A 53,436-nucleotide genomic window follows, 5' to 3' on the forward strand; every position below is an offset into this window, starting at 1 on the left:
CGCCTTTTTGATATCACGTTCAGATGCGTCACGACTGACGCCTAATACTTCATAAAAATCACGTTTTGACATGCTATTGGTCACCAATTTAATGCTACAAGCGGCTCTACACCCCTTGCTGTTGTATCGATATAGCTAAAGGCTTTGATAAATACTGACCACTTAACCGGGTTAGCAAGACATTTAGCTATATAGATACTTCAGGACAAACATACGGGCGTATGAGTTGCCTCAAACGCCCGCATTGATATCTAGATGTGCCTTTATCTTAATAAAGACACATAAAATCAGGAAGTTAGATTAAAAGTAATCATCACTTCCTGAGAAGATAGAATTACTTCTTATCTTCTTTAACTTCTTCGAACTCAGCGTCTACAACGTCTTCGTCTTGAGCTTGCTGTTGGCCTGCTTCTTCGCCGCCTTGAGCTTGTTCAGCTTGAGCTTTCTGCTGAGCAATCTCCATTAGCTTTTGAGAAGCTTCCATTAGCGCTTGTACTTTCGCGTCGATAGCTTCTTTGTCGTCGCCTTTCTTCGCTGTTTCAAGTTCTGCAATTGCTGCTTCAATCTTCTCTTTATCTTCTGCAGGTAGAGCTTCACCAGCTTCTTCTACTTGCTTCTGAGTACCGTGAATCATTTGGTCAGCTTGGTTACGTGCAGTTGCTAGCTCTTCGAACTTTTTGTCCGCTTCTTTGTTCGCTTCTGCTTCTTGAACCATTTTCTCGATTTCGTCGTCGCTTAGGCCGCCTGAAGCTTGGATAGTGATCTTCTGCTCTTTACCTGTCTGCTTATCTTTAGCAGAAACGTGTAGGATACCATCCGCATCAAGGTCGAAAGTTACTTCGATTTGAGGCATGCCACGTGGTGCAGCTTGGATGCCTTCTAGGTTGAACTGACCAAGAGACTTGTTGTAAGTCGCTTGCTTACGCTCACCTTGAAGAACGTGGATAGTTACCGCGTTTTGGTTGTCTTCTGCAGTAGAGAACGTTTGGTTCGCTTTCGTTGGGATCGTCGTGTTCTTCTCAACTAGCTTAGTCATTACGCCACCCATCGTCTCGATACCAAGAGATAGAGGAGTTACATCTAGAAGAAGTACGTCTTTAACGTCACCAGCTAGAACACCACCTTGAACAGCAGCACCCATTGCAACCGCTTCATCAGCGTTTACATCTTTACGCGGCTCTTTGCCGAAGAAATCAGTAACTTTAGCTTGAACCATTGGCATACGAGTTTGACCACCAACTAGGATAACATCATCGATGTCACCAACAGATAGGTCAGCATCAGCTAGAGCAACTTTAAGTGGCTCAAGAGAACGTTGTACTAGGTCTTCAACTAGAGATTCTAGTTTCGCGCGAGTTACTTTAACGTTCATGTGCTTAGGACCAGTTGCATCAGCAGTAACGTAAGGTAGGTTTACGTCAGTTTGCTGTGCTGAAGAAAGTTCAATTTTCGCTTTCTCTGCTGCTTCTTTAACACGTTGCATTGCAAGAGGGTCGTTCTTAAGATCGATACCTTGCTCTTTGTTGAACTCGTCTACTAAGTAGTTGATTAGACGGTTATCAAAGTCTTCGCCACCTAGGTGAGTGTCACCGTTAGTCGCTAGTACTTCAAATGTCTTCTCGCCTTCAACTTCGTCAATCTCGATGATTGAGATATCGAATGTACCACCACCAAGGTCGTAAACAGCGATAGTGCGGTCGCCGCCTTTCTTATCAAGACCGTAAGCTAGTGCAGCCGCTGTTGGTTCGTTGATGATACGTTTAACTTCTAGACCTGCGATACGGCCAGCATCTTTTGTTGCTTGACGCTGAGCATCGTTAAAGTAAGCAGGTACAGTGATAACAGCGCCAGTTACTTCCTCACCTAGGAAGTCTTCAGCTGTTTTCTTCATTTTCTTTAGTACTTCTGCAGAAACTTGAGGAGCAGCCATTTGTTGGCCTTGCGCTTCAACCCAAGCATCACCGTTATCAGCTTTAACAATGTTAAATGGCATGATTTTGATGTCGCGTTGTACTTCTTCGTCTTCAAAACGACGACCAATAAGACGCTTAATAGCAAATAGCGTGTTAGTTGGGTTAGTTACCGCTTGACGTTTTGCAGGCTGACCTACTAGTGTTTCACCGTCGGTGTATGCGATAACTGAAGCAGTTGTACGCTCACCTTCTGCATTTTCAATTACGCGTGGCTTGTCACCGTCAAGAACAGCAACACAAGAGTTAGTAGTACCTAAGTCAATACCAATGATTTTACCCATCAGGCGATCTCCGAATTAATTCTATTTTGATTTTCTATATCCCCTATGTGGGGGATAGATACTGGGCTTTCAACCCTTACGAATAAACAAAAAATGAATCTTTGTTTTGTATGCACCATAGATAAGGGCGCTAAATCCCATTTCAAGGGTTGATACAAAAAAAGTTATTATATTTCTCGCATAAAAAAACAGAGCCAAACGGCTCTGCTTTTAGATTCAATCACTAAGCTTTCTTAAGCAGTGGCGCGTGAAGGCTCTGCAACAGCTTCATTTTCAGCAACCTCACCTTCTGATTGAGCAACAATCGTATTCACAGCCGTGTCACCAACAACGTTAGATGACGTACAGAACATGTCGTTGATACGGTCTACCGCAGCGATGATTGCAAGACCTTCAGGTGGTAAACCTAGTTGATGCAGTAGAACACCAACCATAACCACACCACCACCAGGAACACCGCCTGCACCAATTGACAGAAGCAAAATAGTGAAACCAAGCGTAAACAGGTCAGCGGTAACAATTGGCTGTCCAAACGCATTCGCCACAAAAATAGTCGCTAAAGCAATATAAACAGACACACCCGCCATGTTCATCGTTGCACCTAATGGAACACCAAAACCAGCAACCGATTTAGACACGCCTAACTTCTCAGTTAAAGTGCGCATTGTCACAGGGATCGTCGCGTTTGAACTTGCCGTTGAAAGTGAGAAAAGAATTTGCTCACGAACCGCGCGAAGGAATGTTTTCGACGAACACTTGGTAGTTAGTGCAACCACTGTTGGATAGAAGATAAAGATTTGGAACAGCAGCATCGCAATAACTAAAGCAACATAGCCCGCAACCGACATTAATGTGCTTGCTTCTAACGTTGCACCCAAATTAATCATAAGTGCAAATACACCGTAAGGCGCAAGACCCATCACAAGGCCAATTAGCTTCATCATTAGCTCGTTACCAAGCTTAAATGCGTTAGCGATCGGTGCGCCGCGTTCTTTCATCGCTTGAATGCCGATACCCACTAAAATCGCCATAAAGATGATTTGTAGCATGTCGCCACTTGCGAATGCAGCAGCAGGGTTACTTGGAACAATATTAACGATTAGGTTAAAAATATTCGGCGTATCCGTTGTTACAAACTCAGCAGCGCTTCCAGTCGAAGCCACTAAGTTCGCACCAGCACCCGGTTGGAAAATCATTCCTATGGTTAACGCTAAAACGATCGCAATGACAGTATTAAGAATGTAAAGAGAAAACGTTTTACTGCCTAAGCGACCAAAAGAGGTGAGATCTTTCAGATCGACGATTCCGCAAACAATTGAAAAGAAAACTAATGGAACAACCATCAATTTGATCATTTCAACGAACATGGTACCAACGCCGTCAGCGAGCCCTAACAGGTAGGTGTCCATAAAAGTGACGCCGCTAAATAGGTATTGAATTGCGGTACCGATCATAAGGCCAGCGAAAAGCCCTACGAATATTTTGCTTGAGAGCGACTTATCCATCATTCTACTCCAGTTGTTGTGTGTGCATTTATGTTAAAAATTAGTTATAAACTCGGTCTATCGCCGAGAAGGCAGTCATAATACACAGACAAAACATAAAGAAAAGAACCATCCACCTTGCAGGTAAATGTAATAAATAGATATTAATTTCAACATACTTTAGATTATCAGCACATGACACTGAAGAAAAACAAGAAAGGCAGTGGATAATATTTTGAGAAAAGAATGTTAAAATGTTTACATCTAGGCAAAAAAAAGAGGAGCTTCTGCTCCTCTTCATAAATAACAATAGGTAGTAGCTATTACTTAGACACCATTACCATTGCAGGGCGAATAACTCGACCGTTTAGCTCGTAACCTTTTTGCATAACGAACATGACGGAATTAGGTTCATGATCTGCACTCTCTTGAATAGACATCGCCTGGTGCATTTCAGGGTTAAATGCTTCACCTTCTGGGTTGATCTCTTTCAAACCAAATTTAGCAACAACATCAACAAATGACTTATGTGTCATTTCAACACCTTCAAGAACAGGTTTAACCGCTTCGTTCTCAGCATCAGCTGATTGAATGGCACGCTCAAGATTATCAATAACTGGTAGTAGCTCTTCAGCAAACTTATTCAATGCGTACTTACGTGCTTTATCGATTTCTTGCTCAGTACGACGACGCATGTTTTCTACTTCTGCTTTTGCACGCAATACAGAGTCTTGTTGCTCTTGAACTTTTGCTTCACTCGTTAATAAAGCCGCTTCAAGTTGAGCAATCTTACTTTCTTGTTCGTCTAGCTGTAACTCTTCATTCCATTCAATATCAGCATCGCTTCCAACAACATCAGCTTCTTGCTCTGTGTTTTCAGTGTTCTTTAGTTCTTCTTCTTTCATTTTGTTTTCTTCGTTGCTCATGATATCTCCAGAATTCAATCAAACGTGCGCCTATACTCTTTGTTACTCATTTAGGGGCACAAAAATTCGCATAAAGGGGTGACTTGCCATTATTATGGGGATGAAGATTCTTGATTCAAGTCTAAATAGCCTGGAAAACCTATGAAAAAATGCTTTGAAGTGATTGCCATCATCGGAAAACCGCGAGATCAGCAAGCAATACAAACACATAAAGAGCTCTACCTATGGCTAACAGCTGAAGGTTACCACGTTTTTATTGATGACCGTTTATCCGATATTCTTGATGATATTCCAAAAGAGAGTTTTTCCAGCCTGATTGAACTTGGTAAAAAAGCCGACTTAGCCATTGTTGTTGGCGGCGATGGTAACATGCTTGGCGCTGCGAGAGTGTTATCTCGCTTTGATATCAATGTTATTGGAGTGAACAGAGGTAATTTAGGCTTCTTAACAGATTTAGACCCTGACAACTTCCAGTCAGACTTACTCAGTGTATTAAACGGCGAATATAGAATTGAGAACCGCTTTTTGCTAGAAACCGAGATCCATCGACATGGTCAAGTAAAAAGCCATAACTCTGCACTTAACGAAGCCGTATTACACCCCGGCCAAGTGGCGCATATGATTGAGTTTGAAGTCTACATTGATGACACTTTTGCGTTTTCCCAGCGTTCTGATGGACTCATTGTTTCTACACCAACAGGCTCTACCGCTTACTCGTTATCAGGCGGGGGCCCTATTCTATCCCCAAGCATAAATGCCATTAGTTTAGTGCCAATGTTCCCACACACGCTATCTAGTCGACCATTGGTCGTGGATGGAAACAGCCGCATCAAGTTAATCGTCTCACCAGATAACAGAGGCACACAAGAAGTTAGCTGTGATGGGCAGATATCTCTCCCTGTCTCCCCTGGGGATGAAATACATATATTTCAAAGCCCTACAGCGTTAAAGCTGATACATCCAAAAGACTACAGCTACTATCACGTTCTTAGGAACAAGCTTGGATGGTCAAGCAAACTGTTTTAGATCTCGCATCTAGACCTCAGTTGACCTTGCTCACAAAGTAGTCACATCTTAAAAATAACTTACCTGTACAACTTTACTGTATAAAGAAACAGTATATACTGTTTTCTTATACAGTATTGTTCAATTGTACAGGTAAATAAGATGCTGGCTCATTTAAGTGTAAACAACTTCGCTATCGTTAAATCTTTGCAGCTCGAGCTTTCTAAAGGGATGACCAGTATTACTGGTGAAACCGGCGCGGGTAAATCAATCGCTATTGATGCTTTAGGGCTTTGTCTTGGTGGCCGTGCTGAAGCAGGAATGGTAAGACAAGGCGAAGAAAAAACTGAAGTGAGTGCCGCTTTCTCTCTTGAAAATAACCTACACGCCACACGCTGGTTGGAAGATAACGATCTTCTTGAAGGCAACGACTGCATACTTCGCCGCATTATTAGTAAAGAAGGCCGTTCAAGAGCTTTTATTAACGGCAGCCCTGTCCCGCTTTCTCAACTAAAGTCTCTTGGTCAATTGCTGATAAACATTCATGGTCAACACGCTCATCATCAGCTGATGAAAAGTGAATACCAAATGGCGATGCTTGATCAATACGCAGGCCATACAAACCTATTAAAAAGCACTCGAAATGCCTATCAAAATTGGCGTCAGGCTGATAACAATCTCAAGCAGTTAAAAGAAAACAGCGCCACTAACCAAGCCCAGAAACAGCTGCTTGAATATCAAATTAAAGAGCTTAACGAGCTCTCTCTTGGCGAGGAAGAGTATGAACAACTCGAACAAGAACACAAACGACTCTCCAATAGTGGCGAACTTGCCTCAACCTGTCAGCAAGCTATCGAGCTTATCTATGAGGGTGAAGAAGTTAATGCGCTTGGTATTCTGCAATCAGCCAATCAGTCCTTAATTCAATTAGCCGAGCTTGATGAAAAACTGACAGAGCTTCCAAATATGATCTCAGAAGCAATGATTCAGCTTGAAGAAGCAAACGCTGAGCTGCGAAATTACCTTGATTGTATTGACGTTAATCCGGCCCGAATGGCCTTTGTAGAACAACGTTTTTCAAAAGTCATGTCTATTACACGAAAGCATCACGTAATGCCTGACGAACTGTATCAGCATCATCAAGACTTACTCGCTCAAATTGAAGCATTGGACTGTTCTGATGAACGGCTTGGAGAGTTGGAACAAGAAGTAGAAAACAAATATCAGGCATTTATCTCTGCATCAGAAAAACTCCACAAATCTCGCTGCCGTTACGCAAAAGAGCTCAATAAACTGATTTCAGCGAGCATGCATGAATTAAGCATGGAAAAAGCCAAATTCTGTATAGATGTCGATAACAAAAATACACATCCATCACCACTTGGTATGGACTCCGTTTGCTTTTTGGTTTCAACAAACCCGGGCCAACCACTCCAGCCAATTGCAAAAGTCGCCTCTGGTGGTGAGCTGTCGCGTATCTCACTCGCGATTCAAGTTATTACCGCTCAAAAAATTGAAACACCAAGTTTAATCTTTGATGAAGTTGATGTCGGTATTAGTGGCCCTACCGCAGCCGTAGTTGGCAAGATGCTACGAACACTAGGCCAATCGACTCAAGTACTTTGTGTGACACACCTCCCCCAAGTCGCTGGTTGTGGCCATCAGCAGCTCTTCGTTGCCAAAGCGACCAAAGCAGGAAAAACAGAAACGAAAATGTACACACTGGGTACTGAAGAAAGAATATCCGAGCTTGCGCGCTTATTGGGCGGTAGTGAAATCACCCAATCGACACTGGCTAACGCCAAAGAGCTATTGATTGCAGCGTAATCAACGTAAAAGTCTCAGGGCCTTGCAATACGCTAGGCCCAATAAGTTCCACGATTCGTTTTATTTTAACTTTCTTTGCAACCTATCTCTAAATTCGCGGTCTGAAACAGTTCGAAGGTGAAGGAGTTTTTTACTTCTGCGCTTAGGTTGTTTATTATCACCGCAGTTTAGTGTTTACTTGTTAAGAAAGAAGATATGCAGTTGAAAAAATGGTTAGTCATCGCACCGCTAGCAATCACCATGCTAACGGGTTGTTCTGTGATAGAGAAAGTGGTTTATAGAATTGACATTAATCAGGGCAATTACGTAGAGCAAGAAGCTGTCGATCAACTTAAATTTGGCATGACAAAAGAGCAAGTACGCTACGTAATGGGTTCTCCGATGTTGATTGAGAATGGTTACCCAGACACTTGGTACTATATTTATCATCACACCGCTGGCCACGACGAGTCGATACAACAGAACCTAGTCGTAAACTTTGACCCTTCCGGAACATTGGTTGATATTGCAGGTGAGTTCCCTGCTAGCGATCAGTTTTTTGAGAGCATTAACTAAGTTAATCACTCACACTATCGAATACAAAAACGGCTCGTCATATGACGAGCCGTTTTTAATTCATTCTACTGTTCTTTTGCAGCTTTGGCTTGCTCAGCCCTTTTTCTTCGGATCTCTTTAGGATCAGCTAGAAGCGGGCGATAGATTTCAATGCGGTCTTTGTCATGTATCGTTGCGTCGAGTTTTACATTACGACTAAACACACCCACTTTATTCTTCTTGAGATCAATGTCAGGATAAAGCGCAAGCACGCCTGATTGAACAATGATCTCCTCCACCGTCATCGACTTGTTCACCACTAAAGTAAAGACACGTTGCTCATCAGGAAGCGCATAAACCACTTCAACGTGGATCATTTCCGACTCAATACTCATAACAGCTGTAAACCTCTTTTGCGCGCTTGGTAAATGAATTCACCATATTGCTCGTCAAGTCGTTGAATATTTTGCCAAATGCAAGCTCGACCATTTTGCTCGAAAACTCAAATTCTAACTTTAATTCAACCTTACAAGCACTCTCATCAAGAGGGGTAAAATACCATCCACCAGTCAGTGAGCTAAATGGCCCATCGACTAAGTTCATAATAATAGATTGACCATGAGTTAGCTGATTTGACGTTGTGAATGTCTTGCTAATACCCGCTTTAGAGACATCAACCGATGCCACCATTGCAGTCTCTGACGATTCCAACACCTTGGAGCCTGAGCAACCTGGTAGGAATTGCGGGTAATTCGATACATCATTCACTAAGGCGTACATCTGCTCTGCACTAAACGAGACTAATGCCGAACGACTCACTTGTTTCATCTTAACTCCGGTACTGCTTTACATAATCAATCATTACTGTAATTCTACGTTTATTCTCTCTTAGAGCAAATAAAGGATTTCCTAACCGAAATCCAAGCCGTATAATGCAGGCACTATGGCAAAGAAATCAAAGAATAAAGCGGGTAGCAATACCATCGCTCAAAACAAAAAAGCTCGCCACGAATATTTTATCGACGATGAAATTGAAGCTGGCTTGGAGCTACAAGGCTGGGAAGTAAAATCTCTGCGTGAAGGCAAAACCAACATTGCAGAAAGCTATGTTTACATTCGTGACGGCGAAGCATTTGTAAGTGGCATGACAATCACACCACTCACTCAAGCTTCTACCCACGTTGTTGCTAACCCAACGCGTATACGTAAGCTACTACTCTCTCGTAAAGAACTCGATAACCTTATTGGTCGTATTAACCGTGAAGGTATGACGCTTGTTGCAACGGCGCTTTATTGGTCTCGCTCTTGGGTGAAACTGAAGATTGGTGTCGCAAAAGGTAAAAAGCTACACGACAAACGTACAGATATGAAAGAAAAAGACTGGGCTCGCGATAAAGCACGGATTATGAAGAGTAATCTGCGTTAATTCTGAGCACTTAAACGCACAAGGCTAGACAGGCAAAGCTTTTCTGGTACTATGCAAATAACACTTGGGGCTGATTTAGGATTCGACAAGAATTTTGCAGTTTGAGGTGCATGCCGTGGGGCGGTTGGCCACGTAAAAAGCCGCAAAAAAATAGTCGCAAACGACGAAAACTACGCACTAGCAGCTTAATAACCTGCTGAGAGCCTCTTTGCCCTAGCTTCCGCTTGTAAGACGGGGAATTACAAAGAGTCAAACCCAAACTAGCTAGATCGGATTCTCCCGCCTGAGAGATGAAGTTCGAAATTTAATTCAGGATAGTCATTTACTAGCGTGTCGGTTCGCAGGTACTTGGTGAATTTAAAGATCGACTAAGCATGTAGTACCAATGATGAATGATTTTTGGACGCGGGTTCAACTCCCGCCAGCTCCACCAAACGTTTGGAACGGGACATCTCAGGATGTCCCGTTTTTATTTTTAAAGCCTTATATATCAACGCATTAGCCGTATCGTAGCATTTCATTACATATCAACACCTCTCATGCCTTTAGTATTCCAGTTAGTATTCCAAGTAAGAAATCGTATTTTTGGAATACTAAACAACGTATCTGAGGGGATAACATGGCTCGCAAGACTACTCGTTTAACAGATAAAGAACTTAAAGCAGCAAAACCAAAAGACAAAGACTATGTATTGTCTGATGGTGAAGGCTTGCAATTCCGAGTCAGAAAAAATGGGACGACTCAATGGAATCTCAATTACTACCACCCCATCACCAAGAAACGCATTAACCTTGGTTTAGGCACATACCCTAACCTTACCCTAGCCAACGCCCGAAAGTTGGCGCTACAGGCTAAGGAACAGCTTGCACTCGGCATCGACCCTAAAGAATCACGCGAGAAATCAAATAAAGAACAAGCAGCCATCATTGAGCACACACTTTTCAACGTAGCTTCGGAGTGGTTTGAAGTGAAGCGTAACGATGTTACTGAAAACTACGCTAAAGATATTTGGCGCTCTCTAGAGCTTTATGTATTTCCTGCCCTATCCAAGACTCCAATATCTAAAATCACCGCACCAATGGTTATTGAGCTCCTTCGGCCTGTAGAGGCTAAAGGTAGCCTAGAAACGGTTAAACGAGTGACTCAACGTCTAAATGAAATTATGGATCACTCGGTAAACTGCGGACTAGCACCAGCTAATCCTCTCTCGGGTATTAGAGCCGCTTTTAAGAAGCCAAAAAAAGAGAACATGAAAGCTTTAGCACCTGCCGAGCTACCTGAACTTATGGCTGCGATTGCTAACGCCAGCATTAAGCGCACTACTCGATCACTTATCGAATGGCAGTTACATACCATGACACGTCCAAATGAAGCTGCTGGCGCTAAGTGGAACGAAATTGACCTTGAAAACAACCAGTGGTTGATTCCTGCTGAACGAATGAAAAAGAGAAAAGAACACTCTATACCGCTGACACCGCAAATGATCGCTATCTTGGAATCAATGAAGCCAATAAGCGGACACCGTGAATTTGTATTCCCTGCTGATCGTGATCCTAAACAGCCAACTAACAGCCAAACAGCAAATGCAGCCTTAAAACGTATGGGATTTGCTGGGCGATTAGTAAGTCATGGTCTCCGTTCAATAGCTAGTACCACTCTCAATGAACAAGGTTTTGACTCTGATTTAATTGAAGCTGCGCTTGCTCACGTAGATAAAAATGAAGTAAGACGAGCATACAATCGTACAGACTACCTAGAACGTAGACGACCAATGATGAAGTGGTGGAGTAACCATATCGAACAAGCCTCACAAGGTTCGCTATCTGTAACAGGTTACAAATCTCTAAGGGTTGTTGGCGATGAGTAAACAAACATATATAGATATTAATCCTAGCAAAGTAACTGCATCGGAAGTTCACGATCAAAAAGATGGTGTTGCTAAAGAAACAAGCATAGAGATAACACAATTCGTAGAGGACGAAATTTTTCTTGAATATGAAGATGAACTGTTCGAGTTTTTAAAAAGCCCTCCAAGCTATCTAGCCCCCGAACATCGATTCTACATTCAAATGCTGAATAACTTGATAAAAAGAGCTCCAGATAAAAAAGCTAGATTAGGTCGCCCAGAAAAACTACTTTCTGATTCTACTTTCGTTTGGGCTATTTGCGTTTTGTTAGGTAGCAAAAAAAAAGCACAACAGGCTCTAGGCATTGATACTAAAGCAATTCGCGTGCATATAAAAAAGCTTGATGAGTTAGGAATCAGCCCTTTTCCTGATAGGGAGTTTTGCCACAATGATGCTATTGGTAAAGCATCAGTAACGATTGAGTTTCATGCAATTCGAGTAGCAAAAGCTTATGAGGAGGGTTTGCAAGCCTCGACAATAATTGATGGAAGTAGCACGCTAACAGAAATTAGAAACTACTACATGAATACAAAAGACCAAGAATACTTGGCGAAATACCAGACACTATACAAAGACCTTATTCGTAAACAATAGAATCAGTTATTCACTATAAGGGGGGAATTAATCTCCCTCCTTTTTTTCCGTCTTACCTCAATTCAAAGACCTTATTAATCTCCTATTAGAAGTTACAGCACATTAGGAGAACGCATGAATACCCAAGTCCCAATTTCAATTATTCGCTTACCTGAAGTCATTCACTTAACAGGTCTATCACGTCCAACTATCTACCGCCGTATAGCCGAAGGAAAGTTCCCAAATCGCGTTTTGTTGGGGGAACGAGCTATCGGGTTCAAACTGCATGAAGTCATTGCTTGGATTGAAAACCTTGAAGTAAAACAAAATGGGGGAGCTTGATATGACACCAGAACAGCAAACAGCTCAACACCAATACATTGCTTTAAAACAACGTAATCACAAGCATATACGAGCCATAGAGCATCTTACAGATCTAGGTATCTGTATCCATAAATCGACATACAGCAATGAGTGGAAACTGCTTCACCTGTTAGCAAAGTCATATGGACAATATGTTTTCGTTCGTAAGTACAAACTATCAATTAAATTAGGTGTTACTTGCGGTTATCTCACTCAAAAAGCACGAGCGATCTTGAAAGATTACTCTAAGGGTTACCCCTTAATTGTGCCTACAGAAATTAATATCACTTCAAAACGAATGCTGAGTAATAACAATACCTTTGAGTCAACTAGTAAAGGCTCGTTGAAAGTTCGAACACCAAGAACTAGTAGCATCAAAGGTAAGTATAAGTAAGCAACACCTTGCCCCGCTTAAAAGCGGGGTTATTACCACTGGTATTTGTAACTAATGCTAACTATTCAAGATCTATGCTTCACGCTACAAGTATCAGAAAGCTCTATTAAGAGAATGGTTAACGACAAAACTCTCCCGCCACCGACCAAAGGGAGAAAGAACAAAAACACTTGGTTACCTTTAAAGCTCAAGCAGCACTCCCCTATTCTGAGTGAACTATTTGCTCACTTGCCAAACAAGGGAGAAAATCAACGCAAGTATCAGAAGAATAAACCTCACCAAACCACACAGCCTACATTCAGAAGTCCATTATCGGGTAAGCACTTACCCATTCTCACAAGTGCCACAAACGGAAGCCCTAGAGCTTGTTTCAGCGCTGAACTGAAACGCTTAAGCCTAACCTTTGAACCATTATTTAATAGCTTTGAGTTACCCATAGGCGTAATGCTCGGAGTAGGTGCAAAAGTCGTTAAACAGCATCAAATAAAAACCATGAGCGATATCATTAAGCCGATTAATCAGCAGCTCAAGATACTAAAAATAGAACCTTGCATATGGCGAGGGTGTGAAGAAATAACCTCAAATGGTAAGCACTACCACATAACAATCATGTTTGATTCCTTTCCTATGGCGAGTAGAACAGATGCCGCAAGAAAAAGAAAAATAAGAACGATACTCAAGCAACTTCCTTTCAAGGCATGGTTTGGTGACAATGATAAAGATCGCTTTGAGCGTATTAGGTTAATAAAAAGTTGGAACGACTATGAACGCTTTTTTGAGCACACAAGCTATCAAGCCAAGGTTGCCACCAAACCAACACGAGATAAACAAAGCTCATTATCAAAGCGTAAAATCGCCTTTAGTGGAACTAGGCTAAAACGGGCTTTAGTAGAGATGAAATGATACCCATAGAGCTTGTATTATAAGCTACGGTCAATTTGAGCTGGTTGGTAGCGTAGTTGAGCGACATAAAATCCAGTATCGCCACACGACTCAAAGTTGACAGCAGTAGGTACACCAAGGGATAGCATACACCACGGCTACTCAAAAACTCGGTGGAATGGATGACGTTTCTATATCCCTCTTTTTTAGCTTAACTTCATGTTCACTGTAATGGATTGTAAAAATACCGCTTAACTGGAACTAGAAACGACATTTAGAACACAAGTTACATATTTATAACAAGCTCTATATTTTGACCCAAAGTATGTTCGGCATAGGTGGCACATGAGATTTCTATGTTGCTTTCCATAAAGCATCAAGTCAAAATTATGGTATATTTATAGTAATTTATTCCATGATTAGTCTTCTATGATCACTAGTATTCAATTAGAAAACTTTAAACTCTTCTCTGAAGAAACGTTCGAGTTTAACCCTGAGTTCAATCTTATTGCAGGTGTTAATGGTAGCGGTAAAAGCTCTCTTCTCAAGGCAATCGCTATATCATTAGCTGGTTGGGCGCATGCTTATATTAAAAGTGAACAGAATCTTCGACTAATCGAGGATAATGAAGTGCGAGAAATTGAGAGGGATGGACGCTTTGACCTAACTAAAAAGACATCAATTAGTGCGACTGGTGTTTTCCCAATTATTAGCCGACTTGGGCATTCAATTAACGGTAAAGTTAACTGGAAACGCTATAGGGAAGAAGGTTCTTCAAACACGTACTTAACTGGCGGCATTCGATATGAAAATCGCTACGATGGTTCATACTCCCCGACGGAATACAATCTAAACTTATCGACTCTAGGTAGTGATGTTTTAAGATACATAGAGAAAGATAAACACTTTGATTTGCCAGTAATTGCATTTTATGAGTGTGACAGGTTATGGATATCAAAAGGAAACATTGATGTTGAAAGTTCAGCTTCAAAGCAGTTTTCAAGGTTCGATCCTTATTTAGATTGTTTCCACACTGGTGCTGATGATAAAGCTATTGGTGAATGGTTACTAAAACTTGAATTAAGTGAACTACAAAAGAAAGTTCCCAGCCCAATGAAGTCAGCTATAGAGTTCGCAGCGAAAGCAGCTATGGAAAGTTGTGTTGGCTTTGGGTTTGATTTTGAAGAATCAAGGGTGATGGTTCGTTATGAAGATGGTAGCTCGACACCATTCGAGCATCTTAGTGATGGACAAAGAACTATATTAGGTTTGTTTTGTGATATAGCTAGAAGAGCAGCTATTCTTAACCCACATTTAAAAGAAAATATTTGCTCTGAAACTAAAGGGGTAATATTAATAGATGAACTTGATCTTCATTTACACCCTAAATGGCAACGAAGAGTAATTGAAGATCTAAGAAAAATCTTCCCGAAAATGCAGTTTATATGTACAACTCATTCTACTTTTTTAATTCAATCATTACGTAATAGTAGCGAACTAATTATGATGGATGGAGAACCCTTATTAGACTATAACAATAAGGGAATTGAAGAAATTGCTCGCAATATGGGGGTATCTAGCCCCGAAGTGTCTCAGCTATATGAAAAAATGAAAAATACTGCTCATGATTTTTTAGATACTCTTGACAATGAAGAGCTGTCTCCAGAAGAATTTCATGAACGTTTTAATGTTCAGTTAGCTAGTATTATTGCACCATATTCGAACAATCCTGCGTATCAAGCATTTCTCGAACGAAAGTATGCCCTTAAAACTGGGAAAGAGTTATGAGACCAGTGTCTAAAGGTAACGCTCCTGTAGGTGTTACCTTTACTAACTATCGGGAGTCTTTTGATTATCTATTAGATCGAATCGGAATTGGGGAATATAACAACATTAAGTTAGCTCAGTATTGTAGTTACTGTGAGAGAGTGATTCCTACTAATCTCGCTGTTGAGCACATAGAGCCAAAGAAAGGCCCGTATGCTCAACCGCACTTAGAAAACACGTGGACTAACTTTCTACTCGCATGTGTAAATTGTAATTCTAAGAAAGGCTCAAAAAGAGTTCAATTTAGTATGCTGTACCTTCCTGATCGAGACAATACTTTCCATGCTTTCGAGTACCGCCATAATGGTGAGGTCCACCCTAGCCCTGCATTAAACCGCGATCAAAAAGTTATCGCTCAAAATACAATTAATTTAGTTGGCTTAAATGAACCTATAGATACTGATGTAGATGGTGTAGCAAAAGATAGACGAACACAGCGCTTAAACGCGATTTCTCTAGCTTTAGATTCATTAGAAGACTTAAAAACAGACCCTCAAAATCAAACAATACAGAACCTTATAGTGAAAGGAATGTTAAGTAGTGGCTACTTTAGTATTTGGATGTCAGTTTTTGATGCTTACCCTATCATTAGACGTTTGTTTGTCGACTCAATTCGAGGCACTCAGCAAAGTGGATGCTTTGACGCTAATGGAAAAACCTTACACCCCCACCCAAACCCTGACAATCTGCAACTTGGTGGAAAAATATAATTATGATTAGCGTCATTGGTACTGATTTAATTTATACCCCATTATGAGCTAATCAACACACTTAGCATTCCAAATGGTATTCCAACAGAAATTAAGAAACAAAATAACCAATAAAAATCAATAATTTAAAACACAAATTCAACTTACGCCAGCGTTTGGAAAGGGCCAACTCGCAAGAGTTGGCCCTTTTTATTTATCTTGATTCAGAACGACCGCAACATTAAGTAACACCAGACTAATTACCCACTCAATCGTCACAATATTTCCCTGCCTTTCCGTACTTACTCATTACCTTTGATACCGTTGACACGTATTCACTGCGGAGTAGCTTATGGAAATCTTTCACCATGGAGGCAAAGACACCGTCACAGGTTCTTGCCATGAATTGAGAGCGAATAACCAAGCGATACTCATTGATTGTGGGATGTTTCAAGGGGCTGATACACGCCCTCTAGATATTGAGTTTTCAATCAACCATCTTGATGCACTGTTACTTACCCATTCCCATATTGATCATATCGGGCGCTTACCTTGGTTACTAACATCGGGTTTTAATCAGCCCATTTATTGTAGCGAAGCAACGGCTGAACTTGTTCCACTCATGTTAGAAGACAGCCTAAAACTTCAGTTAGGGTTAACAGGTAAAAAAGCAGAACAGTTTTTGAATCGTATACGTAGATTACTTCACCCTATCAACTACAACCAATGGCTTCCCGTGACTCAAGACCTAGAATCTGGGCTTTGGGCTCGCTTTCAACCAGCAGGGCATATTCTGGGTTCAGCTTATATTGAAGTTCGCTTGCCTAATCAAGAAGTGGTCGTCTTTTCTGGTGACTTAGGGCCAAGTAATACCCCCCTTCTGCCTGACCCAGTTCCTCCACAAAGAGCAGATCATCTAATCATAGAGACAACCTATAGTAATGCCATCCATGAGGACATCGCGACCCGCTCTAAACGTCTCCGTCAGATAATCGAACGATCTTTACTCAATGGTGGCGTTATACTAATTCCCGCATTCAGTGTGGGCCGAACTCAAGAGTTGTTATTTGATATTGAGCAACTGATCTTCTCAAAGAAAATTGAGGTGGACTTACCTATCATTCTCGACTCACCAATGGCGCAACGTGTTACCCAATCTTACCGCCGCTTCAAGCAATTATGGGGACAAGAGGCCAAAGAGAGATTGGGAATAAAACGTCACCCACTCGCCTTTGAGCAATGTATCATGGTTCAAGACTATCGAGCCCACCAGCGTTTAGTGAACCGACTAAAATCGACCGGAGAGCCCGCTATCGTCGTCGCTGCCTCTGGTATGTGCCAAGGTGGTCGAATAATGGATTATTTGAAAGCACTCCTTCCCGATAAGCGAACGGATATAATTTTTGCTGGCTATCAAGCCAAAGGAACTTTAGGTCACTCCCTTCAACAACAAGCATCTTCTGTCATTATTGATGATGAAAATATATGCGTTGAAGCTGAAATACACAGCATGTCAGGTTACTCTGCTCATGCTGACAAAGCAGACCTTATTAAGTTCATTAAAGGGATATCTCCCCCACCGAAAATTATCCATTTGGTACATGGTGAACCTAAAGCTAAACAACACTTTGCTAGCCAATTAGCAGCCCAAGGACTCAATGCTATTAAATGATTTAAAAACAAATACTTAACTACAATTAATTCAATGGACGCTAGGTAATCATTTGGTTTGGGTTACTATGATCCTTTCCCTTTTTTATCATTAAACCACCAGGTATATAAACGAAAAAAGCCTCAACAAATGTTGAAGCTTTTCATCAAACATAACCGGAAAAACAATAGAAATTCACACCGAATGAGATTAGCGAGCGCTGCTCTTTCTACTCTTCTAATGATCAGTTTTGCATTCGCTTTTTGAGTCTTGCTAAATCAATTGGGCTTGAACGTACAGAAAGTTTTATATGGTCGTACTCATACTCTTCTTTAGTGACACTCATGCTTGAGCGAATTTCACCAATAATGCCGTTTGCGGTATAAGGGACAATAATCTCATCTTCTACCATTTCGTTCTCAGCAGAACTAACAATGTATGCATGCAGTTTAGCGATATCGAGTGGGTTACGAGTTGAGGTCATCATGGCATCTGGAAACTCTTCCATCAATGCGCTCTGTTGCTCTTCACTCAATCGATCGGATTTATTCAGAACCAGAAGCTTCTTAATATCATCAACGCCAACCTCTTCCAACACCTCGTGTACAACATCTAGTTGGGTGCGAAATGTCTTATCTGATGCATCAACAACATACAATAACAACGATGCATCATGAGCTTCAGCCAGCGTTGAGTGGAATGAAGCAACGAGATCATGTGGCAATTTTTTAATAAAGCCAACGGTATCAGAAACCAATATACGTGGTTGTGTTTCCGGGTAAAGCGCACGTACGGTTGTATCAAGCGTAGCGAACAGTTTATCTTCCGATAATACGTCACTGCCTGTAATGGCTCTCATCATAGATGACTTGCCTGCATTGGTATAACCTACTAATGCAACACTGAATAACTCAGAACGCTGTTTACGGCGGCCTTTTTGCTCAGCCTGAACACTAACAAGCTCACGCTTCAACTCGGCGATTTGGTCGCGTACTTTACGGCGATCCAGCTCAAAGTTTGTTTCGCCTGAACCCGCACCCATTTGGCGCTCATTATCACCACGCATCGATTCTCTTAGTCGTGGTACCATATAATTAAGACGAGCAATTTCCACTTGTAAGCGAGCGGTTCGAGTTCGAGCGTGTCGGCTAAAGATTTCAATGATGATACCCGTACGATCATACACTTCTACGCCAAGTTGATTTTCAACATTACGCATTTGTGACGGCGTTAAATCGCAGTCAAACACCACAACGTCTGCACTTGAAAGCGGCAAGTTTTCAGAAGGGAGATCGTCAAAGTCCGTATCATCAAAAAGTTCTTCTAGCTCGTCTTCCTCTTCTTCAATAGAGCCTTGGTTACCTGTAAGGCGGGCAATTTCAGCCAACTTTCCTAGGCCCAGTACATTCAGTCCTTGAGTTGAGCTCTGTTTTTGCGACTGAGTTCCAACCACTTTAAACCCAAGGGTAGTCACCAAGCGAGCTAACTCTGCAAGTGATTCAGCCGCCTCATCACCTTTAAAATTCGGTGTACAGATGGAGATAAGTAATGCGTTATTCAGTGACGGTTTAGCGGTTAGTTTCATAATTTATGATGATAGAGCACTAAAGTGCAGGCCTAGTTTGGAGTCAAAAGTGGCCCGATCCTACGCTGTTATAGGCAAGCTTTATAGGTTAATGAGGCAGTTAAGTGTATTTATTATTTTAGTTATCGAAAAATCATACACTTAAAAGCGTCCATAATATCATCGCCATAGCGTTGGGATCATGGGTAACCTAAAGCTTTAAAAGGTACCTTTCGCTAAAATAAGACAAAGCCAATAAGTAGTTAAGCCAGATAAAAACAAAGACTTAATCACAATAAAACATTGAGTGGACATGGTAACGATCGGCAAGGCTTACTATGATACATTCCCTCTAGCGACTCATTTAGGTTAGTGTTTCTAGCTAGGATGAATACCCTTTTTCAGGTATCGTAGTTTCGCAACTTAGGAGGCTAATTAACCTTGGTGACTGTTGGCCTTGATAATTATTAGTCTTGATAATTAGTAACCTCGGTAGCAATTGTCCTTGCTAATTCCCTGTATAAATCACAATAATAATGTCGGTGTAATAACTATGGATAACTCTTCGATTGATTCCACCTCTTTTCACTCGGCTTCGCTCTATGACTTTTCCCGCTCGAGTCTTAACGCCATAATCTCTAAGCACCAAGTCGATGCTTCATTTAAGTTAAAGGAAAAGGTCGAGCTAATACAGTCGCAGTTAAATGAACTACTGCATCTGGCAGGCGATATTATTTTCGACTACCCCATCCCTCATAACGAGTCGAAATCGAACGTAATTTTCTTATATCGCGGCCTGGTCTTTGTCGTTATCTTTAAGTTCAACGAGAACGAGTATCACCAGAAAGACATCGACGTAACTCAGCAACTCGCGTTCGCTTTAAAAACACATCACTCACTTTGCCAAGATAGGTTTATCGTTCCGGTTTTAATCGCCACTGGTGCAGAGTCACAAGGGTGTGATATTCAGGTTAGTACGGAGCGAGTTATAAACACTATCGTTGACAATGGTCATAACCTCGCCGCTCTACTGGAGCACTTTTCTAACCAGTTTAAAGCCGACAAGATAGATGCTGATGCATGGATAAGCGAGAATAACTAACACACTAGCAGAGTCGACTTTGAAAGGTCTCGGCTTCTAGTGTGCCTACTTTACCTGTCTTTTGGGCGACATCGATTTTAGTGGCATTAACTTAATGGCATGGCTTTCAAAGATAAAGCAGACGGAAATCAATTCGTCTGCCATTGCATATTTCCGCTTTACCTTACCTTATCTGTATTGAAGTTCTAACTATTAGGCTAATACCTCCAAGAATTCACCCGCAACAATGGGGAACTTACCGAGTCATTTTTTTAACAAACACCACCACAAATAACGCCATGGTAAAGCTCCCTAAAAATGCCTCGAAAGCAGCTATAAACCTTGCAACGCCGTGAGGCGAGATGTCTCCATAGCCAAGCGTGGTAAAGGTCACAACGCTAAAATAGACCGCATTAAAAAACTCATACGCATAAAATCGCCAACCTTCTACATCGGCATAGATCGGGTTACTAGCCGTCGTATCCAGAACAAAATACGCCATCGCACAAGCAAAAATTAAAAACAATGAAAACGTCACGACCCTTATTGGTGACTCGCCATAACCACAAAACAGATCAACCGTTTTTGAAATAAATCGATTAAAACTAAAGAGTGGCATTTGATAGCGACGATACCTCATCTCTTTTTTAAAAAAGGTTCCTGCCGTCTCAAATAACCCCTCTTTCTCACATTGCTTACGGATATTTCGACAGACTTCTTCGGCCTCCTGACACAGAGACACGACTTTGTTTCTATCGCCTTGTTTTAATGCTTTTCTGGTATCAATCTCTTGTTTTAAAGAGTCCCCCCACTCTATATTTTCAAGCCTTGCCCTACTTAAGTCGGCCCCTAATAAGTTACAGTTATCTAGCTTTGCACAGTGTAAATTTGCTGAGCACAGCTTCGACTTCATTAATGAAGACCCTTGTAAATCTAAGCCAAAAAAGTGTGCATGCGATAAATCTGCACGGTAAAAATCGACATCTCGACATTTATAGCCTTCTTTGCATCCTCGGTTGACAAGATTAATGTCAACCAAGTCAGCTTTAGCCAACTGAAATCCATCTAAAGGCTTCCCTTCAGCGGCCCAGTTTTCAACCTGTTCACGTACGTTATCTTTGCTTTTATCGACGCTTGGATCATGCCAGTAACAGAGTCCTGACTCTCCACAAGGTTGGTCGCAATGCCAGTTATCGGGGCTTTGATAACGACATTGGTTCTCTTTTGCTTTCATAGGCATACCCCTCAGTACTTAAGTGTAGGAGGTCGCTATTAAGTTGCCATTGAATTTTTGTTATGGCGATGAACAACATTCATGAAATGAAATTTAAACTCAGGTACAAGATAAAATAACTCTCTTAACGAAAGTAAACATTCAGCATTTACCACTAAATAACTTCAATACACCATCCAGACCCATAGTTCACCATTTAACAAAATTATAACTCAATAAATACGTATTTACCAAATCACTAGATATTTCATCTATCAATTAAACCAAAGGCAGTTTTGTGTACTGAGTCACAGTCATCAACCACAACAGATAAAAGTGTTAACAAATTAGCTACAAAAAAGTTAATGTAACGGCTGAAAAATAATCACCACTACATAAACAGGGAAAATACTCATGCAGTCATTTGTTGATTTCTTAAACGGAATTATCTGGAGTCCAGTGCTAATTTACTTGTGTCTCGGCGCTGGATTGTTCTATTCCGTTTTAACTCGTTTCGTACAGATCCGTCACTTCTTTGAAATGTGGCGCCTACTTCTATCAGGTAAAAGCTCAACGAAAGGTATCTCATCATTCCAAGCTTTAGCGGTGTCGCTTTCTGGGCGTGTAGGTACAGGTAACATTGCAGGGGTGGCTGCGGCTATTGGTTTTGGCGGCCCTGGTGCCGTATTCTGGATGTGGGTTGTTGCCTTCTTTGGCGCTGCAACGGCCTATACGGAATCAACACTGGCTCAAATCTATAAGGAAGAAGACGAAGGTCAGTTCCGTGGCGGTCCTGCTTACTACATAGAAAAAGCAATGGGTCAAAAATGGTATGCATGGATCTTCGCGATCATGACTATTTTTGCTTGTGGTGTTCTTCTTCCTGGTGTTCAGTCAAACAGTATCGGCAATGCCGTTGAAGCCGCATTTGGCTCTGGTGACATGATTGAAACCGCCATCGGTACATTCAGTTTTGCAAAAATCTTAACGGGTACTGTTGTTTGTATCATTCTTGCGTTCATTATTTTTGGTGGCGTGAAACGTATTGCTAACTTTACCCAAGTTGTTGTGCCTTTCATGGCATTAGCGTACATCATTACTGCGTTTGTGATTATTCTACTTAATATCGGTGAAGTGCCACGTATCTTCGCGATGATCATCGGGGATGCATTCACACCAATGGCAGGCTTCGGTGCGGCTATCGGCTGGGGTGTTAAACGTGGTGTTTACTCAAATGAAGCGGGGCAAGGTACTGGCCCACATGCGGCAGCGGCTGCAAGTGTTGATCACCCAGCACAACAAGGCTTAGTTCAGTCGTTCTCTATCTACATCGATACTCTACTCGTTTGTTCGGCGACTGCATTTATGATTCTAATCACAGGTGCGTACAACGTACATGGTGGTCCAGATGCATTCATCGTGCAAAACCTAGCTGAAAACATCAGTGCTAACGGCCCTGTATTCACGCAAATGGCAATTGAAAGTGCCCTACCTGGCGTTGGTAAGCCGTTTATTGCAATTGCACTATTCTTCTTTGCATTTACAACAATTCTGGCTTACTACTACATCGCTGAAACAAACATCGCTTACATCCGTAGAACCTTCAAAGTCAGTGGCCTAATGTTTGTTCTTAAGCTAGTGATTATTGCTGCTGTATTCTATGGAACAGTGAAAACCGCTAACTTAGCTTGGGCTATGGGTGATGTCGGTGTGGGCATGATGGCTTGGCTGAACATTGTCGGTATTATCATTATCTTCTTTATGTCAAAACCTGCCCTTAAGGCATTAGCCGATTACGAAGAACAACAGAAACGAGGTGTGACTGAATACACATTCAACCCTGTTAAACTTGGTATCAAAGGTGCTGACTACTGGGAAGAGAAGTACAAGCGCAAAACAGGGAAGTCTCCACAAGCAGAGCTTGAAGAGACCAAACCTGTAGAGCAGCCTTCTACTTAATCACATAAATTATCTCAACAGATATAGAAAGGGTTAGCCATGAGCTAACCCTTCTTTTATCTGCACTTCGGTATAGAAAAACCTACGCAGCAACCTGCTGTGTCATTGCTGGCGTTAATTCATCTTGAGTAGATTGTTTTTTCTTCTCACCGATAGGTAATACGGTACGACCGTACTCATTATTGATCACTTGTGCCATGGCAAAGTAGATAGCACTTGCACCACAGAAGATCCCTTCAAACCCAGCGATTGTGCCAATAAGTTCACTACCCGTGAAGTCACGAGCCGCCAACAAAGCAAACAGAATCGTGAGTGACCCAAATACCACTTGCTTCGCGCGTGGGTAGCACAATGATCCGATAAACATAAAGCCAGTGAAGACACCCCAAAGTGACAGGTACCATCCCATAAAGTGAGCAGGGCTCGCAGGGAGCCCCATATAAGGCATAACGAGAATACCCACTAAGCTCAACCAGAACAGGCCATATGAAGTAAACGCTGTGGTACCAAAGGTATCACCGCGCTGAAAACACATAATGCCAACGATCACTTGGCTTAGCCCACCATAGAAGATCCCCATTGCTAAGATCATTGAATCAATAGGAAAATAGCCTGCATTGTGTATATTTAGCAGAATGGTCGTCATACCAAATCCCATTAAACCTAACGGGGCTGGATTGGCTAACTTCGTTGACATTTCACTCACCTTTAAAAAATACTGATAAAAATTACACGCGGAGTTTAGTGTAAGAAAATGTAAAAAGGAAAAGCAGTTAATGGAAACTTAGGTTTCAAAATATGGAAGCACAGTTATTGGTAGGATAAGAGAAAAACAAAACCCTGCAGCTCTAAACATAAAGCAGACAGGGCTATTGACTTAGTCATGAAAAGTCACTGATAGGATATGATTATTGGCAGCTAATCTCATCCCAGAACCAGTTACTTTGCGTTGGGCTTTCCCATACACCTGGACCATTTTTGGCGACGAAGCACTTACCTAAATAGCTGACCTTTTCTCCATCACTCACTTGTGATCTTCCGGGTTGCCAAGGTGTAAATAGGCCTAGATCAGGTTCCGTTGCAGGAGGCTCTGTAACCGGAGGTTCTGTTACGGGTGGTTCTTCAGTAATCGGTGGTTCAGGCTCTGTTGGCGGTATAGTGATATCACCCGCAATCACTTCCCATGGCCCTCCTTGTGCTGGATTGTCGCCCTGTGTCCACCACTTCGCTTGATAGGTAACACCTGAAACCGTTGCTTTATCTCCCGCTAGGTACACTTTATTGATATCCCATGCCGCAACACCACCAATAGGAGGATCAGTTGGATCGACAGGCGTCAGCTCAGCTACTACGCGTACTTCAGGCCAGTTAGCATGTGACCCATAAAAGTTGGTGACACATTTCTCATAGTCTCCAGGTACCAATGCGGAATAGGCTGTTTGGAACCCGACAAGTTCACATTCAAATGAGAAACCTTCTGGGCGATCAGCATAATACTTCCAATTTCCGTCCCAGTTGGTGTAAAGCACATCCGTTGCACCATTTAGATTCAGGCTCCCGTATGGGGTTTGTTGCCAGCAAGTATTTTGTTCATCCGATTTAATAGGGATCTGGTAATGATTAGATAACCCTTCCCAGTAACGAATACGGTTAACCGGTTGTCCTTTATCTTTATTTTGCTCACCACACTCAATACCACCATTGATCACATTGATCGTGGTACCAAATCCATACCCTATACCTGCTTCTGTTTCACGAACTGAAGGCGACCATGTTCTGTCAATAACATGCAACATCGCAGGCTTTGGAGCTTGGGGCGTTAGGAAAAACCAAATCGCAGAAGCAAGATTCAACCATGAGTCTGCAACCAAACCAGGGTAGTTAAGCAATACTGATGCATCACCATCAAACATCACTTCTGAAAAGGCACCGTAATTGAAGTGATACGAAAGCTGTTTTGCACCACGGCCAAAATATCCCTGACCCGCTGCACATGGCCAGCGTTGGTTCTGCCAATCGTTTTGTCCACACCCTGTCGTATAGCCCTCTTGCCCCTCTGACCAACCCATTTCACGAACGTGAACCAAAGCTTGCTGCCACTCTTCCAGAGCCAATGGATTATCTGAAATATTATCTTTGGCAATATGGCCCCCCGTCTCTTGAGAGAAGTGAGCAAATGCAGTCACAATAGACTTCTTACAAATTTCATCCGCGTCTCTGCCATCAGTGTAATCACCACAAAATGCAGGGAACTTACCAATCGCCCGTAAGAATCGTGTATAGGTATATTCCGGTGCGGCCATGTGGGTTAGGAAGTCCCACTCCGACTGCGGAAATACACTCTCAACACGTTTTACATTCGCAGGGTTTGAGGCAAGGTTTGGTTCTATTGCTTCAACAACGGCGTTATTCGTTGTTCGTAGTGCTTGAGACCATGTTACGTACATAGGATCACTGGCTTTTTCCGCTTCATTGGCTTCAAGATCAGCACGAGACACGATATAACCGATAGGGTTTTCAGGATCTGGTTGAATGGTTAACGCTGCCAAACTAGTGGCTGAGAGCGTCGCGCCCACCAATAACGCCAACTGGGTTACTTTCTTCATGAGTGAAGTCCTTATTTTCACTGGAAATTACCCAAAGAGTAAAAGGTTAAAACCCTTATCAGCAGTAAAACAGTGTCAAGAAAACGAAACTTGCGAGTGGGTTAATTACAATGTAAACCATCTGTCATTCGGTAGACATAAAGAACACACGGTGTGCTACAAAATACACGTGCTAGGTTAACAAGGCTAAACGATAAAGAAGATCACTCAAGCGAAAAAAAAAGCCCCGCGAGAGTATCGCAGGGCTTTCAAAAGTTAGGAATCTATTTAAAGATTATTCCCACTCGATAGTTGCAGGTGGCTTACCTGAAATATCGTATACAACACGTGAAATACCGTCTACTTCATTGATAATGCGGTTAGAAACCTTACCTAGGAAGTCGTATGGCAGGTGTGCCCAGTGTGCTGTCATAAAGTCGATTGTCTCTACTGCACGCAGTGATACAACCCAATCGTATTTACGGCCATCACCCATTACGCCAACAGAACGTACTGGTAGGAATACCGTAAATGCTTGAGAAACTTTGTGGTAAAGATCAGCAGTGTGTAGCTCTTCAATAAAGATAGCGTCAGCGCGGCGTAGCAAGTCACAGTACTCTTTCTTGATTTCGCCAAGAACACGAACACCCAGGCCAGGCCCAGGGAATGGGTGGCGGTAAAGCATGTTGTATGGAAGACCAAGTTCTAGACCAATCTTACGTACTTCATCTTTAAACAACTCACGTAATGGCTCAACCAGACCCATTTCCATATCATCAGGAAGACCACCAACGTTATGGTGAGACTTGATAACATGCGCCTTGCCTGTTTTAGATGCCGCAGACTCGATAACGTCAGGGTAGATAGTACCTTGCGCTAACCATTTCGCGTTTGATAGTTTCTTTGACTCTTCATCAAAGATATCAACAAATACGTGGCCAATGATCTTACGTTTAGCTTCTGGTTCGTCTTCGCCTTCTAGCGCTTTAAGAAAACGCTCTTCTGCTTCAACTTTAATGATGTTTAAACCGAATTTATCGCCGAACATTTCCATAACTTGATCGGCTTCGTTTAAACGAAGAAGACCGTTATCAACGAATACACACGTTAGCTTGTCGCCAATTGCGCGGTGAGCAAGCATCGCAACAACTGAAGAATCAACACCACCAGATAGACCAAGAATCACTTCATCGTCACCTACTTGCTCTTTAATGCGAGCAACGGCGTCTTCGATGATTGATTCAGATGTCCATAGACGCTCACAACCACATACATTAAGTACGAAGTTTTCTAGCATCTTAAGGCCATTTTTCGTGTGTGTTACTTCCGGGTGAAATTGAACGCCGTAATATTTTTTCTCTTCATTTGCCATCGCAGCGTATGGGCAAGTTTCTGTCTCAGCGATTTTGGTAAAGTCAGCTGGGATTTCAACAACCTTGTCACCGTGGCTCATCCATACATCTTGAGTTGCTTCAAGATCTTGGAATAGTGCAGATTCACCAGTCACTTGTACTGCAGCGTAGCCAAATTCACGTTCGTTTGAACCTGCTACTTTACCGCCAAGCTGCTCTGCCATGGTTTGCATGCCGTAACATACACCAAATACTGGCACACCAGAGTCAAATACATATTGTGGTGCACGTGGAGAGTTTGCTTCCGTAACACTCTCAGGGCCGCCAGAAAGAATTATACCGTCCGGGTTAAATTCACGAATGTCAGCTTCTTCTACGTCCCAGCTCCAAAGCTCACAGTAAACACCGATCTCACGGATACGACGAGCAACTAGCTGCGTATATTGAGAACCGAAATCCAGAATTAGAATACGTTGGTCATGAATATTTTTAGTCATTTGATGCAGTCTTATTAGCTAAATAATGAAACGGAGGCGAGTGTACTCGCCTCTCATTAAGTCTTCAAGTGATAAAGCAATCGTTTTCGTCAAACCGACTTTATTCAACATATTTAGTTAAACATGCTGAGAAATATAGCGGTTCAACCCTATTGCATTAACCTAAACGGTAGTTTGGTGCTTCTTTTGTGATTTGAACATCATGCACGTGAGATTCAGCCATACCTGCACCAGAAATACGAACAAATTCAGCTTTAGTACGCATGTCTTCAACCGTTGCAGATCCCGTTAGACCCATGCTTGATCGAAGGCCACCCATTTGCTGGTGAACAATCTCTTTTAGACGACCTTTATAGGCGATACGACCTTCAATACCTTCAGGAACAAGCTTGTCAGCGGCGTTATCTGATTGGAAGTAACGGTCTGAAGAACCTTGAGACATCGCGCCAAGAGAGCCCATGCCACGGTAAGACTTGTAAGAACGGCCGTTGTAAAGAATCACTTCACCTGGTGCTTCTTCAGTTCCGGCGAACATTGAACCAACCATCACACATGATGCGCCAGCAACGATTGCTTTACAGATATCACCAGAGAAACGGATACCACCATCAGCAATTACTGGAATGCCGTATTCAGCGGCTGCTTCTGCTGCGTCTGAAATAGCGGTGATTTGTGGAACACCAACGCCTGTAACGATACGAGTCGTACAGATAGAACCAGGGCCGATACCGACTTTAACTGCGCTAACGCCCGCTTCGATAAGTGCTTTAGCACCCGCGCCCGTTGCAACGTTACCACCAATAATTTCTAAATCAGGGAATGCTGCGCGTGTTTCACGAATGCGGTTTAGAACGCCTTCTGAGTGGCCGTGTGAAGAGTCAATAAGAAGCACATCTACACCCGCTTCAACGAGTGCAGCTACGCGCTCTTCGTTACCTGCACCAGCACCAACAGCCGCACCTACGCGTAAACGACCTTTGTCATCTTTACATGCATTAGGTTTGCGTTCTGCTTTATGGAAATCTTTTGCTGTGATCATACCGGTAAGCTGGAACTCATCGTTCACAACCAGTACTTTTTCAACGCGTGCTTCGTGCATTTTCTCTTGCACTTCTTCACGTGTTGCCCCTTCTTTAACTGAAGCTAAACGCTCTTTTGGCGTCATTACTACGTCAACTTTCTTAGAAAGATCCGTAACAAAACGAATATCACGGCCGGTAATAATACCCACCAATTCGTTGTTTTCAGTCACAACAGGGAAACCTGCAAATCCGTGCTTGTCAGTCAAAGCAACAACATCTTCAATGGTTGCGTCAGGACGAACCGTCACTGGTGCAGAAACCACACCCGCTTCAAAAATCTTAACTAAGCGAACTTGTTCCGCTTGCTGCTCAATAGACATGTTTTTATGAATGAAGCCAATACCACCTTCTTGCGCTAGGGCAATAGCAAGGCGAGCTTCTGTCACAGTATCCATAGATGCAGAGATCATTGGGATGTTTAGGGAAATATTCTTCGTCAGCTGAGTGCGAAGATCAGCTGTGTTTGGGAGAACGGTGGAGTGTGCTGGCACTAGCAGTACGTCGTCGAATGTCAGCGCTTCTTTGGCAATTCTTAGCATTTGCAATATCTCACAATAATAGGAGTAAAAAGAAACAACCCAATCTCATCGTTTCGCCTAATGAGGACAGCCAATTTAAGGAAATCAAACTGCATTTGGATTAGATATTGCGGACGGATTATACGGCTAACGAAATCGCTTGGCTACACATTTTTGTATATTTAATTTGCATTTACCCCCTTGCTATGTATTATATTGCCGCTATCTTCCATCCTCACGTCTATGAGTTTAGCTGTGTCCTCTCTGACCAATCAGAATATCTTCACTGTTTCTCGTCTTAATTCTGAAGTTCGCTTACTGCTTGAAAACCAAATGGGTATTGTTTGGCTAGTCGGAGAAATCTCCAACTTTTCATCACCTGTTTCTGGTCACTGGTACCTCACGCTAAAAGACTCTCGCGCCCAAGTGAAATGTGCGATGTTCAAAGGCAATAATCGTCGAGTGACATTCAAGCCGAAGAATGGTCAGCAAGTATTAGTTAAAGCGCGCTTGTCTCTGTATGAGCCTCGTGGTGATTATCAGCTGATTATCGATAGCATGCAGCCTGAAGGGGATGGTCAGCTTCAACAACAGTTCGATGAATTAAAGATGAAGCTGGCAGCGGAAGGTCTTTTCGCTCAAACCTGTAAATCACCGCTACCTGAACACCCTAAATGCGTTGGTGTCATTACTTCGCAAACCGGTGCCGCTCTTTTTGACATTCTAGATGTTTTAAAAAGGCGAGATCCGAGTCTACCTGTGATTGTCTACCCGACCGTGGTTCAAGGACAAGAAGCCGCCATTCAGATTGCTCAAGCGATCGGCCGTGCAAACAGCCGTGAAGAGTGTGATGTATTGATCGTTGGTCGAGGGGGCGGTTCGCTTGAAGATCTATGGTGCTTTAACAATGAAATAGTTGCACGAACCATTGCAGCCAGTCAGATCCCGATTATTAGCGCGGTTGGGCATGAAATTGATGTCACGATTGCAGACTTTGTCGCTGATATGCGTGCGCCTACCCCATCCGCAGCTGCTGAGCTTGTTAGCAGAGACAATAGCCATAAAGCACAATCTTTTATGGCGAAGAAAAGAAACCTAGTAAACGCTATGCGTCATTATATATCGTCACAGCAAAGCCATGTTGCCCAGCTACTACATCGTTTAGACAAGCAACATCCAAGTGTTCAACTTCAGCAACAGAGCCAACAGATTGACCAATTAGAAGTTCGTCTGCATCATGCTGCAAAACAATATTTAAATAGTCAACGCACGCAGCTCAATCGACTAGAACATAAACTTCAATTACAGTCTCCTGCCATTCAGCTCAATCAACAAGTGTCACACTTGGCACAGTCAGAGCAACGGCTCATTGATGCGATGCAGAGGAAACTACTAAACACTCGTCATAAATTCAGCTTGATGGCAGAAAAACTTGATACCGTTAGCCCACTCGCAACCCTATCTCGTGGCTATTCAATAACTCAAGACAGCAAGGGATCAGTTATTACTCGTCGTTCACAAATAAAAACAGGCGACCAATTGATCACCCGTTTATCTGATGGCGAAGTGCGTTCAACGGTCGATTAGTCTGCTTGTTTCTCTTTAAATACAAACTTTGCTCGTGATTTAGACTTTAGCTCATTACACGTATTACAAAAGTAACTCGCTGAACCACAAGCTTGAAGCTTTTCTAATTCAGCATCGCAATCAGGGCAGAATGCCTGCTTATCAAACCCCACCTCACATGAAGGACACGAATAGTGTCCAACCCACTCTAATGAAATTTCACATTTTGGGCAGTTATTGTCGCTCATCTGTTTTTCTCGCTTTTCATTTTAATTATCTTGTTCAAAGCCGTTAACTCGATTGCATCGAAAATTGGCATTTTTTGAAAATTAAGCCGCTCTATTTAACTCTTTTTCAAATGTGATGCTTGATCAATCCCACACACTTGCACCTTGATCCGATCAGGAAAAGATCCTTTAATGATCTTGTGCTTTATCCAACTTGATCAGCGATCTCCCACAAAAAGAACATTTATATCACCACACACCGAAAGCATAAGTTACATGTGCTGCATTTCAATTTTAAACAGTTATTTATTTCAATATCAGGTGTGTTAAATATTATTTTCAGGTTTTAATAAAACTATCGTAATTCTATATTGAATGAATTACATCGGTCTGCATTTCAATATTCTGACCATCCGTTTGAACCAGTGTTACCTTAATAGTCGTAAATTCACTCAACGATACGACATGCGTGCCGCCGCAAGGTATGGTTGCGATGCTCCCCTCACCAAGATCACACGACCAATAACGAGAACTTGTTAACGTCTCTCCATCACAAGTCATAGTGACATCCGTATCATGCTCAAGCCAAGCTACCAGCTGCTCATTAACCTTAGACTCAATTTCTGGTAAGTCTTCAAGCATCTGTGCGCTGTTTAAGCCGCGTTTACGTATTGTCTTTCCTAAACGATAGACATCGTTGCACTTATCTTCTGTAACGAAGCTGGTGACTTGAGCGTAGCTATTAAAATCGAAATGACCATGTGGGTCTTTTCTGTCTGCATCTTTACGCCAATATCCTGCAGCTAAGACTTTATTTAACGCAAGATACGCTAAGTGCCCAGCGCTATGGCCTCGGCTTAAACTCTGTTGGTATGCCTTATCAACAACTAAACTCACGCGGTCATTCACTTCGATAGTTTGCGATAGATTATCGATACAATGTACCACTACAAAGGCCCAACCCGCTTCATCACGCTTTACGGGAATATCCTCACCGATAAACAGATTATTCGTCTTAAGCTCAACCGCACCTACTTGGCAGTCATCGACATTGAATGACTCACCAGAAATGACGATCTCTCCCCTATCCGCAGGGTGATCTGGCCAAATGTGGCTGACAGGATGAAACGGGGTGGATTCTGTGACTATGTACGTGACAGAGCCCTGTTTTAAAAGTAATTGAACACAAGATTCTAACTGCCATGTTTGATGGCAAAACTGAGTCATTGTTGGAGTAACTGTCATTGTATTTTTAGCTGCTCTTTAAATTGATGTGATACAAAAAGCCCAAGCATAGTAGCTTGGGCAATGTTTTATTTTTTACGACCTTTTACCATCGTCATCAAGCGTTTTCGTTTACGCTCTTGAGAGATTGTCATCTTATTGCTCTTACCCTCAAATGGGTTTTCGCTGTTTTGGAATTGGATACGAATTGGCGTACCCATAATTTCCAATGACTTACGGTAATAGTTCATCAAGTATCGTTTGTAAGATGCCGGTAACTCTCTTACTTGGTTACCGTGAATAACGATAATTGGCGGATTGTAGCCACCCGCGTGTGCGTACTTCATCTTAACGCGACGGCCACGAACCATAGGCGGTTGGTGATCGTCTGACGCCATTTTCATTATACGCGTTAGTACCGAAGTACCGACACGAGTTGTTGCTGACTTATACGCTTCCTGTACAGATTCGAATAAGTGGCCAACACCTGTACCATGCAGTGCCGAGATAAAGTGAATACGCGCAAAATCAACGAAGCCAAGACGACGATCCAGTTCTTTCTTCACATGCTCTTTTACATCGCTATCAAGTCCGTCCCACTTGTTTACCGCGATAACGATTGAACGCCCAGCATTCAACGCAAAGCCAAGTAAGCTCAGGTCTTGCTCTGAAATGTTTTCACGAGCATCGATAACCAGTAACACAACATTGGCATCTTCAACGGCTTTTAGAGTCTTAACAACAGAGAATTTTTCAACGGTCTCGTTAATACTCTTACGACGTCGAACCCCTGCGGTGTCGATCAGAACATATTCTCGTTCGTCACGCTGCATTGGGATATAGATAGAGTCACGAGTCGTTCCAGGCATGTCGTAAACAACCACACGCTCTTCACCTAAGATACGGTTCGTTAACGTCGATTTACCAACGTTTGGTCTACCGATGATCGCAAGTTTAATTGGCTGATCTTGTAAACGCTTAAACTCTTCTTCTGCTTCTTCTTCGGTGAAATCAACCTGCTCTTCTTCTGCGTCTTCAAACTCAGTAAGATCGGTAATTTCACCATTTTCAGCGATTAACGCTTCAGCAAATGGGTTTAAAGCACGATCAATCAAAGCGGTCACACCACGGCCATGAGCAGCTGCGATCTGGTACATGTCATCGACACCTAATTTCCAGAATTCAGCACAAGCTGCATCGCCATCGATACCATCAATTTTGTTGACCACAAGCATTGACGGTTTTTCGATTTGGCGTAAATGTTTAGCGATTGCTTCATCAGACGGCGTTAGTCCAGCACGGCCATCAACCATGAAAAGTACAACATCGGCTTCATCAATAGCGGCAAGTGATTGTGCGGCCATTTTCGTCTCAACACCTTCTTCAGTACCATCAATACCGCCGGTATCAATAACAATGAATTCATGTTCTTCTGACTTCGCATGACCGTATTTACGATCACGAGTTAAGCCAGGAAAGTCAGCAACCAATGCGTCACGAGTACGTGTCAGTCGGTTAAACAATGTAGACTTTCCTACATTTGGACGCCCGACAAGAGCAACAACAGGTACCATAATAAACCTCTACAATTGTTCTTAATGTAGTTATAGGTAACGGTTTGCCCAACCTCTAACCTTCTCTCTATACGCTACCCAATATTAATTGGTTAGTATAAACAAGTTCTTAGAAACAAAGCGCAATGCGGTTACCTATAACCACATGATTTGATTTTTCTCAATAAAACGGCCCCTAGCTGATAACAGCAAGGAGCCGAATGTGAATTGTATCACGATATTACTTATTGATCGTCAGTTTCTTTACATCGCCATTGCGAGTTACGATGACATAACCATCTGGAGTAACAGTTGGACCGACCGCAAAACCACTATCATCAACAAGCTGTTGAGCAACAAACTCTCCGCTAGTGCGGTTAATCCAATGCAAGTACCCTTCGCTGTCTCCAACCACAACATGATTGTTTACGATAACTGGGGCGGTAAGTTGGCGATATTCCAACTTCTTATTGCTCCACAGTTCAGTACCGCTACGTGCATCAACGGCAACCAAGTAATCTTTATCGGTCACTAAGTAAATACGACTTCCATCGGTTGCTAGGTCCGTTGCTGAAGAGTAAGTTCTCTTCCACATCGATCGGCCTGATTGGAGATCTATGCTCGTTAGTTGTCCATTAAATCCGACAATATATAACGTGCTACCAATAACAACAGGCGACGCATCGACATCAACCAAGCGATCAATTTCGGTTGACCCTTGCGGCATCCCGATTGGCTGTTGCCAAATAAGTTGACCACGTTCCACGATTGCAGCCGCTAAGCGACCATTGGCGGTACCCCAAAAGACACCACCAGAAACAGTTACTGGCGCACTGTCTCCACGTAAGGTTAGATTTGGCACATCGGTACTGATGGTCCATTTCTGTTCACCTGTCGACTGATCAACGGCGATAAGCATGCCGCGGCTTGTGTTCACGATGATCATATTGCTATCAGCAACAGGCGCTGCCAATACTTCACCATCAACAACAACACGCCAAGCGAGCTCACCAGTCTCTTGGTTTAGCGCTATTAACTGACCATTTTCACTGCCGATATAGATCTGATTATACGCGGCAACAATACCGCCAGAGAGACGTGCAGACACCTCTTCTTCTAAATCATTTTGCCAAAGCGTTTTTCCATTCTCAGGATCAAGCGCTTTAACCAACCCATCGCGACTTGCAACAAACACTTTTCCGTAAGCATACTCAGGAGCGAGCTTAGAGAAAAAATGACCGACACCTTTTCCAGCCGATGCACTCCATTGTTGATCAGGTGTGAATTCACTGGTTACCACAGGTACGGGTGCCATAATGATGGTATCTTCTTCGCTTGCACAACCAATGAGTGTGCCGACAGCGACAGCGGACATAAGTAGTCTGCTTAATATTTTTTTCATCAACAACAGCCCTTACTTGGCTAAATCATCAAGCTTCAATTGTAAAGTTTGACTTGCATCCATTGCTTGTTGAGCTTCAGAATAAGCCGCATAAGCAGCGTCTTCATTGCCCTGTCTTAGCTCAATATCACCACGCAGCTCCGCAATACGGCCAGACCAGTTCGCATCGGTAATATTCGTTAATTCAGCCAATGCATCTGCGTAGTTCTCTTGCTCAGCTTGAATACGAGCAATACGGTAACTAATTACCGCTTTTAGCGCTTCATCTTTACTGTTCGCTTTCGCCCACTCTAGTTGCGCTAACGCTTCATCTAATTGACTTGCTTCAACTTGTACTTTCGCCAGCTGAAGAGCAGCCAGTACGGAATACTCTGATTTAGCATTTGCATCAATGAAGCTTTGTACTTGATCTTCACTACCTGGCTGCTGGTTTAACAACGCAGTCATCGCTTGAGTATAAGATTCAGATGCCAACTCTTTCGCTTCTAGGGCTGAATCTTGATAATAGCGCCAACCAAATAGACCACCAAGACCAACGACTGCACCTAAAATGACGGCCTTGCCGTTCTCTTTCCACCACTCTTTAATGGCTTCAACTTGTTGTTCTTCAGAATCGTAGACTTCCACTTGCTGTCCTCTATTATTTGAAAAGTGATGCCTCTCAGCACCACTTAAAAATCAATTTGTTATCAAATTAACGGATAATTAAATGAGTTCTGCTAACTTAGCAACAACGTCCGTTTGTGAGTACGTATCTTGCGTACCTGCCGATAGATCTTTATAAACGACCGTATTATCCATCACTTCATTTTCACCAAGCACTAATGCGACAGCCGCTCCAACTTTATCCGCGCGCTTAAACTGTTTCTTAAAGTTACCGCCGCCAAAGTGCGTCATGATTCGAATACCAGGAACTTGTTCACGAAGCTGCTCAGCGAGTTTCATACCAGCCATCATCGTTCCTTCACCAGCCGTTACCATGTAAACATCTACACTACGACGAACGTCGGTTAGCTCGAGCGTTTCCATCATTAGAACTAAGCGCTCAAGACCCATAGCAAAACCTACTGCAGGCGTTGCTTTGCCACCAAGTTGCTCAACAAGACCGTCGTAACGACCACCGCCACACACTGTGCCTTGAGCACCTAAGCTATCAGTGATCCACTCAAATACGGTACGGTTGTAATAATCTAAACCACGAACTAAACGTTCATTGACGGTGTATTCGATACCTGCGGCATTAAGAAGTTCACACAAACCTGAAAAATGTTGCTTTGACTCATCATCTAAGTATTCAGATAAGCTTGGTGCATCACCCAAAATAGCTTGGACATCTGGATTCTTAGTATCTAATACGCGTAACGGATTAGTGTGTAGACGACGTTTACAATCTTCATCTAAAACATCTTGGTACTGCTCAAGATAAGCGATTAGAGCGGTGCGGTAATTAGCACGCGCTTCTAGAGAACCAATAGAGTTAAGCTCTAAGCGAACGTGCTTATCAATACCGAGTTCACGCCATAGACGTGCCGTCATCATAATAAGTTCAGCATCAACATCAGGGCCATTTAAACCAAAGACTTCAACCCCACACTGATGAAATTGACGGTAACGGCCTTTTTGAGGGCGCTCATGACGGAACATAGGCCCCATGTACCATAAACGCTGCTCTTGATTATACAAAAGACCATTTTCGATCCCGGCACGCACACAACCTGCCGTCCCTTCAGGACGTAACGTTAAGCTATCTCCGTTACGATCTTCAAAGGTATACATCTCTTTTTCAACCACATCCGTTACTTCACCGATAGCGCGGCTAAATAGATGTGTTGACTCAACAATCGGCATGCGAACTTCGTTATAGCCGTAAGCGCTAACAACACTTTTAACGGCGCCTTCCACTTTGTGCCAAAGTGGAGATTGAGTTGGGAGACAGTCGTTCATGCCTCTAATTGCTTGAATATGTTTTGCCACAATACTTACCGTAAATTAGTTGTTGTCGATCTGGTTGCTGTCAATTTGCTGAACAGCGATGCGGTTACTTTCATCCATTTGGGATGCTTTAGCGCGAATCTTCGCTTCTAACTTCGCCACGAGATCATCATTATCGAATCTTTCTTTTTGACGCTTACCGTCTTCGTAAAATGCGCTTTTCTTATTACTGCCCGCTAGCCCTAAATGAGACACTTCTGCTTCACCGGGACCGTTAACGACGCAGCCGATGATGGAGACATCAAGCGGTGTAATAATGTCCTCTAGGCGCTCTTCTAATGCATTAACTGTGTTGATCACATCAAACTCTTGACGTGAACAGCTAGGGCAAGCAATAAAGTTAATGCCTCGAGAACGAATTCTGAGTGATTTTAATATGTCAAAACCAACTTTGATCTCTTCGACAGGGTCGGCCGCTAAAGAGATACGTAGTGTATCACCAATGCCTTCAGCTAACAGCATACCTAAGCCAACCGACGACTTAACCGCGCCTGCGCGCATGCCACCAGCTTCGGTAATACCTAAATGAAGAGGCTGATCAATTTCTTTCGCCAGCAAACGGTACGAACCAACCGCTAAGAACACATCGGATGCTTTAACACTAACCTTGAATTGATCAAAGTTAAGGCGGTCGAGAATATCGACGTGTCTCATCGCTGATTCAACTAACGCTTCTGGTGTTGGCTCGGTGTATTTAACTTGAATGTCTTTCTCAAGCGAGCCACCGTTTACTCCGATTCGAATCGGGATATTTTTATCACGAGCGCAATCGACCACCGAGCGAACACGAGCTTCATTGCCTATGTTACCAGGGTTAATACGTAAACAATCTACACCATACTCAGCCACCTTTAGTGCAATACGATAATCGAAATGAATATCCGCAACCAAAGGTACTGAAACCTGCTGTTTTATCTGTTTGAATGCTTCAGCAGCATCCATAGTAGGAACGGATACACGCACAATATCAGCGCCGACTTTTTCAAGTGCTCGTATTTGTGCGACAGTCGCAGCAACATCAGTTGTACGAGTGTTGGTCATTGACTGCACCGCAATGGGTGCGCCATCACCGATCGGCACATCACCCACGTAAATACGTGTCGATGGGCGACGTTTTATAGGGGATTCGTATTGCATAGTTAGTTTCTAAGGTAAGGTGAATCTTGCTACTTTACCTGAAGTATACCCAGAAAGGTCGATAGGTTCACTCGCAAATGTCATAGAAACACTTTCTGGTGCTCCAAGAATGATATTTAGCGGGGATTCGGCGTCTAAATTGATGCTTTGACCTCCCTTTTTAATACCCGTCGAAAGCACTTTACCAGAGGCATCTTTAACTTGTATCCAGCAATCAGCGCTGAATGTCATCACTAATGGACGTAACGTTGCCGATGGTGGTGTAATTTCAGTGACAGGTGTACTTTCGTTAGTTTCAACAATCGTCATAGGTTCTGTTACCGATTCACCCTCTGTTACCGTCTCAGTGTCAGCAGCGGCATCAAATTGCTCGTCTGCTGTCTTTGGTTCAACTGTTTGAGTTTCCACAACTTCAGGTAAAGTGCCACTAGTCTCTACCTTTGACTCAGTCTCAGCAGCCGCTTCTTCAAGCGTCGTAACCTGTACGCTTTGAGTTACTTCGGCTTGTATTACTTCAGGTGTCGTATCTTCTGTGTCTAGGGTAACGAGAGTATCTTGAAGTTGATTTTGCCACCACCAAATCGATGAGATCGCAATGATAACGGCCAAGATTCCCCACGTTAGCATCATAATGCGGCTATCATGGCGCTCTCTCTTAGTCTGCCTTGAAAAGCTCATCATCTCTTGCTCTTGATGTTGAGCATCACCACTATCAGCCAACGCACTTAAGACAACGTCTTCATCCATATTGACCGCTTTTGCATAGGAGCGAAGATAACCACGGATAAACGTAGCGACTTGTCCCGATTCAAAGTTATTATCTTCAATACTTTCAATAAGAGAAAGACGTAGACGTAATCGGTCAGCAATCTGCTTCTGACTTAACCCTAACTCAATTCGACGCTCTTTAAGAATCGTTCCTGCTTCTTTCTTCTCTGCCACTTGCACTTGTGGCTCTTCAATAACAATATCTTGTTCAGTACTCATTAGTAATGTACTTCTCGTTTAGTTGTTCTTGTTCAGTGGTAACTTTTATTAGTTATAGTTGGTAGTCACTTCAATGTACAAAAACAGATAGTTGTAGAGGGACTAACCTCTCTCAATACAGCAAAATTCAAGGCAAAGACCTTAAAAATCCTTCGAAAACCTGAATCAAAATTAAAACAACAGGCTAATTAGCAATTCTAATAGATATTGCATGATTAACAACATGACCTTGAAGCGAAAATCACAAGCAGGTCAAGGTTTTTCATAAATTTTACATAGAAGATGGCAAAAACAATTTCAAAATGTAAAAACAACAAAGCCAGAGCATGCTCTGGCTTTGTTTTGTGAAGAGAGGTTAAACCGATTTCGTCGGTATTTGCTCACCAACCGCAGCTTTTAACTTTGTTCGTTTGGTTCTGTCGATAACATCACCAACAAGTTGCCCACAAGCGGCATCAATATCATCGCCACGTGTTTTTCTTGTCGTCACAGTAAAGCCATATTCCATTAGTGTTTTCATGAATCGGTCGATACGTGAGTTGCTTGGTTTCTTATACGGAGAACCTGGATATGGATTAAATGGAATCAGGTTAAACTTACACGGGGTGTCTTTCATTAACTCACCGAGTTCACGCGCATGCTCCATACCGTCATTCACATGATCAAGAAGAATATACTCAACCGTTACTCTTCCTCTGTTTGCGTTTGACGATGCAATATAACGACGAACTGAGGCTAGGAAGTCTTGAATATCCCAACGGTCATTAATTGGCATGATTTCACTACGAAGCTTATCGTTGGCAGCATGAAGAGAAATCGCTAATGCGACATCGATATTACCCGTCATTTGATCAAGGCCAGAAACAACACCCGATGTTGATACCGTAACGCGACGTTTTGATAAACCAAAGCCAAGATCATCAAGCATAAGCTCCAATGACGGCATGAGGTTTTTCATGTTAAGCAGGGGCTCACCCATACCCATCATGACGACATTTGTGATTGGGCGACGACCCGTCTCTTTTTCTAGACCAATTTCTCGTGCTGCTCGCCAAACCTGACCGATAATCTCTGACACTTTTAGATTTCGATTAAAGCCTTGTTGCGCCGTAGAACAGAATTTACACTCTAATGCACAACCTACTTGAGAAGAGACACACAAGGTTGCACGATCATCTTCTGGGATATAAACCGTTTCGACATCTTGGTCGCCAACTCGCATAGCCCACTTAATTGTGCCATCAGAAGAGTGTTGCGCTTCTGATACATAAGGAGCTTTTATTTCACAGCGGTGCTTTAGCTTCTCACGGAGCTTTTTATTGATGTTGTTCATCTTATCGAAGTCATCACAACCAAAGTGATAAATCCACTTCATCAACTGATCTGCGCGGAATGCTTTTTCACCCAACTCTTCAGCAAAAAATTTGCGCATACCTTTACGATCAAAATCGAGTAGATTGATTTTTTCTGTGGTCATGTAGCCTCTCAATAACAGAAACAAGTTTTAAGGGCGCGAATTGTACAGCCTTTATGCATTGCCAACAAGAGCCCGTACACCCTGAAATGACTAACTTCATCAAAAAGAAGCGATTATTTTTTGAGCTTAGTTTTTGTGTGAGAATAAAAAAACCTCAACACAGTGGTTGAGGCTTAAATGGTTTACGAATTGAAACTATCTAGGACAGATTTCTGAGTTTGGAAAAAAGTACTCAATCTCTCTAGCAGCAGACTCAGGGCTATCTGAACCATGTACTGAGTTATAACGCATGCTAATCGCGTAATCAGCTCGAATGGTACCGCATGCCGCTTCTTCTGGGTTAGTCTTCCCCATCAATTCGCGGTAACGAGTTATCGCACTTTCACCTTCAAGAACCTGCACCATAATAGGCCCTGAAGTCATAAACTCTTTTAATGCAGGGTAGAACTCTTTACCTTCATGCTCAGCATAAAAACCACCAGCCTGCTCATCGGTTAAATGAACCATTTTTGCAGCGACAACTTGTAAACCTGCTTTTTCAATACGGTGATAAATCTCACCAATCAAATTGCGCTTAACCGCATCTGGTTTAACAATAGAGAACGTTCTTTCTACAGCCATTACATTTCCTTTTTGTTTCGTTTATTTTTTTAAGGCCGCCATATAGGATTGCGGCCATTTATTATCTGTTCTGTTTAGTCTTACTTTGCTTGTTCAGTGATAAAGCGAGCTAGTGTACGAACACCCATTCCTGTCGCGCCTGCCGCCCACTTATCATTTGAAGATTTACGATAAGTACCAGCGCAGTCCATATGAACCCAACCTTTCTTATAGTCATCCACGAAGTAAGATAAGAATGCGGCTGCCGTGCTCGCACCTGGTGTGTAGTCGCCACTACTGATATTGGATAAATCTGCAAAATTTGATGGTAACATTCCACGATGAAAGTCAGCTAATGGAAGTGGCCATAAGCCTTCTTTTTCATGACCTGCCGCACTTAATGCTTGATGTGCTAATTCATCATCAAAGCTCATTAGAGCATGATAATCGTTACCGAGTGCATTCTTTGCGGCCCCCGTTAATGTTGCGCAATCGATAATGATCTCTGGGTTTTGCTCGCTCGCGTACATCAGGCCATCCGCTAGAACTAAACGTCCTTCCGCGTCGGTATTCATGATCTCTACCGTTTTACCATTTTTATAGGTAATAATGTCACCAAGCTTCAGAGCTCGACCTGAAATCATATTTTCTGCACAACATAAAATGAGCTTCACGCGTTTGTTCAAGCCACGCATAATCGCCAATGCCAAACCACCAGTGATGGTACCAGCCCCACCCATATCGGCTTTCATGGCTGTCATAAATTGCCCAGGCTTAATGCTGTAACCACCAGAATCAAAGGTGATGCCTTTACCAACAAGACAAGCGAAAACTGGCGCTTCTTCATCACCGGTTGGGTTGTAATCAAGCTGTAGCATTGCTGATGTTCGCTCTGAACCACGACCTACCGCAAAGATGCCCTGCCAGCCTTCCGCTAATAGGTCACGATCTTTTACTATCTTAACACTGACGCTGCCTTTTGGTGCTACTGACTTAATGAACTCAGCGGCCATCGTTGCAAGTTGTCGAGGAGCAACTTCTTCAGCCGTTTTGTTAATGATATCTCGAGTCCAATCCGTCGTTTTAATACGCGCTTCTAGTTCTGATTGTTCTTCTGACTCAAGTGGTAGCCATTCTAAGCTGTTTACGTTTTTAGGGCCTCTATAACCTTGATGAAAAGCCCAGATACTTTCTAGATCCCAGCCTTCACCTTGTAATGAAATACTTTTAACGCCTTGAGCATCTAATTTACGAGCAGCGCGCTGTATAGCACCTAAATCATGGCCTTCACCAATATGAACCGTCGCACCTTTGTCTGAAAATGACAAAATAGCTTTATCACCCCATTGTGGGTTAGCAGGCTTCTGGCTGATAAAAAGAGACATCTGAGTCGACATGGTTTCTCCTTGTCTGTGAGTGATTACAACACCATTTTTAATAATGAAAGAATGTTAGCATTATGTAGGCGTAAAGTGTCAATTTGATAAAAAAAAGCGGACCTCGTGGTCCGCTTTTGTAGTTTAAAATACTGTTTTTAGCATTTAGTCAGCTTCATCCATCCAGCACAACATAATTGCTTCTAAGATTTTCTCATTCGAATGCTTAGGATCATCATCAAAATCCTCTAACTCTAACACCCATTGGTGTAAGTCAGTAAAGCGAACAGTCTGAGGATCTGTATCAGGATACAAATCATATAGCTCAATCGCGATATCGCGCGAATCAATCCATTTCAAGCTCATCATTAACCCTTAATAATTCAATCTTTAGTGTTCTTCTGACGCTAAGTTTAGTGTGTATTTAGGAATTTCTACCACTAAATCTGCATCAGCTACTTTTGCCTGGCAACCCAATCGAGACTCCATCTCTAATCCCCAAGCTTTATCCAACATATCATCTTCCAGATCATCACTCTCTTCAAGTGAATCAAACCCTTCGCGAATCACAACGTGGCAAGTCGTACATGCGCAAGATTTTTCACAAGCGTGTTCAATACCGATGCCATTTTTCAAGGCAACATCGAGAACTGTTTCACCTTTCTCTGCTTCAAGTACAGCCCCTTCTGGGCAAAGGTCTTCATGGGGTAATACAACAATCTTAGGCATTCTTTTATCTCTTAAATATCATCAACAGACTGGCCTGACAGCGCAGTGCGAATTGATTTATCCATTCGGCGAGAAGCAAACTCTTGGCTTGCTTTATCGGTTTGTTTAATTCCATGCTCAATCGCATCAGGATCATCGCTATTTCGTAACTCGATCAAAGATTCGATCGCTTTAACTAGCGATTGCTCTTCTTCTTCGGATAAGAGCTCATCACCATCAGCTTGCATCGCGGCAATAAGCCCTTCAATCACTCTATCCGCTTCAACACGTTGCTCAGCTAATGCTCTGGCACCCATGTCTTCTTTGGCATAAGTCATCGAGTCTTTTAGCATACTCGCGACTTCATTATCACTTAGACCATAGGAAGGCTTAACTTGAATATCCGCCTTTACACCAGTGCTTTTTTCCATCGCTGTTACTGACAACAAACCATCAGCATCAACTTGATAAGTCACGCGGATATGGGCGGCGCCAGCCGTCATCGGTGGAATACCTTTCAGCGCAAATCGCGCTAACGAACGGCAATCATCAACCATCTCACGTTCACCTTGAACGGTATGAACCGTCATGGCCGTTTGACCATCTTTAAAGGTGGTGAACTCTTGTGCTTTAGCAACAGGTATTGTGGTGTTACGAGGAATGATTTTTTCAACCAAACCTCCCATCGTCTCAATACCTAGCGATAGAGGGATAACATCAAGCAATAATGTTTCTGAATCAGGCTTATTTCCAGCTAAAACATCCGCTTGAATTGCAGCGCCAATAGCAACCACTTCATCAGGATTGATATCAGTTAATGGAGTGCGACCAAAGAAGTCACCCACAAGCTCACGAACATGTAAAGTTCGAGTAGAGCCACCAACCATAACCACTTCCATGACTTCTTCAGCATCAACAGACGCATCTTTTAATGCTCTTCGACATGACATCAAAGTCTTTTTAATCAAAGGTGTTACAAGTTGATTAAACTCTGAACGGGTTAACGCACCTTGCCATCCAAGAACAGACACCTGACATGATTCAGTGTCTGAAAGCGAAATCTTTGCCTGCGTGGCGGCATTAAGTAACTGGCGATGCTGCTCTGGCGTCAGTGGTGCATCGATACCGATTTGTGCAAGAAGGTGTTCAGCAATTAAATGGTCAAAATCATCGCCACCGAGAGCTGAGTCCCCTCCAGTTGCCAGGACTTCAAACACCCCTTTGGATAACCGTAAGATTGAAATATCGAAGGTACCGCCACCTAAGTCGTAGACCGCGATAATCCCTTCTTTACCAGAATCTAAACCATAAGCTAATGCCGCAGCGGTAGGCTCATTTAGCAAACGGAGTACATGCAGACCCGCTAAGTTCGCCGCGTCTTTTGTTCCGGCACGTTGGGCATCATCAAAGTAAGCTGGAACAGTAATAACAACGCCCGCTAGTTCGCCTCCCAAAGCGTTTTCAGCCCGTTGGCCTAGTACGCGTAAGATATCCGAAGAGACTTGAATTGGGTTCTTTGTACCTTGCTTGGTTTGCAGTACTGGAAGTCCGTTTTCACTCTCTTCAAAAAGATAAGGTAACGAAGGGTAACGACTTTGAATATCTTTGAGTGAGCGACCAATCAAACGTTTCACGGAAATGATGGTATTTGCAGGATCAGCCTCTGCTTTATCGTGAGCGCTATGTCCAACAATTAACGACTCTTCTGAGTAGTTAACCACTGACGGAAGAATACTTCGGCTCTGCTCATCTTGTATAGGTGTTGCTTTTCCACTTCGCACGGAAGCGACAAGTGAATTCGTTGTACCTAAGTCAATCCCAGCGGCCAATTTGTGTTGGTGAGGGGCTGAACTTTGTCCTGGTTCAGCAATTTGAAGTAGTGCCATTAAAGCGTCCTTAATTATTCAAATTAGCTTTTTCTAAACTATTTTACTGTTTAGCTAAGTAGTCGATCTTCGACCTGTTCTATTTGTTGTAATAACTTAGCGATAAATTTAAGTTTTTTTACTAAATCAGCGGCTTTTATCCACTCAGAGTTTGCTAACTCAGTCTCAAGCTGCTGCAGTTGTGCCTTGAACATTCGACTAATCTTGCTTTCAAAACCGAACAGTTTATCTTCGGCATCAATTGCAGATTCAATCTCTTCTAGTTCTTCTCGCAACTCCATTTGTTCCATAAGGAACATTGGATCTTGCATAGTCTGCTGTTCAGATTGAGCTTCCTGACCATTTAAAGAAAGTAAGTATTCTGCACGAGAAATAGGATTTTTTAAGGCTTGGTATGCATCATTAATTTGTGCCGCTTTTTGCACTGACATTAAACGGTCACGCTCTGAAGCGGTCGAAAAGTTATCAGGATGAAAGCGTTTTTGCAGTTCTCTAAATTGAGAAGAAAGAAGGCTACCGTCCAGCGTAAACTGAATTGGTAGCCCAAATAATTCAAAATGATTCATGAAACATCAATCCTAGGATACTAGCTAGGCTACAACCACCTAGCTATTCATCTCATCTAATTAGACGTAGTCGCTTTAAATATGAAGCTAACTAAACACTCAGTATTAAACGTTAAAGCTTTCACCACAACCACATTCGCCTTTCGCATTTGGGTTGTTGAATTCAAAGCCTTCGTTCAAGCCTTCTTTTACGTAATCAAGCTCAGTTCCATCTAAGTAAACTAAACTTTTTGGGTCAATAATAACTTTGACACCAGAGTGTTCGAACACTTGGTCTTCTTCGTTCAATTCATCTACGAACTCAAGCACATACGCCATACCTGAACAGCCTGTCGTTTTCACTGCTAGTCGTAACCCGATACCTTTACCGCGGTTCTCTAAGAATGATTGAACTCGGCCTGCCGCCGTATCTGTCATGGTGATGGCCATACTACAACCTTGTGTCTTCTATAGTAAGTAAAACTAGGAGGGAGCAACTTGCGCTCCCATCTGTTAATTAACGCTTTTTCTTGTAATCAGCAACGGCTGCTTTGATTGCATCTTCCGCTAGAATTGAACAGTGAACTTTCACTGGCGGTAATTCTAGTTCTTCAGCAATTTCAGAGTTTTTGATAGCCGCAGCTTCATCAATACTCTTACCTTTAACCCACTCTGTTACTAGTGAGCTAGAAGCAATTGCGCTACCGCAACCGTAGGTTTTGAACTTTGCATCTTCAATAATGCCATCTGCAGTTACTTTAATCTGCAGTTTCATTACATCACCACAAGCTGGGGCACCGACCATACCGCTACCAACACTTGGGTCTTCTTTATCAAACGAACCTACATTACGTGGGTTTTCGTAGTGATCAATTACTTTTTCGCTATATGCCATGATTATTACCTCGAATCCTCTATTTCCCTGAGATTAGTGATGAGCCCACTCAACAGTGTCCAAATCAATCCCTTCTTTATACATATCCCATAGAGGAGACATGTCTCGTAATTTATTTACCGCTACACGAATCTGTGCGATCGCGTAGTCCACTTCTTCTTCCGTTGTAAAACGGCCGAAGGAAAATCTTACAGAACTGTGTGCTAATTCGTCATTCAAACCAAGTGCACGTAGAACGTATGAAGGTTCTAAGCTTGCCGATGTACATGCAGAACCAGAAGATACCGCTAGGTCTTTTAGAGACATAAGTAGCGATTCGCCTTCAACGAATGCAAAGCTCACATTAAGGTTATGAGGAACACGTTGTTCAAGGTCACCATTTACAGTTACCGCTTCTAAATCGATAACACCATTTAATAAACGCTCACGAAGTGCTTTTGCATGCTCGAAGTCTTTTTGCATGTCTTGCTTAGCAATAGCAAATGCTTCACCCATACCAACGATTTGATGAGTCGCTAGAGTACCAGAACGGAATCCACGCTCGTGGCCGCCACCGTGCATTTGAGCCTCAAGGCGAATACGAGGTTTACGGCTAACATAAAGCGCGCCAATTCCTTTAGGGCCATAGACTTTATGTGCAGAAAGTGAAATCAAATCAACTTTCATCTCTTGTACGTCTAGAGGAATTTTACCAGCAGATTGTGCAGCATCAACGTGAAAAACGATCTTGCGAGCACGACATAGTTCACCAATTGAGGTGATGTCTTGAATAACACCAATCTCATTATTTACGTGCATAATTGATACAAGCACAGTGTCATCGCGCATTGCATCTTGTAGCTTGTTCAGGTCAATAATACCGTTTGACTCTGGCTCAAGATACGTGACTTCATATCCTTCACGCTCTAGTTGACGACAAGGATCTAAAACCGCTTTATGTTCCGTTTTACAGGTAATGACATGCTTACCTTTCTTACCATAAAAGTGCGCTGCACCTTTAATAGCAAGGTTATCAGATTCAGTTGCGCCTGATGTAAATACAATTTCACGTGGATCAGCATTTAGTAAGTCCGCGATTTGCTCACGAGCATTATCTACTGACTCTTCAGCCTGCCAACCGTAACGGTGAGAACGAGAAGCGGGGTTACCGAAGTTACCATCCATCGTCATACACTGAACCATTTTTTCAGCTACACGAGGATCAACCGGACAAGTGGCTGAATAGTCAAAGTAAATAGGCAGTTTCATTTTCTACTCCAATGTAAAAACTGACCGCTAAGAGCGGACATTACCACTAACAGAAATAGCGCTAGTCATTTTTTGAGAAACACCTTGGTTTGCTACTAATTTAACGTCCTGACGTTCAGAGATATCTAATACCTCACTGTCATTCATTAGCTCACCAAGTGTTATATTATTTAAAAACCCACTAATACGTGTACTAAGATCACGCCATAGTGTGTGAGTTAGACAACGAGACCCGCCTTGGCAGTTTCCTTTGCCGCTACATTTCGTTGCATCAACAGATTCATCAACCGCTGAAATAACTGAGCCAATCGCAATTTGATGCGCTTCTTCGCCGAGGCGATAACCACCGCCAGGTCCGCGAACGCTCGCTACTAAACCAGCTTTTCTTAATTTAGAGAAAAGCTGCTCTAAATACGAAAGAGAAATACCTTGTCGTTCTGAAATATCAGCGAGGGGCACTGGGTTTTCTTGAGAATGCAGCGCCACATCTAACATGGCTGTTACCGCATATCTTCCTTTAGATGTCAGTCTCATATTGCTCATATCCACATTATTTATGTGGTATGAATTCTTTCATACCTGACTAATTTGGTCAAGTATTTATCCGACCAATTTAGTCAGGTATTAAATTTAGCTTTAAGTGCTCTTAGTTCTTTTTCTCAATTGAGGACAAAATACCACGTAAAATATTAAGCTCTTGAATCTCTGGCCTTGCTCGACTGAAGAGACGCTTTAGCTTATTCATAACCTGGCCAGGTTGCTCTTTAGAGATAAATTGGGTATCCGTTATCACTTTTTCAAGGTGTTCGTAGAACATTTCTAGCTCTTTGTGACGAGGATACTCTTGCGCAGTCTCTTCGTTTTTCACGTACTGACTCTCTTCTAGTGCTAAGTGAGCAACACGGATTTCGTAGCTAAGAGTTTGTACTGCCATTGCTAGATTCAGTGAACTGTATTCAGGGTTAGCTGGGATACAAACATGGTAATGACAAGTTTGTAGTTCCTCGTTGGTTAATCCGGTTCTTTCTCGACCAAACACAAGGGCTACCGTATGACTCTGAGCTTCTACTGCAAACTTTTCGCCGCATTCTCTTGGCTCAAGCATTGGCCAATTTAATGTACGTGAACGAGCACTAGAACCAACGACTAACGTACACTCTTCTACAGCGTCAGAAAGCGTATCTACAATCGTTGCATTTTGTACTAAGTCACTCGCACCAGCCGCTAACGCAAGCGCTTGATCATCTATCTCACATTGGGGATCAACTAAAACAAGTTGGCTCAACCCCATCACTTTCATAGCACGTGCCGCTGAACCGATATTTCCTGGATGTGATGTACCAACAAGTACAACCTTAACGTTGTCTAACATATAGCTTCTCTACAACATGATTAAAAACGGACAAATTCTAACATACCTATTTATAAATAGTGACGAGATGATAACACTAAGTTTTAGTGCGCAAAAAATAACCACTTCCATTTCGTATCAGCTCTGGTATACTTCGCCAGCTTTTTTCGTTCTTTAACATCCGTTGGGAAAATTTGTATGCATCCAATGCTAAATATTGCTATTCGCGCTGCGCGAAAAGCGGGCAATCATATTGCTAAATCTCTGGAAAACCCAGATAAAATCGAATCTACTTTAAAAGGTACACATGACTTTGTAACTAATGTAGATCGTGAAGCTGAAGCGCTAATCATTGATACTATTAAGAGTTCATACCCTGATCACTCTGTTATCGGTGAAGAAAATGGTCTTATCGAAGGAAAAGATAATGACGTGCAATGGATCATCGACCCACTGGATGGAACTACTAACTTTGTAAAAGGTATTCCTCACTTCTCTGTTTCTATCGCTGTACGTATCAACGGTAAAACAGAAGTTGCTTGTGTGTACGACCCAATGCTAAATGAACTGTTTACCGCTCAACGTGGTGCAGGTGCACAACTGAATAATGGTCGACTACGTGTTAATCCACTAAAAGACCTAAACGGCGCAATTCTAGCGACAGGCTTCCCATACAAGCAAAAGCAACACTCTGAATCTTACTTCAAAATCATGTCTGCTCTATTTGTTGATTGTGCTGATTTCCGTCGCACAGGCTCTGCAGCTCTTGACCTTTGTTACCTAGCTGCTGGTCGTGTCGATGGTTTCTTCGAATTAGGCCTTAAGCCTTGGGACCTTGCTGCAGGTGAACTTATCGCTCGCGAATCAGGTGCTATCCTAACTGATTTCTCAGGCGGTACTGACTACATGAAATCTGGCAACACTGTTGGCTCTAGTGCTCGTGGCGTAAAAGCGATTCTTAAGCACATCCGCGACAACGCAAATGAAGCAATGCTTAAATAATCGCATTGATTGAAAATTTTAAAAGCCTCGCTTAATGCGAGGCTTTTTTTTGGATTTAATTAGCAGCCGCCGATTAATTTTCCTCCTCACCCGCTACGTCATCGTCAATGATCAATATATTTTTCTTTTTCAGTACTTTCTCTTTATTAGCTTTCGTTTGAGTATCACTCGTAATTGTTGGTTTTGGTAAAGGCTCAGACAAAGATAAGTTGGAGTTCAACGAAACAATACTGGTCTTGCTTATCTTATGACGATAGATCTCTCTAATGTATTTAATGGCACGAATAACACAGTCGGACGTTAGACGAATATCATTTATTGATGTGAACTTTTTCTTATCCGTGATCAGTTCTCTGTATTTTTTTTCATACATAGGTTTGATAGCATACCAGTTAGTGTCGAGTACCTTAGCTGGGTTCTCATAGCTTAGAAAGTAAGATTTAATTTCCTCTTCATTAAACTCATCCTCTTTGATTGCTTTTAAGATCACCCTGTCTATCGTGTCACTATATCTAAACTCATCTTTTGCAAAACAGCGTTTTACGTAAGCAACAATCAAAGTTAAAAAATCATCACTTAAACAAGGGCTCTTAGAGACTAATGTCGTGAGTGATAAATTGGGGGACGTTCCAATAACTAGCGCATAACGCTTTAATGTTGTATTCGGAAACAAGCGATTTATATGCGACTTAAGACGATTTAACGAAGTGTAGGTCAGCTTATAGTCTTTTGGTAAAGAGATAATAGAAACAATAGAAGAGCAGTTTTTAAAGAAATGTAGCTCTTTAAGCTCATCCAACTCAAAGTTAGCTTCTTTATAACGCCTTAGTAATTCTTCGTACTTGGTGGATTCAACAGGTAGCAGACTAATTCCCTCAATAGCTTGCGTCTGTTGATTGAAATGAGGAAGCTCAATCGAGCGATAAAATAGATCATCAACGTCAGTCGGCCCGTTGCGATTCGACCCAACGACACTTTCAGAGTAAGCGATCGCAACAGGACCCGCTAAGCTCATGAACAAGTCATTCGCATCTAATCTTATTGTCTCGGCTATATCGATGCCTGCTTTTCTAAAGTAGTTTTCATCGTAGTCAGATGTCACAGCTTGCGCGGTTAAAATGTTAAAGATCTGCTGAGAGATATATTGATTGGCATACTTCTCCATCTTATTCACATCGATCTCTTTCTTGCTTTTCTCTTCTCCATTTTCGGCATAACGCATAATATCATTTGAGATCAGCATCATTGCGTTCCATGGCCTAATACGACTTAAAACGTCTGAGCTATCAATTCCATCTTCAATTGCGTCGAGATTATAGGAAAAACTCCACTCTTCAGAGAGATACTTACAAAGCAGCCTTCCAGAGTTAATATGTAGAGCTTCAGAAGGTTCAACATTATCCCCCCATATGTTGGGAAGAATACAAATACCGGATGTAAAAATAGGTTCAAACACGAAACTGTGGGGTTTATTACTCGAGGCACTACTTTTAGGTACTGCCAAATCAAATGTCTTACTCATATAAGAATACTGCTGTGCTAAACCAAACTCAGAGGCCATACCCGAACCGGTTCCACCACCCGAGCTAAAGATATAAAAGTAAAGTCTCGATTGATTTGCCTTTATGCCACAGGAGTCGACAAGGTAAGAATGAAGATATCGCCATGTTTCGTTAGAGAAATTACTGGTCTTTCGATTGAGTATAGTTTTGGCTAGGTACTGCCCAAGTATTGGTGCGTTACCAGCACCACCGGCATGAACTTCAGACAGATCCATTATTTTGATCTTCTTGTAGTTCTCTAGAAAGTCTAATCTACCCTTGCTGGTTGAGTATCGGATTCTGCCTTCAATATCCTTGTCCAAGTCTCCAACCATAACGACAGGTTCAATTAAATAAACTGGGTGACCTCGAGAGTCTGCGTGACCGGACAGTCGTCCTTTAAGCCAATTTACAGGGCCTTTTTCTTGCGTATTGGATTTTAATTCAGAACAGTCATCAGTAAAGTAGTTACTACGAGCATTATAAACGAGTGTCGCCACATCCAGGGCGATGTTAGAGCCACATCGGCCTAGCCCTATTAGACACACTGAAGGGAACTTTTGCTCTAACTCTCCCTCTGCCGTTTCACGTTCAAACATGCTTTTTCTAACAATATCTAGGTTTTCTAGAATTGTATCGATATGCATTTCCGTAAAGTACCCATGCTCTACTAAACCGTCGTCCTGCTGCATCTTGCTATACTCCCTGCCAATAGTATTCCTGAATCAAGAGTAGTCTCAAAAATGAAACTAGCATTTGAACACTCACATTTTTATTGGCTTTTGAGCGCTAACTCACGCTGATGATTAAATATACTCGAATATTACAGGGAGCAATTCTGTATGCATTAACTAGAATCTTCATTGAAATGACAATGATGAAAGTATTGTGACGCTATTTTTAGAGATGAATAATGAAAGAAGTAAACACTATGATTAGAAGACAATTATTGAAAGTGCGCCTTTTTTAGAGTTATCCAAAGTAAAAAAGGCTCTAGCATTTCTGCTAGAGCCTTAAATATGGCAGGGGTGGAGAGATTCGAACTCCCAACACGCGGATTTGGAATCCGCTGCTCTGCCAATTGGAGCTACACCCCTATCTTCGTATTTAAAGAGACGACTCTCTG

General features: G+C 42.4%; 49 protein-coding genes, 1 tRNA gene and 1 other RNA gene (1 of these 51 cut by a window edge). 17 read left to right on the forward strand and 34 right to left on the reverse strand.

Annotated elements, in window-relative coordinates:
• The 4 genes from dnaJ to grpE all read right to left on the reverse strand — a co-directional run.
• Window positions 1-72 carry the start of a molecular chaperone DnaJ gene (gene dnaJ / locus KP803_RS19010; protein ID WP_248010430.1) on the reverse strand. Its footprint begins 1,074 nt before the window's first position, so the window shows 72 of its 1,146 coding nt (coding positions 1-72); its start codon is at window positions 70-72; its stop codon lies beyond the left edge, outside the window.
• A 262-nt stretch (window positions 73-334) separates the two neighbouring features.
• A complete protein-coding gene (gene dnaK, locus KP803_RS19015) occupies window positions 335-2,254 on the reverse strand; it encodes a molecular chaperone DnaK (protein WP_248010431.1) in 1,920 nt (639 codons plus the stop codon).
• Between the two features lie 233 nt (window positions 2,255-2,487).
• Entirely contained in the window at window positions 2,488-3,759 is a 1,272-nt protein-coding gene (locus tag KP803_RS19020; protein ID WP_248010480.1) for a dicarboxylate/amino acid:cation symporter, read from the reverse strand.
• 302 nt (window positions 3,760-4,061) lie between these two features.
• Window positions 4,062-4,664, reverse strand: a complete 603-nt coding sequence (gene grpE, locus KP803_RS19025) for a nucleotide exchange factor GrpE (RefSeq protein ID WP_248010432.1) — start codon at window positions 4,662-4,664, stop codon at window positions 4,062-4,064.
• Window positions 4,665-4,805: 141 nt separating this feature from the next.
• Here grpE and nadK point away from each other — a divergent pair, with 141 nt between their 5' ends.
• The 3 genes from nadK to bamE all read left to right on the forward strand — a co-directional run bounded on the left by nadK (window position 4,806) and on the right by bamE (window position 8,051).
• The gene (gene nadK, locus KP803_RS19030) at window positions 4,806-5,690 is read left to right on the forward strand and encodes an NAD(+) kinase (RefSeq protein WP_248010433.1); all 885 of its coding nucleotides are present in this window, start codon (window positions 4,806-4,808) and stop codon (window positions 5,688-5,690) included.
• Between the two features lie 141 nt (window positions 5,691-5,831).
• Complete coding sequence (gene recN / locus KP803_RS19035; protein WP_248010434.1) at window positions 5,832-7,496, forward strand: DNA repair protein RecN; 1,665 nt, start codon at window positions 5,832-5,834, stop codon at window positions 7,494-7,496.
• Between the two features lie 195 nt (window positions 7,497-7,691).
• Complete coding sequence (gene bamE / locus KP803_RS19040) at window positions 7,692-8,051, forward strand: outer membrane protein assembly factor BamE (RefSeq protein WP_248010435.1); 360 nt, start codon at window positions 7,692-7,694, stop codon at window positions 8,049-8,051.
• A 65-nt stretch (window positions 8,052-8,116) separates the two neighbouring features.
• Here bamE and KP803_RS19045 read toward each other — a convergent pair whose 3' ends face one another.
• Both KP803_RS19045 and KP803_RS19050 read right to left on the reverse strand, forming a co-directional pair.
• Window positions 8,117-8,425 carry an RnfH family protein gene (locus tag KP803_RS19045; RefSeq protein WP_248010436.1) on the reverse strand — a complete coding sequence of 103 codons (309 nt, stop codon included), beginning with the start codon at window positions 8,423-8,425 and terminating at the stop codon, window positions 8,117-8,119.
• On the reverse strand, window positions 8,415-8,858 hold the full coding sequence (locus tag KP803_RS19050; protein WP_248010437.1) for an SRPBCC family protein: 444 nt from the start codon (window positions 8,856-8,858) through the stop codon (window positions 8,415-8,417). Before KP803_RS19050 ends, KP803_RS19045 begins: the two co-directional genes overlap by 11 nt.
• A gap of 115 nt (window positions 8,859-8,973) precedes the next feature.
• Between KP803_RS19050 and smpB the strand changes: the two genes are divergently transcribed.
• From smpB to KP803_RS19100, 10 genes are all read left to right on the forward strand, one after another.
• On the forward strand, window positions 8,974-9,456 hold the full coding sequence (smpB, locus tag KP803_RS19055) for an SsrA-binding protein SmpB (protein ID WP_102404186.1): 483 nt from the start codon (window positions 8,974-8,976) through the stop codon (window positions 9,454-9,456).
• 66 nt (window positions 9,457-9,522) lie between these two features.
• Window positions 9,523-9,889: a transfer-messenger RNA gene (gene ssrA, locus KP803_RS19060) on the forward strand.
• Between the two features lie 186 nt (window positions 9,890-10,075).
• A complete protein-coding gene (locus tag KP803_RS19065) occupies window positions 10,076-11,323 on the forward strand; it encodes an integrase domain-containing protein (protein ID WP_248010438.1) in 1,248 nt (415 codons plus the stop codon).
• The gene (locus KP803_RS19070) at window positions 11,316-11,957 is read left to right on the forward strand and encodes a hypothetical protein (protein WP_248010439.1); all 642 of its coding nucleotides are present in this window, start codon (window positions 11,316-11,318) and stop codon (window positions 11,955-11,957) included. The genes KP803_RS19065 and KP803_RS19070 overlap by 8 nt, the downstream gene beginning before the upstream one ends.
• A 114-nt stretch (window positions 11,958-12,071) precedes the next feature.
• Complete coding sequence (locus KP803_RS19075) at window positions 12,072-12,278, forward strand: helix-turn-helix transcriptional regulator (protein ID WP_248010440.1); 207 nt, start codon at window positions 12,072-12,074, stop codon at window positions 12,276-12,278.
• A 1-nt stretch (window position 12,279) separates the two neighbouring features.
• The gene (locus KP803_RS19080) at window positions 12,280-12,693 is read left to right on the forward strand and encodes a hypothetical protein (protein WP_248010441.1); all 414 of its coding nucleotides are present in this window, start codon (window positions 12,280-12,282) and stop codon (window positions 12,691-12,693) included.
• A 54-nt stretch (window positions 12,694-12,747) separates the two neighbouring features.
• Window positions 12,748-13,596 (forward strand): helix-turn-helix domain-containing protein, encoded by an 849-nt coding sequence (locus KP803_RS19085; RefSeq protein WP_248010442.1) that lies wholly within the window; start codon window positions 12,748-12,750, stop codon window positions 13,594-13,596.
• A 408-nt stretch (window positions 13,597-14,004) separates the two neighbouring features.
• A complete protein-coding gene (locus tag KP803_RS19090) occupies window positions 14,005-15,363 on the forward strand; it encodes an AAA family ATPase (RefSeq protein WP_248010443.1) in 1,359 nt (452 codons plus the stop codon).
• On the forward strand, window positions 15,360-16,112 hold the full coding sequence (locus KP803_RS19095) for an HNH endonuclease (RefSeq protein ID WP_248010444.1): 753 nt from the start codon (window positions 15,360-15,362) through the stop codon (window positions 16,110-16,112). Before KP803_RS19090 ends, KP803_RS19095 begins: the two co-directional genes overlap by 4 nt.
• 331 nt (window positions 16,113-16,443) lie before the next feature.
• Window positions 16,444-17,763, forward strand: coding sequence for an MBL fold metallo-hydrolase (locus tag KP803_RS19100; protein ID WP_248010445.1), 1,320 nt, complete (start codon window positions 16,444-16,446; stop codon window positions 17,761-17,763).
• A 223-nt stretch (window positions 17,764-17,986) separates the two neighbouring features.
• Here KP803_RS19100 and hflX read toward each other — a convergent pair whose 3' ends face one another.
• Window positions 17,987-19,327, reverse strand: coding sequence for a GTPase HflX (gene hflX, locus KP803_RS19105; protein WP_248010446.1), 1,341 nt, complete (start codon window positions 19,325-19,327; stop codon window positions 17,987-17,989).
• A 532-nt stretch (window positions 19,328-19,859) separates the two neighbouring features.
• Here hflX and KP803_RS19110 point away from each other — a divergent pair.
• The gene (locus KP803_RS19110; RefSeq protein WP_248010447.1) at window positions 19,860-20,408 is read left to right on the forward strand and encodes a hypothetical protein; all 549 of its coding nucleotides are present in this window, start codon (window positions 19,860-19,862) and stop codon (window positions 20,406-20,408) included.
• Window positions 20,409-20,643: 235 nt separating this feature from the next.
• Here the strand turns inward: KP803_RS19110 and KP803_RS19115 are convergent, their stop codons facing one another.
• Window positions 20,644-21,621 (reverse strand): ion channel, encoded by a 978-nt coding sequence (locus KP803_RS19115; RefSeq protein ID WP_248010448.1) that lies wholly within the window; start codon window positions 21,619-21,621, stop codon window positions 20,644-20,646.
• A 393-nt stretch (window positions 21,622-22,014) separates the two neighbouring features.
• Here KP803_RS19115 and KP803_RS19120 point away from each other — a divergent pair, with 393 nt between their 5' ends.
• Window positions 22,015-23,559 (forward strand): alanine/glycine:cation symporter family protein, encoded by a 1,545-nt coding sequence (locus KP803_RS19120; RefSeq protein ID WP_248010449.1) that lies wholly within the window; start codon window positions 22,015-22,017, stop codon window positions 23,557-23,559.
• Between the two features lie 82 nt (window positions 23,560-23,641).
• On the opposite strand, the gene KP803_RS19125 is transcribed toward KP803_RS19120, so the two are convergent.
• The 4 genes from KP803_RS19125 to guaB form a co-directional block, all read right to left on the reverse strand.
• Window positions 23,642-24,256, reverse strand: a complete 615-nt coding sequence (locus KP803_RS19125) for an acetate uptake transporter (protein WP_248010450.1) — start codon at window positions 24,254-24,256, stop codon at window positions 23,642-23,644.
• Between the two features lie 211 nt (window positions 24,257-24,467).
• Entirely contained in the window at window positions 24,468-26,165 is a 1,698-nt protein-coding gene (locus KP803_RS19130; protein WP_248010451.1) for a chitinase, read from the reverse strand.
• 274 nt (window positions 26,166-26,439) lie between these two features.
• Entirely contained in the window at window positions 26,440-27,993 is a 1,554-nt protein-coding gene (guaA, locus tag KP803_RS19135; protein WP_248010452.1) for a glutamine-hydrolyzing GMP synthase, read from the reverse strand.
• Window positions 27,994-28,150: 157 nt separating this feature from the next.
• Window positions 28,151-29,614: an IMP dehydrogenase gene (gene guaB / locus KP803_RS19140; RefSeq protein ID WP_248010453.1), complete on the reverse strand. Its 1,464-nt coding sequence runs from the start codon at window positions 29,612-29,614 to the stop codon at window positions 28,151-28,153.
• Between the two features lie 234 nt (window positions 29,615-29,848).
• Here guaB and xseA point away from each other — a divergent pair, with 234 nt between their 5' ends.
• Window positions 29,849-31,180, forward strand: a complete 1,332-nt coding sequence (gene xseA / locus KP803_RS19145) for an exodeoxyribonuclease VII large subunit (protein ID WP_248010454.1) — start codon at window positions 29,849-29,851, stop codon at window positions 31,178-31,180.
• On the opposite strand, the gene KP803_RS19150 is transcribed toward xseA, so the two are convergent.
• The 20 genes from KP803_RS19150 to trmJ form a co-directional block, all read right to left on the reverse strand.
• Window positions 31,177-31,407 carry a zinc ribbon domain-containing protein gene (locus tag KP803_RS19150; protein WP_248010455.1) on the reverse strand — a complete coding sequence of 77 codons (231 nt, stop codon included), beginning with the start codon at window positions 31,405-31,407 and terminating at the stop codon, window positions 31,177-31,179. The two genes, xseA and KP803_RS19150, sit on opposite strands and share 4 nt — an antisense overlap.
• A 345-nt stretch (window positions 31,408-31,752) precedes the next feature.
• Window positions 31,753-32,631 carry an alanine--tRNA ligase gene (locus KP803_RS19155; protein ID WP_248010456.1) on the reverse strand — a complete coding sequence of 293 codons (879 nt, stop codon included), beginning with the start codon at window positions 32,629-32,631 and terminating at the stop codon, window positions 31,753-31,755.
• A 68-nt stretch (window positions 32,632-32,699) separates the two neighbouring features.
• The gene (gene der / locus KP803_RS19160) at window positions 32,700-34,184 is read right to left on the reverse strand and encodes a ribosome biogenesis GTPase Der (RefSeq protein WP_248010457.1); all 1,485 of its coding nucleotides are present in this window, start codon (window positions 34,182-34,184) and stop codon (window positions 32,700-32,702) included.
• 220 nt (window positions 34,185-34,404) lie between these two features.
• Complete coding sequence (gene bamB, locus KP803_RS19165) at window positions 34,405-35,565, reverse strand: outer membrane protein assembly factor BamB (protein WP_248010458.1); 1,161 nt, start codon at window positions 35,563-35,565, stop codon at window positions 34,405-34,407.
• Window positions 35,566-35,577: 12 nt separating this feature from the next.
• Complete coding sequence (locus KP803_RS19170) at window positions 35,578-36,192, reverse strand: YfgM family protein (protein WP_248010459.1); 615 nt, start codon at window positions 36,190-36,192, stop codon at window positions 35,578-35,580.
• A gap of 78 nt (window positions 36,193-36,270) precedes the next feature.
• A complete protein-coding gene (gene hisS / locus KP803_RS19175; protein WP_248010460.1) occupies window positions 36,271-37,539 on the reverse strand; it encodes a histidine--tRNA ligase in 1,269 nt (422 codons plus the stop codon).
• Window positions 37,540-37,554: 15 nt separating this feature from the next.
• Window positions 37,555-38,694 (reverse strand): flavodoxin-dependent (E)-4-hydroxy-3-methylbut-2-enyl-diphosphate synthase, encoded by a 1,140-nt coding sequence (ispG, locus tag KP803_RS19180; protein WP_248010461.1) that lies wholly within the window; start codon window positions 38,692-38,694, stop codon window positions 37,555-37,557.
• A gap of 9 nt (window positions 38,695-38,703) precedes the next feature.
• Complete coding sequence (rodZ, locus tag KP803_RS19185; RefSeq protein ID WP_248010462.1) at window positions 38,704-39,681, reverse strand: cytoskeleton protein RodZ; 978 nt, start codon at window positions 39,679-39,681, stop codon at window positions 38,704-38,706.
• Window positions 39,682-40,036: 355 nt separating this feature from the next.
• Window positions 40,037-41,158, reverse strand: coding sequence for a dual-specificity RNA methyltransferase RlmN (rlmN, locus tag KP803_RS19190; RefSeq protein WP_248010463.1), 1,122 nt, complete (start codon window positions 41,156-41,158; stop codon window positions 40,037-40,039).
• A gap of 195 nt (window positions 41,159-41,353) precedes the next feature.
• Window positions 41,354-41,779, reverse strand: a complete 426-nt coding sequence (gene ndk, locus KP803_RS19195) for a nucleoside-diphosphate kinase (RefSeq protein ID WP_248010464.1) — start codon at window positions 41,777-41,779, stop codon at window positions 41,354-41,356.
• Window positions 41,780-41,859: 80 nt separating this feature from the next.
• Window positions 41,860-43,155, reverse strand: a complete 1,296-nt coding sequence (pepB, locus tag KP803_RS19200) for an aminopeptidase PepB (RefSeq protein ID WP_248010465.1) — start codon at window positions 43,153-43,155, stop codon at window positions 41,860-41,862.
• Window positions 43,156-43,299: 144 nt separating this feature from the next.
• A complete protein-coding gene (gene iscX / locus KP803_RS19205; protein WP_248010466.1) occupies window positions 43,300-43,500 on the reverse strand; it encodes a Fe-S cluster assembly protein IscX in 201 nt (66 codons plus the stop codon).
• Between the two features lie 24 nt (window positions 43,501-43,524).
• A complete protein-coding gene (gene fdx, locus KP803_RS19210) occupies window positions 43,525-43,863 on the reverse strand; it encodes an ISC system 2Fe-2S type ferredoxin (protein ID WP_248010467.1) in 339 nt (112 codons plus the stop codon).
• An 11-nt stretch (window positions 43,864-43,874) separates the two neighbouring features.
• Window positions 43,875-45,728 carry a Fe-S protein assembly chaperone HscA gene (hscA, locus tag KP803_RS19215; RefSeq protein ID WP_248010468.1) on the reverse strand — a complete coding sequence of 618 codons (1,854 nt, stop codon included), beginning with the start codon at window positions 45,726-45,728 and terminating at the stop codon, window positions 43,875-43,877.
• A gap of 50 nt (window positions 45,729-45,778) precedes the next feature.
• Window positions 45,779-46,294, reverse strand: coding sequence for a co-chaperone HscB (gene hscB, locus KP803_RS19220; protein WP_248010469.1), 516 nt, complete (start codon window positions 46,292-46,294; stop codon window positions 45,779-45,781).
• Between the two features lie 105 nt (window positions 46,295-46,399).
• Entirely contained in the window at window positions 46,400-46,723 is a 324-nt protein-coding gene (iscA, locus tag KP803_RS19225; protein WP_248010470.1) for an iron-sulfur cluster assembly protein IscA, read from the reverse strand.
• A gap of 67 nt (window positions 46,724-46,790) precedes the next feature.
• Entirely contained in the window at window positions 46,791-47,168 is a 378-nt protein-coding gene (gene iscU / locus KP803_RS19230) for a Fe-S cluster assembly scaffold IscU (RefSeq protein ID WP_248010471.1), read from the reverse strand.
• 33 nt (window positions 47,169-47,201) lie between these two features.
• Window positions 47,202-48,416: an IscS subfamily cysteine desulfurase gene (locus tag KP803_RS19235; protein ID WP_248010472.1), complete on the reverse strand. Its 1,215-nt coding sequence runs from the start codon at window positions 48,414-48,416 to the stop codon at window positions 47,202-47,204.
• Window positions 48,417-48,443: 27 nt separating this feature from the next.
• A complete protein-coding gene (gene iscR / locus KP803_RS19240) occupies window positions 48,444-48,950 on the reverse strand; it encodes a Fe-S cluster assembly transcriptional regulator IscR (RefSeq protein ID WP_248010473.1) in 507 nt (168 codons plus the stop codon).
• Window positions 48,951-49,062: 112 nt separating this feature from the next.
• Complete coding sequence (trmJ, locus tag KP803_RS19245; protein ID WP_248010474.1) at window positions 49,063-49,788, reverse strand: tRNA (cytosine(32)/uridine(32)-2'-O)-methyltransferase TrmJ; 726 nt, start codon at window positions 49,786-49,788, stop codon at window positions 49,063-49,065.
• Between the two features lie 177 nt (window positions 49,789-49,965).
• Here trmJ and suhB point away from each other — a divergent pair, with 177 nt between their 5' ends.
• Window positions 49,966-50,769 (forward strand): inositol-1-monophosphatase, encoded by an 804-nt coding sequence (gene suhB / locus KP803_RS19250; protein ID WP_248010475.1) that lies wholly within the window; start codon window positions 49,966-49,968, stop codon window positions 50,767-50,769.
• 73 nt (window positions 50,770-50,842) lie between these two features.
• On the opposite strand, the gene KP803_RS19255 is transcribed toward suhB, so the two are convergent.
• A complete protein-coding gene (locus tag KP803_RS19255; RefSeq protein ID WP_248010476.1) occupies window positions 50,843-53,002 on the reverse strand; it encodes a hypothetical protein in 2,160 nt (719 codons plus the stop codon).
• Window positions 53,003-53,330: 328 nt separating this feature from the next.
• A tRNA-Trp gene (locus KP803_RS19260) sits at window positions 53,331-53,407 on the reverse strand.
• Window positions 53,408-53,436: the final 29 nt, after the last annotated feature.

It is taken from the genome of Vibrio amylolyticus, from assembly GCF_023145695.1.
Classification (GTDB): Bacteria; Pseudomonadota; Gammaproteobacteria; order Enterobacterales; family Vibrionaceae; genus Vibrio; species Vibrio amylolyticus.

Coding starts and splice junctions, on each gene's coding strand:
- rlmN (WP_248010463.1), bottom strand. CDS start 41,158: ATGACCACAGAAAAAATCAATCTACTCGATTTTGATCGTAAAGGTATG.
- iscX (WP_248010466.1), bottom strand. CDS start 43,500: ATGAGCTTGAAATGGATTGATTCGCGCGATATCGCGATTGAGCTATAT.
- bamE (WP_248010435.1), top strand. CDS start 7,692: ATGCAGTTGAAAAAATGGTTAGTCATCGCACCGCTAGCAATCACCATG.
- guaA (WP_248010452.1), bottom strand. CDS start 27,993: ATGACTAAAAATATTCATGACCAACGTATTCTAATTCTGGATTTCGGT.
- KP803_RS19080 (WP_248010441.1), top strand. CDS start 12,280: ATGACACCAGAACAGCAAACAGCTCAACACCAATACATTGCTTTAAAA.
- dnaK (WP_248010431.1), bottom strand. CDS start 2,254: ATGGGTAAAATCATTGGTATTGACTTAGGTACTACTAACTCTTGTGTT.
- ispG (WP_248010461.1), bottom strand. CDS start 38,694: ATGCAATACGAATCCCCTATAAAACGTCGCCCATCGACACGTATTTAC.
- bamB (WP_248010458.1), bottom strand. CDS start 35,565: ATGAAAAAAATATTAAGCAGACTACTTATGTCCGCTGTCGCTGTCGGC.
- fdx (WP_248010467.1), bottom strand. CDS start 43,863: ATGCCTAAGATTGTTGTATTACCCCATGAAGACCTTTGCCCAGAAGGG.
- iscR (WP_248010473.1), bottom strand. CDS start 48,950: ATGAGACTGACATCTAAAGGAAGATATGCGGTAACAGCCATGTTAGAT.
- KP803_RS19095 (WP_248010444.1), top strand. CDS start 15,360: ATGAGACCAGTGTCTAAAGGTAACGCTCCTGTAGGTGTTACCTTTACT.
- grpE (WP_248010432.1), bottom strand. CDS start 4,664: ATGAGCAACGAAGAAAACAAAATGAAAGAAGAAGAACTAAAGAACACT.
- KP803_RS19110 (WP_248010447.1), top strand. CDS start 19,860: ATGGATAACTCTTCGATTGATTCCACCTCTTTTCACTCGGCTTCGCTC.
- KP803_RS19050 (WP_248010437.1), bottom strand. CDS start 8,858: ATGAAACAAGTGAGTCGTTCGGCATTAGTCTCGTTTAGTGCAGAGCAG.
- iscU (WP_248010471.1), bottom strand. CDS start 47,168: ATGGCATATAGCGAAAAAGTAATTGATCACTACGAAAACCCACGTAAT.
- KP803_RS19045 (WP_248010436.1), bottom strand. CDS start 8,425: ATGAGTATTGAGTCGGAAATGATCCACGTTGAAGTGGTTTATGCGCTT.
- KP803_RS19235 (WP_248010472.1), bottom strand. CDS start 48,416: ATGAAACTGCCTATTTACTTTGACTATTCAGCCACTTGTCCGGTTGAT.
- KP803_RS19115 (WP_248010448.1), bottom strand. CDS start 21,621: ATGAAAGCAAAAGAGAACCAATGTCGTTATCAAAGCCCCGATAACTGG.
- KP803_RS19120 (WP_248010449.1), top strand. CDS start 22,015: ATGCAGTCATTTGTTGATTTCTTAAACGGAATTATCTGGAGTCCAGTG.
- trmJ (WP_248010474.1), bottom strand. CDS start 49,788: ATGTTAGACAACGTTAAGGTTGTACTTGTTGGTACATCACATCCAGGA.
- hflX (WP_248010446.1), bottom strand. CDS start 19,327: ATGAAACTAACCGCTAAACCGTCACTGAATAACGCATTACTTATCTCC.
- KP803_RS19065 (WP_248010438.1), top strand. CDS start 10,076: ATGGCTCGCAAGACTACTCGTTTAACAGATAAAGAACTTAAAGCAGCA.
- KP803_RS19085 (WP_248010442.1), top strand. CDS start 12,748: ATGCTAACTATTCAAGATCTATGCTTCACGCTACAAGTATCAGAAAGC.
- hscB (WP_248010469.1), bottom strand. CDS start 46,294: ATGAATCATTTTGAATTATTTGGGCTACCAATTCAGTTTACGCTGGAC.
- KP803_RS19125 (WP_248010450.1), bottom strand. CDS start 24,256: ATGTCAACGAAGTTAGCCAATCCAGCCCCGTTAGGTTTAATGGGATTT.
- suhB (WP_248010475.1), top strand. CDS start 49,966: ATGCATCCAATGCTAAATATTGCTATTCGCGCTGCGCGAAAAGCGGGC.
- KP803_RS19255 (WP_248010476.1), bottom strand. CDS start 53,002: ATGCAGCAGGACGACGGTTTAGTAGAGCATGGGTACTTTACGGAAATG.
- recN (WP_248010434.1), top strand. CDS start 5,832: ATGCTGGCTCATTTAAGTGTAAACAACTTCGCTATCGTTAAATCTTTG.
- KP803_RS19020 (WP_248010480.1), bottom strand. CDS start 3,759: ATGGATAAGTCGCTCTCAAGCAAAATATTCGTAGGGCTTTTCGCTGGC.
- iscA (WP_248010470.1), bottom strand. CDS start 46,723: ATGGCCATCACCATGACAGATACGGCGGCAGGCCGAGTTCAATCATTC.
- KP803_RS19130 (WP_248010451.1), bottom strand. CDS start 26,165: ATGAAGAAAGTAACCCAGTTGGCGTTATTGGTGGGCGCGACGCTCTCA.
- KP803_RS19075 (WP_248010440.1), top strand. CDS start 12,072: ATGAATACCCAAGTCCCAATTTCAATTATTCGCTTACCTGAAGTCATT.
- ndk (WP_248010464.1), bottom strand. CDS start 41,779: ATGGCTGTAGAAAGAACGTTCTCTATTGTTAAACCAGATGCGGTTAAG.
- smpB (WP_102404186.1), top strand. CDS start 8,974: ATGGCAAAGAAATCAAAGAATAAAGCGGGTAGCAATACCATCGCTCAA.
- KP803_RS19155 (WP_248010456.1), bottom strand. CDS start 32,631: ATGACAGTTACTCCAACAATGACTCAGTTTTGCCATCAAACATGGCAG.
- hscA (WP_248010468.1), bottom strand. CDS start 45,728: ATGGCACTACTTCAAATTGCTGAACCAGGACAAAGTTCAGCCCCTCAC.
- KP803_RS19070 (WP_248010439.1), top strand. CDS start 11,316: ATGAGTAAACAAACATATATAGATATTAATCCTAGCAAAGTAACTGCA.
- guaB (WP_248010453.1), bottom strand. CDS start 29,614: ATGCTAAGAATTGCCAAAGAAGCGCTGACATTCGACGACGTACTGCTA.
- KP803_RS19100 (WP_248010445.1), top strand. CDS start 16,444: ATGGAAATCTTTCACCATGGAGGCAAAGACACCGTCACAGGTTCTTGC.
- rodZ (WP_248010462.1), bottom strand. CDS start 39,681: ATGAGTACTGAACAAGATATTGTTATTGAAGAGCCACAAGTGCAAGTG.
- KP803_RS19150 (WP_248010455.1), bottom strand. CDS start 31,407: ATGAGCGACAATAACTGCCCAAAATGTGAAATTTCATTAGAGTGGGTT.
- pepB (WP_248010465.1), bottom strand. CDS start 43,155: ATGTCGACTCAGATGTCTCTTTTTATCAGCCAGAAGCCTGCTAACCCA.
- KP803_RS19090 (WP_248010443.1), top strand. CDS start 14,005: ATGATCACTAGTATTCAATTAGAAAACTTTAAACTCTTCTCTGAAGAA.
- nadK (WP_248010433.1), top strand. CDS start 4,806: ATGAAAAAATGCTTTGAAGTGATTGCCATCATCGGAAAACCGCGAGAT.
- der (WP_248010457.1), bottom strand. CDS start 34,184: ATGGTACCTGTTGTTGCTCTTGTCGGGCGTCCAAATGTAGGAAAGTCT.